This window comes from Porphyromonas sp. COT-052 OH4946, from assembly GCF_000765965.1.
Lineage (GTDB): Bacteria > Bacteroidota > Bacteroidia > Bacteroidales > Porphyromonadaceae > Porphyromonas > Porphyromonas gulae.
Genome location: NZ_JQZY01000027.1, coordinates 115,344 through 163,542 on the forward strand (window position 1 = coordinate 115,344; position 48,199 = coordinate 163,542).

Below are 48,199 nucleotides of genomic sequence, written 5' to 3' on the forward strand. Positions count from 1 at the left end.
CTCCATGACGGGTATATCCACCCACCGTATAATGTATATGATCGGTATGCATCAGCCCGCTACGCAGCCATTGTCGGGTTTCAGCCTCTCCCCCCATAGCCGCAGAGAGGTCAAAACAAGCCATGCCATGTTCCACCGTATACGATCGTATCAGGCGGGATGCCTTTTCCGTATTGTCGTTGAAGTGGTAAGTGGTTCTATAACGATTTTTACGCCGTTTGCTTCCTTTGCGGTTTTTGCCTGCTACTTTCACTGACCGGCGAAGGTAAGAAGGGGGCGGAGTAGTCAGGACGAATGGGACATCCTCCAATGTCTGCCGCAGCATGCCGAAAAAAGTCTCCATATTTCCCCACATTTCTGTTTCTGAGAACTTAAAACAATACGAATCGTTCGTTCCCAGAGAGATGATGACGAGATCGGGCTCTACGGCTTTGATCTGCTGCATATACTTGTCTTGGGAGAAAGTGGAATAACTGGCACCGGGTACGCCGATACGCTCGAAGCGAACTTTATCACCGTATTGGACAGCCAACTTGGCTGACATGGATCGGGTAAAGTATCCCCCGCTCAAATGGCTATCGCCGAGATGGAGGATCGTAACCGTCTTCTTGTTCGAATCGGCTACTCTAATGTGCTGCCATACCTGGTCGAGATATCCTTCCGGTTCGTACCAAAGCGAGGACTGTCCGAACGACAGCCCGAAAGCTGTGGTAAGGCAGAGCAACAATAGCATGAATCTATTCGCGAATGGCATCATAATACTTTTTTTCAAAATCAATGGCTTCAATCATTTTCTTGGCCAGCTCCCGTCCACCTCGGTGCGCCAAATGCGTATAATCTCTGGCCGCCCAGCCCTTATCAGCCATTCTGGAGATCCCTCCGAGGGCATGCATAGCCCTAAGCGTACTCCAAAAGGCGATACCATGCTGTTGGGCAAGAGCCTGCTGCGCAGCATGAAGAGCAATAATACCGGCCATCGTCCGTATTCCGTTTGCTGTGCGCTGTGCCCTGTCGGACACGCTCATCAGTAGAATATCGGAATCGGGACAAATGTTGCGGAGGGTTTCGATCACACCCCCCATTTGCTTGGCATAATTGCTATAGTCTTTTTGCTTATTCGATGCGACATTGAGTCCGTATTGCAGGATTATCAGATCATAATTCCGCAAAGAGGCAAAGGCATGGCTTACTTCCCGATCGATGGATTTGAGAAGAATGCCCGAATTGCCACGAATGGACATATTATCGACCGAAATACCTTGAACATCCTCCAAAGCAACACCGAAAGATACAAAATCTTGTCCCCCCGAAAGAAAACTGCATTTGATACTTCGCTGCGGATCGCTGCTCAAAGTGTATTGCCCCACTGTTTGCGTCGGAGGAAGAACGACAGTGAGCGTTGTATCCGGAGTCTCTATGCGAACCGAGGCCTCGTTCGCAGCTTGATAATACAGTATCGCATGGCCGAAGTTCGGTTCTCCTGTGGGCATCGTATAATGCACCCATGCTCCCTGCTTAGGGCGATAGAAATGGCCGGTAAAGGGATAATGACCTTTCTTGGAATGGAGCATGGCATGATCTTCCCACAGTCTGAACTCATGACGAATACTCCCCCTAAAGCCTGCGACCTCGGAGGTAATAGGCATCCACCCTACTCCATTGCCACCGAAACGCTTTTGCAGAGCAGCACGAAGAGCATCGGTGAAAATATCGCCTTCGATGAAGGAGTCACCCAATACGGCTATCCGAATGGGCCTGCCGAGAGTTGACCGCTCGGCTATACTCGTATAGAAACGCTTGAGTGCCGTGCGCGTAGAGCTAAAATCCTCTATAGGGATAAAGGTCGAATCAGATACTGCATTTTGCTCAAGCAATTGGCTATAAATAGCACTTCTGCGCTTATCGGATTTGGTTCTATTATCTGTATTATTCTCGGAGGGTGGAGTGTGTTTCGGAGCAATAAGTACCGCGGTAGAATCGGGTTTTACTCGGCGAACATCGCTTAGGAGGTCTACCGGCTTGAGCTGCCAACTCCCTATCTGCTCGGGCAGATAGAACAAAGCAGCCAAGAGAATCGCTGTCACTACAAGTAACAGCCAAAAACGTGCCATCTGATTACGCTGGCCTTCCATAAAATTATCTGTCGGATTCCTCTTCTTTTATAGTGGAAATTGCGCGCAAAGATAAACGTTATACAACTATCTGAAAGCATGGCACCAATTTTGTTCCTTGATCAAGGTCGAGAAATATATTCTAAAAAAAGAGACTGCACTCCAAAAGGATACAGTCTCTCAATAAACGGGATGCGACCAAGTACGACTCTTCCCGTAGCAAAAATTTGGATCAATCCTTTGCCAAGAACGGATAGGGATAATCCGTAGGAGGCACGAAGGTCTCCTTCACGGTCCGCGGATTGCACCAGCGCATCAGGTTAAGTGGTCCGCCCGCCTTATCGTTCGTTCCACTGGCACGTGCACCGCCAAAAGGTTGCTGCCCGACAACGGCACCCGTCGGCTTGTCATTGATGTAGAAGTTGCCGGCGGAGAAGCGCAGAGCATCCAAAGCCTGTTCGATGGCATAGCGATCGCGAGAGAAGATGGAGCCGGTCAGTCCGTAACGGCCGGTGCTGTCACAAAGACGTAGCGTATCGGCAAAGTCTTTGTCCTCATAGACATATACGGTCAGGACGGGACCGAACAGTTCGTCCGTCATCGTAGCGTAATGCGGATTCGTCGTTTCGATAACGGTAGGCCGGATAAAGTAACCCACGCTCTTATCTCCTTCACCGCCGAATATGATCTTGGCATCCGGATCTCGTTTGGCGGCAGCCAAATAGTTCATGATATTATCGAAAGAGGCTTCGTCGATAACGGCATTGACAAAGTTGTCGAATTCCATTACGTCTCCCATTTTGATACTGTCGAGCATATCGCCCATCACCTCTTTCACGCTCTCCCACAAGGAACGAGGAATATAAGCGCGACTTGCTGCCGAACACTTTTGTCCCTGATACTCGAAAGCTCCGCGCACAAGAGCCGTAGCCACTTCGCGCGCTTCTGCCGAGGGATGAACCATCACGAAGTTCTTTCCTCCCGTTTCGCCCACTATACGCGGATAGCCACGATAGCGATCTATATTGCCGGCGATGCTCTTCCACAGGGTGTTGAACGTAGCTGTAGAACCGGTAAAATGGAAACCGGCCAAGTGTTCGTTCGCTGTGGCTACCCGACCGATCAAGCTACCCTGTCCGGGAAGGAAATTGACCACACCATCAGGCAAACCGGCCTCTTGGAAGATTTTCATAAGGAGGTAGTTGCTATGAAGGGCTGTAGTGGAAGGCTTCCAGATAGTAGTATTCCCCATCATGGCCGGTGCCAGATTGAGGTTGGAGGCAATACTGGTGAAATTGAAAGGCGTAACGGCCAAAACGAAACCTTCGAGCGAACGGTATTCCACTCGATTGAGAATGCCTTTTTCGCTGATAGGCTGATCGGCATAGATCTGTCCGGCATAGTAGGCTCCGAAACGCAAGAAATCGATCAACTCGCAGGGAGCATCGATCTCTGCCTGCATCGGATTCTTGCTCTGCCCAAGCATTACGGAGGCAGCCAACTGATAGCGATATTTGGTGGAAATCAATTCTGCGATGCGCAACATTACGGAAGCACGCTCAGTCCATGGCAGACGGCTCCAATCCTGACGAGCCTTTTCGGCAGTTTCGATAGCTTGGAGCACTTCTTTCTCCCCTACCCGATGATAGGTGGCCAGTCGGACAGCGTGGTTGTGGGGCATCACCACAGTGCCGGTATCGCCCGTTCGTATCTCTTTGCCTCCTATGATAACAGGAATCTCTATAGGCGTAGACAGTTGGCGTTGAAGCTCCTCTTTCAGTTTTTTTCTTTCCGGCGAACCCGGAGCATAGCCGTAAACCGGCTCATTGACCGGCTTGGCAAAAGTAAAATGCGAATTATTCATTGTTTTTTATTTCTTCTTGTATATGATTCTGATGAATGGCGGGATGAAGCTATCGAAGCATATTTGCTCGTCCTTCATTATCCCTGAGGCAGGAATATCTCTGCCAACATACAGCGTGCGGAACCACCGCCGTTCTTTTCGATCGTGGTCAGTTCCGGAGCTACGATCGTACTGAACCCTTCTATTTCAGCTACCTGCTCTTCAGTCAAGGAACGGCGAGCCTCGGCACTCATCACCAACAGGGATTGGCCTGTCTCGCTCTCCACTTCGAGCATATTGCCGGCGAAGTGTTCCACCTGCTCCGTACTAATGGCTATGATGCGGTGTCCTGTAGCAGTCAGGCTATTCACCACCATACTGCGCTCGGCTTCGTCTCTGATACACTCCAAACAAACGATCGCATAGCGCGAAGCTACGCACATCATCACATTGGTATGATAGATAGGAGCACCATTCGCATCTGTGGCGGTAAAAATCAATCCTTTGTAGTCCAACTCCCGACAGAACTCTTCCAACACCTTCGGATTGGTACGTTCGGATGAGCAGCAGTAAGCTATACGATTGACCCTGTCCAATACCATACTGCCCGTACCTTCGAGAAAACAATTGTCTCGCTCGTAGCCGGAGAGATTGATGATGCGTTCTACCCCTTCCATTTCACCAACGGTAGCCAATACGGGTAATTTCCGCTCTTGCTGCCTGTTAGGTGCATACATGGGGTAAAGCACCAATTCGCCTGTGACATGCGTGCTGAACCAATTGTTCGGGAATATCGAGTCGGGTGTATGAGGTGTCTTCGAATCCTGAATGACCCATACATCTACTCCGTGTTCGCGCAATAGATTGACGTAGTTGTCAAACTCTTTTTTCGCTTCCCTTGCTACTGCTTCGGGTACTCCCGTTTCTTTCTGGAAGCTGTTGTTTGTGGCCGTCTCGGCATTAAATCCAAAGAGAGCCGGGCGCACCATCAGCACGCGGTTCGTGGCCTGCTTGCGAATAAGAGCCATGAGTGTTTACTCTAAGACCTTGATGGATTCCTTGATAATCTCCACAGCCTGCGCCAGCTCCTCACGTGTGATACAAAGCGGTGGAGCCAAGCGAATGATATGGCGATGCGTCGGTTTGGCCAAAAGTCCGCGCTCGGCCATTGCCTCGCACACGTCCCATGCCTCGTGTCCATTGTGCGGTTCGATGACAATGGCATTGAGCATACCTCGTCCACGTACCAATTTCAGTAGAGGACTCTTGATTTTGAGCAACTCTCCTCTGAAATAGTGTCCCAGCTCTTCGGCTCTCTCCGGCAAGCGTTCTTCTTTCACCACCGTAAGGGCAGCCATCGCCACCTTGCACGCAAGGGGGAATCCCCCGAAAGTGGAACCATGCTCACCCGGCTTGATCGTAAGCATGACCTCATCGTCCGCCAATACGCAACTTATCGGCAATACTCCACCAGAAATAGCTTTGCCAAGTACAACAATATCGGGACGAACGTCATCATGATCGCAGCAGAGCATCCGCCCCGTTCGTGCGATACCGGTCTGCACTTCGTCAGCCACAAAGAGGGCATGGTACTTACGACAAAGCTCCGCAGCACGACGGATATAGCCATCATCGGGAACGAAGACACCGGCCTCGCCCTGTATCGGCTCTACTACAAAAGCAGCTACATGGTCTTTGTGCTCCTCCAAGGCCTTCTCCAAGGCTTCTATATTATTATAAGGTATATTGACGAAGCCCGGTGTATAAGGGCCATAATCGGTATAGCTGTCGGGATCGGAACTCATGGAAACGATACTGATGGTGCGGCCATGGAAGTTGCCATCGCATACGATGATGACAGCTTTCTCTTCGGGTATTCCTTTCACACGATAACCCCAGCGACGAGAAAGTTTCAGAGCTGTCTCCACAGCCTCCGCACCCGAATTCATCGGCAACATCTTATCATAGCCGAAATAATGGTGCATAAACTCTTCGTATTCACCCAGACAATCGTTGTAGAAAGCTCGTGAAGTCAGACAGATTTTTTCCGCCTGCTCCTTCAGTGCTGCTATGATTTTCGGATGACAATGCCCCTGATTGACGGCACTATAAGCAGAAAGGAAGTCGAAATAACGCTTCCCATCCACATCCCACACATAAGCACCCTGACCACGAGAGAGTACCACCTCGAGCGGATGATAGTTGTGAGCACCGTAGCGATGCTCAAGATCAACATAATACTTTGCTTTTTCTGACAAAACCATAATTGATTCGGTAGTAGAATTAGGACGGTATATCGAGGCAGACCCAACAGATATGCCTCATACCTTATATTCAAGCCAATATCGGCGGCATCAAATATAGAAAACAAATCAATTGGAATTATCATTCTGTCAATATTTTTAGAACCACACAAACAAAATCATAGAACAATGCAAATTTCACAAGACAAATCAACCAACCATCAACTCTCGTCCATGATAAGAAAAGAAAATAAGACCTTGTAATATGGTGATTTTGACGGCCTATAAGAAAGTTGTATCAGAAGAGGAAAAAGGTCTAATAAACTCATTATACTCTTCAAAAAACTCTGTGACTATAATCATTAACTAAACTGTCCCTATTCTCAATGACTTTTTTCGGTGCATGCCAATACGTAAATAATCTGTTCCTTTGCAAAAAATTATCCCCGAGAGATTTATCGCTCAAGTCGTAACAGAAGAACAAATAATACCGCTATGGAAATTTTCAATACCGTCGCTTCGCTCAAGAACTTTGTGGCACATGCTCGCGCCAAAGGGAAAACCATCGGCCTCGTCCCCACAATGGGAGCCTTGCACCGAGGACACATCAGTCTGATCCACCGTGCCGTAGCCGAATGCGACATTTGCGTGGCAAGCGTATTCGTCAATCCTACACAATTCAATGATAAACGCGATCTGGAATGTTATCCCCGCACACCGGAAGCCGATGCAGCAGTCTTGGCAGAAGCCGGCTGTCATGCCGTATTCATGCCCTCCGTAGAAGAGGTATATCCCGAACCGGACACTCGCGTATTCGATCTGGGCAGTGTGGCAGAAGTGATGGAAGGCAAGTATCGCCCCGGACACTTCAATGGCGTGGTGCAGGTGGTAAGCAAACTCTTCATGATGGTGGAGCCGGACAAAGCATATTTCGGGGAAAAGGATTTCCAGCAAATCGCTGTTATCCGCAGCATGGTAAGCTTGTTGGGTTTACCGGTTACGATCGTAGCCTGTCCTATCATCCGCGAAGAGGACGGCCTTGCACTCAGTAGCCGTAACATCCGTCTCAGTAGCGAAGAACGTGCCATAGCTCCATCCATCGCTCGTATCCTCAAACAAAGCCGCACACTCCGTCCCGCACACTCACCTGAACTCGTTACGCGATGGGTGACGGAAAGCCTCAATGCCCTGCCCCATCTGCAAGTGGAATACTTCGAAATAGTAGACGGAAATTCCTTACAAAGGATCGACAACTGGCAGGATACCGACCATGCCGTGGGTTGTATTACGGTGTATTGCGGAGAGGTTCGCCTGATCGATAATATCAAATATGAAGATTAGCTGTCTCACTGGGTGGTTCGTCGGTATTGCCACACTGCTATTCACCAGCTGCGGCACTAAAAAGGTCGTACCCTCTCCCCCCACAGTGAAGCCTCTTCCGGACACGGCGATTGCAGCTCCTGTCATCGAACCGTGGGTCAGTCCGGTGAGAGAGGAGATGCGTGGGGTATGGCTGACCACCATATACGGACTCGACTGGCCGCAACGCTCCGCTCCTACAGCCGAAGGACTGCGAAAACAGAGAGAAGAACTCTGCCGTATTCTGGACAGGCTCAAGCGTGAGAAGTTCAACACCGTGTTCTTTCAGGTGCGTCATCGCGGAGATGTCATTTACCCCTCTGAGATAGAACCCCAATCGACCATATTCACCGGAGTAGGCAAGCCCGACTACGACCCACTGGAGTTTGCCCTGAAAGAGTGCCACAAGCGAGGTCTGGCTTTCCATGCCTGGCTGATCGTCACTCCCTTGGGACCGGACAAACACATACGTTCGCTGAAAGGCAAATCGGTCAAAAGTCGTCATCCCGAATGGTGTGTACGACACAATAATCTATGGTACCTCAATCCGGGCATACCCGAAGCAAGAGCCTACTTCGCATCCCTCGTTCGTGAGATCGTAGAGAAATACCCCATTGATGGCATTCACCTCGACTATATGCGCTATCCGGAAAAAGCCAAAAGCTTCGACGATGCTGCCACCTATAAACGATATGGGGGTAATATGGATCCGGCAGCTTGGCGACGACGCAACCTGTCCGATCTCATGGCGGACGTTCACCGAGCCGCTACGGAAAAGACTCCGTGGGTACAGGTAAGCGTGGCTACCATCGGCCGTCTGAGAAAGCTCGCCGGTAGGCGCGGTGGCGACTGGACAGCCTACGAGGGAGTACATCAGGATCCGGTAGTCTGGGCAAAGGAAGGGAGTGTGGACTTTCTGGTGCCGATGCTATACTACCGTGACGACCTCTTTTATCCCTTCCTCGAAGATTGGAAAGCGCAGCTACCCGATCTACCGATTATACCGGGATTAGCCACCTATCGGGTTGTGGACAACAGTCGGTGGCCGGCTCAAGTCATCGGAGAACAAATCGACTCCGCCCGTCACATGGGATTCCCCGGTATCTGCTTCTTCCGAGAAGATCAGTTGCGCCATGAAAGCAATGGCATACCGCAGATCATTCGCGAGCGATTCGCTGAAGACGTGGTACCTATCCCCATACATCGCAAGGGTTTTGCCACCCCCATAAAAGCAGAAACTCCTCGGCTGACACGCCGGACAGATGGCAAAATCGCTGTGAGCTGGAATAAAGCTGTCGGAGAAACAGCTAAAGTATCCTATCGCCTCTTCCTCAGAAGATTCGACACCGCCGGCCGGATGCAAGACAGGCTGGTGGCTGACCGCATCGAAGACAACTCCTACCTGCTACCCAAGGAACTAACAGCGGAAGCCACGCGGATAGAAGTACGCCTCCAAGCCATCAACAAAATGAATGTGGCAGGCCCCATATCCGCTCCCACAAGTATGGAGATCAAGTGACAGGACTATACATTCATATTCCTTTCTGTGCCACGCGCTGCTCGTATTGCGACTTCTATTCGCAGACGAACAGCGCGCTTCGTTCGGAGTATATACAGGCACTGATCGCCGAGATGAGTATTCGTCGTACCGAAGTCACCGATACGATCGGCACCCTTTACTTCGGAGGAGGGACTCCATCGCTTCTTTCCCCACAGGAAATAGGCCGTATTATAGAGCAGGTCTATAAACTTTTCTCATTTTCTTCCGATGTCGAGATTACCTTGGAAGCCAATCCCGACGATCTGAATACAGGTTATGTGCAGGAACTTCGGACTCTGCCGATCAATCGAATAAGTATGGGAGCACAGAGTTTCCACGATGAAGACCTGCACTTCCTCAATCGTCGGCACAATGCTCGCCAAGTGTACGAAGCAGTGGATACCTGCCGCAAAGCAGGACTTACCAACCTGAGTATCGACCTTATTTACGGTCTGCCCAGGCAGACACCTGCTCGCTGGCAAGAGAATATCTCCGCAGTACTTGCTCTCGCCCCACCCCACCTGTCCGCCTACCATCTGATATACGAAGAAGGAACACCCCTGACACGCCTACTCCATGCAGGAAAAGTGCGCGAAGTGAACGAGGAAGTAAGCCTCGAACTCTTCCGCATGCTCCGCGAACAGCTGACAAGAGCCGGCTATGAGCACTACGAGATTTCCAATTTTGCCCGTGCCGGTTATCACTCTCGCCACAACAGCTCCTATTGGCAGGATACTCCCTATCTGGGTCTTGGCCCATCGGCACACAGTTTCGATGGATGGCGCACAAGGCGGTGCAATCCCTCCGATATAAGCCGATACATAGCCTCCATGGCAGCAGGGAAGCCCCTCTTCACAGAAGAAATCCTGACCGATAACGACCGTTACAACGAAGTAATCATGACCCGTCTGCGTACTGCCCGTGGTTTATCACCCGACCAGGTAAGCTATCTCTTCGGCAAGGAATCTGCCGAACGGTGTATTCGGACAGCTGCTCCTTTTATCCGCGACGGTCTCCTCCACGAAGAAGCCGATAGACGAATACGGCTCACGGAAAAAGGGATATTCCTCTCGGACAGGATTATTTCCGAATTCTTCATCGTCTAACCATCTCCGGCACAAGACCAATACTCCCCAACATAGCTTATGAGCAAGATCAGCTTCAAAAACGACTATACCGAAGGTGCGCATCCTGACATACTGCACGCGCTGGCAGATACTAATTTCGTTCCACAAGAGGGATACGGCTATGACTCCTATTGCGAGGAAGCGCGTGCAATGATCCGCCGCGAATGCAATAAGCCCGATGCCGAAGTCTATTTCGTATCGGGTGGGACGCAGACCAATCTCTTGGTGATCAGTCACCTGCTCCGTCCACACGAAGCTGTCATAGCAGCACAGTCAGGGCATATCAACGTGCACGAAACCGGTGCTATCGAATCCACCGGACATAAGGTCTGCACAGTACCTACTCCACTCGGCAAACTCAGTGTGGAGCATATCCGGGAAGTCCTTGCTTTTCATACGGACGAACACATGGTAAAGTCGTCCATGGTCTATATCTCCCAATCCACGGAGCTGGGCACACTCTACTCTCGTCATGAGCTGTCGGATCTGTCCGCCTTTTGCCGTGCAAACGGTCTCCTACTCTATCTCGACGGTGCCCGTATCGGTTCGGCGGTCATGGCAGAGACCGAGGACAATCCGACCCTGACCGATATAGCCACCCTGACCGATGCGTTCTATATCGGTGGCACCAAGAACGGAGCACTCCTCGGAGAGGCCATCGTCTTCCCTCGTCCACGTCCGGACGATGCTTTCCTCTATCAAATCAAGCAGCGCGGAGCCATGTTGGCCAAGGGGCGGGTGCTGGGCATCCAGTTTACCACGCTTTTCCGCGATGGGCTTTACTACCGGCTTGCAGCTCATGCCAACAAAATGGCAACAGATCTGGCGACAGCCATCTCCTCCTGCGGTTATTCCTTCCTCTACCCTCCGCAAACCAATCAGATCTTCCCGATCCTCCCCAACGATCTGATCGAAAGGCTGAAAGCCACATTCAACTTCTACGTGTGGCAAGCCGTATCACCCGACAGCTCAGCCATTCGTCTGGTCACTTCGTGGGCTACTCCGCCGGAGAATGTAGCCGCATTTGCCGAATATCTTTCCCGCTAAACTCCTTATATATACTGAAAGGGGGCATGCCGAAAGCCGCAAATCACGACTTTGACATCTCCCCACAGGCAGACTTTTCAGCTATTGTCCGTCAAGGACAAAAATCTTCGGGCGAACCAAGATAGGCTGTAAGAACGTTGAGCATAGCCGGTGTCAGGGATCGCTGTCCCAGAGCATAACCATGTTCTCTCATCGAATTGAGGAGATCTTGATCCCCGTAGATGATTCTTCGCAGGGCACGTGTACCGGAATTCGGGGTAAGATGTGGGAAGTAGCGTACGGCTACTTCTTTGACGCGATGGACTCGGAATGGGAATACATCCTCCCGTGCCGATGCGCCGTTAGATTCAACTTTCATACTGGTATATGTTTTTATAGAATAATGATGAGTGCCGAACAGGCTGAAAAATGCATCGCCACGCCTGCCGGCAGACTAATGCAAAGGAATACATTTCACACCGATCTGCCGATACTTTTCGCACCGAGTTATCAACAGTGAAGGCTACTTATTCTTGTGATTATGGATCGGAGGACTCTGAGTAATCAGAAAAGTCAGCGACTCAGGAAGAGAAAGGAATCGTTTGCTCCAAGGGCTCGTTATCCGTCTTCGTCAGTCGGCTGCTCATCCTCTTTCTTATCTCCCTGCTCCAAAGCTCGCGCATTGCGCCGAAGGCCATCGAGTCCGGCTCGCTTCATGGGCGAACCGGCGAAGAAGTGCAGGTATTTCTCTTCGTCCAAAGAAGCGAGATCGTCCTTGTCGAACGTAAACAGAGCCTCCCTCGGTACAAAGGCTTCGACCTCGGAAGGATGGGCATAGCGGTTCCAAGGGCAGCAGAGCTGGCAACTATCGCATCCGTAGAAACGATTGCCCAGCTTACCGACCAGCTCCGGAGGGATCTCTCCCTCATGCTCTATCGTCAAATAGCTCACACAGAGACGGGAGTCCATGCCCTCTTCGGAAATAGCTCCCGTAGGACAGCTTTCGATACAGTTCCGGCAGGCTCCACAGCGTGATGGCATCGGAGTATCGGGAGGCAGATCGATGTCCACCAATAGCTCTCCCAAGAAAAAGAAAGTCCCCCCTCGGGGCAAAATAAGCATGCCGCTGCGCCCTACCCAACCGATACCTGCACGGCAAGCCCAATAGCGTTCGGCAATAGGGGCAGAGTCGCTGAAAGACCGTCCCGAAACGGAAGGGCAGATCTCCCGACGAATATAATCCAGTAGCTTGTCCAAGAGGCGTTTGACGACCTTATGGTAGTCTTTCCCATAAGCATAGTAGGCTATTTGCGGAGCCGAGGCCGGTTGTTTGATCCTGGGGTAATAGTTCAGTGCCACGGAGATAACCGTTCGAGTACCCGGCAACAGCTCCGCCGGCGAATAGCGAAGCTCCCTGTTGCGCTCCAGATAGTCCATTTCCCCATGCCGGCCTTCGGACAGGAACTTCTCGTAAGTCCCTACCACGGATGGCGGCAAGGCCTGTGCTTCGGCAAACCCACAAGCACTAAAACCAAGTCGGCGCGCCTCTTCTTTGATAAGGCGCGCCGACTCTTCCGGTGAGTATCGCAATTTTATTTTTTCATCGTCCGGCATACACCCAAGCATCGGCAAACAGCCTGTGTTTATCTTTCATCGAACGGATATAAGTCTGCGCTTCGTCCGCCGTAGCAAAGCGATCGGCATAAATACGTGCCTTATTGGAGCTAAGCAGCACCAGGGCATTCGGCATCATGGCCTTATCGATGCTCATGCGGTAAAACTCCTGAGCTTTCTTCTTCGTATCGAATGTGCCCACTACCACATAATAGTATTTGGAACCTACAGGCTCGTGCATCACGGGCACACCCCCTTCGGCTACGTCCGTGGAGAGTTGGTTGGGCGATTCGGCCGGTTTAGAGGCCGTAGCCTCGATTGGCTGCGAATCAGCCGTAGCGGCAACAGAAGCCGGCTTCGCCGTCACCACCTGCACCGGCCGGGCTTCGGTATCTTTCCATACGCTTTTGGCTGTCAGCTCGGTAGGGACAAAACTGGCGGCAAACTTATCCGACGAGGAGATTTGCCCCCAAGGGACAACAAGCAATACGCCCAACATCACAGCTGCAGCCGCCATCATGCCGGTACGCTTATGGATCTTCAGGTAGAAATAATCCGACCGACCGACCGGCGAAACTTCCTTCTCCCTCTCCGCAGACGGCTGTACTTCGTCGAAAGACTCAGCCAAACGAGGCAATGAGCAAGGAACCAGGCCGTAGGAAAAGCCCGCTCCTTCCTCCGCTTCGCTTCGGTGCGAATAGCTGATTTGTCCCTCCGGATTCAAAGTCAGTTCGCCCATCTTTTCCAAGCTGACACGTCCGGCACGTACCAGTTCGGCACGCAAAGTGCGCACATCGTCATCGAGCATCACTCTGGCACGGCGGTGCGAGATACCATAAGCTCGTGCGTAGCTATCCTCCAAGATACCGTCCCGAAGCGAGAGGGCAGCATTGAATCGGAGTTCTTCTTTGGGAGGGTAAATAAGATTGTCATCACGGTCGTAACATGCCGGCAACAGCTCAGCAACAAAACCGCCAAGGCTCGGCACCACTACACACTTATGTATACTGATGCTGCGTTCGATGTGGGATATCAACCTATTCATAGCAACGGAGTGAAAAAGGAGCCGCCCCGAAGCGGACGACTATTTGGAACAAAGGTAACATTTTCTCCGTCCGCCGACACATTTTTCCGCGCCAAAAATCACTAAAAAACCGAACCGACCACTCTCACGCCAAGAGTTATAGCAGACATCTGTAATCCTTTACGGGAAAAAGGATTGTACCTAACGGAACAGCACAAAACATTTTGCAATGACAGCAATCGCAGAGCATGAAATAAGGAAGGCGGAGCATCGTTTTTCCACTTCTGAGCGAAGAGAATCGGGAGGGAGGATTTTCCTCTCTGTCAGCGTTTCTTGTCCCAAAAATTTCGTGGATATGGTTGCTAAAAACATGGCGCGAGAAAGTTTTCGTTCCCGAACCAAAAGAAAAAAATTCCCGAACCAAAACGTATTTTTTTTGGTTCCATAATCGAGATTCTGCCGAACCGCAATCCATCGTTTTCCGGCGCGTAAAAAAAGGCTTATCCGAAATGAATTGCGTAAATTTGTGGCAGTAATAATGAATCTATCGGAATTATAATCTTTCACTATGATGAAATCCATGCGCAGCGTGCTGTCGCTACTCTTTCCCTTGTCTCTGATCACCGCTTTTGGCTGTAGCAAGAACAAAGCTGCCGAATCGAAGGACATCACGTTCGATTCGGCCTACCTCGAACGCTATATTCCACTGCGAGCGGACATCGACACGCCATCGCTGCATGTGGTGATCAGCTACGTCTATCCTTCGGGGGACGACATGCTCACAGAAGTGTTCAATGGGCTGCTCTTCGGGGACAGTCTGATGGATTCGTCTTCGCCGGAGAATGCCATGGAAGGCTATGCGCGAGTGCTGGGCGAAGACTATCGCTCGAACAATGCCGAAGCCAGTCTGCAAGGACTTCCCTTAGACCTTCTGGACTACATCTACAAGCAGGAAAATACCATCGCTTATTGCGACACGGGATTGATCTCCACACGTATCAATACATACACGTACGAAGGCGGTGCGCATCCGGAGAACACAGTCCGCTTCGCCAACATCCTTCGCTCTACGGGCAAGATACTCGAAGAGCGGGATCTGTTCAAGATCAGCTATGCGGAAAAGCTGTCCGCACTCATCATAGGACAATTGGTACAGGATTTCGGCAAGACCAAGCCGTCCGAATTGGATGCAATAGGTTTCTTCAACGCAGAAGAAATACAGCCCAATGGTAATTTTATGATCGATGACAAGGGCCTCACATACTGTTTCAATGAGTACCAGATAGCTGCTTATGCCAGAGGTGCTGTCTATGTCCGTCTCGGCTATGACGTATTGGCACCTTTACTAAGAGACGATTCGCCCCTGAAGCGTTACCTGCCGTAGTCCCCCTCCTTTTGTTTCGACCGATATGACGAATACGCAGCAAATGCCCGAAGAGCTGTTGCCCCAGGCTTCAGGTATAGAGATCATCGAGAAATACTTCCCCCACTTGTCCGAACGACAACGCGAGCAGTTTGGGCAACTGGGACCGCTGTACACGCATTGGAATGCCCTTATCAATGTCATTTCCCGAAAGGATATAGACAATTTGTATCCGCACCATGTGTTGCATTCCTTGGGGATAGCTCGCATGCTGAACTTCAAACCCGGCACAAGTGTATTGGATCTGGGCACAGGCGGAGGATTTCCGGGTATTCCCTTGGCGATTCTGTTTCCTGAGGTATCCTTTTTGCTGGTGGACAGCATCGGCAAAAAGGTGAAAGTGGCCGCCGCCATAGCCGAAGCCTTGGGGCTTGACAATGTGCGCACCATGCACTGTCGGGCGGAAAGCATAGATGAGAAATTCGACTTCGTAGTCAGCCGTGCCGTGATGAAACTGAGTGAACTGGCCAAGATCTGCAGGAAGCTCATTCGGCACGAAGATCAGCAAAACGCGCTCCCCAACGGGCTTATCTGCCTCAAGGGCGGAGAGCTTCAGCACGAGATACTGCCATTCCGGAACAAGGCAATGACAGAGGAGCTGTGGCCGACCTTCGAGGAAGCGTATTTCAAAACAAAAAAAGTGGTCTACTTACCTCTATGACAACGACTAAAGTAAAGATGTTCACCTTCAACTCGGTGGCAGAAAATACATATATCCTTTACAACTCCACGGGCGAAGCTGCACTTATCGACTGCGGCTGTATGGATGGGAGCGAAGAGAAGCAGCTACTCCGCTTCGTTCAGGAACAGCAGCTCACAGTAAAGCTCCTGCTCAACACGCACCTGCACTTCGACCATGCCTGGGGCAATGGCTTTGCAGCCAAAACCTTCGGCCTGCCTGTGCTCACGCATCGGGCTGAAGTGGAAGAAATGCCGTCTCCGTCCAAGCAGCTGGCAGCATTCGGCATGTTCGGCACGATGGACGAACCGCCGATACAATACATTGCTCCGGGCGACGTTCTTCAGTTGGGAGAGAGTACCATCAAGGTGCTTTTCGTCCCGGGGCACTCGCCCGGTCATCTGGCATTCTATTGCCCACAGGCCCAAGCGGTATTTACCGGCGATGCGCTCTTTGCCGGTGACGTGGGCCGGACCGACTTGTGGGGCGGTAGCTACGAACTGCTGAAAAAGAGTATTCGCGCAGAACTTCTCCCTCTTCCCGACGATACGGTAGTCTACCCCGGACACGGGCCTACCTCTACGATAGCTTACGAACGAACTAATAACCCTTTTCTCGATTAGAATAATGAATACGAACAAATTCGAAAACCGCCATATAGGTATTGCCGAGCGCGACCTCTCCGTCATGCTCCGGACCATAGGCGTAGAGTCAATGGATCAGCTGATCCGCGAAACGATCCCCGGCGACATCCTGCTGTCCGAACCTCTTGATCTGCCCGAAGCCATGACCGAGCGCGAACTGCTCGAGCATTTCATGGAACTGGGATCCAAGAACAAGGTCTTCACCTCCTACATCGGACAAGGCTGGTACGATACAGTCACACCGGCTCCCATCCAGCGCAACGTATTGGAGAATCCCGCGTGGTACACTTCCTACACACCTTATCAGGCGGAGGTATCACAGGGACGTCTGGAGGCTCTCTTCAATTTCCAGACGGTGATCACCGAACTGACAGGGCTGCCCCTGACGAACTGCTCGCTCCTCGATGAAGCCACTGCTGGTGCCGAAGCCGCACGTATGTTCTTCGATACCCGTTCGCGCACACAAATCAAGGCTGGAGCCAACGTTCTCTTCGTGGACAAGAATGTATTCCGCTCTACGATCGAAGTGATCCGCACCCGTATCATACCTCAGGGTATGCAGATCGTGGTGGGCGACTACAAGACATTCGGCTTCACACCCGAAGTATTTGCCGCCATCGTACAGTTCCCCGATGCAGAAGGCTCGGTCAATGATTATAAGGCATTCATCGAAGCGGCTCATGCCGGCAACGCCAAGGTAGCCGTAGCAGCCGACCTCTTGAGTATGACCATCCTGACTCCTCCGGGTGAATGGGGTGCCGACATCGTATTCGGATCGGCACAGCGTTTCGGTATTCCCATGTATTACGGTGGTCCCTCGGCAGGATATTTGGCCACAAGCATGGACTACAAGCGCAACATCCCCGGCCGTATCATCGGTATGTCCAAAGACGCATACGGACGTCCGGCTTATCGTCTGGCATTGCAAACGCGCGAACAGCACATCAAGCGTGAGAAAGCCACATCGAATATCTGTACCGCACAGGCTTTGTTGGCCACGATGAGCAGCTTCTATGCCGTGTATCACGGTGCTGACGGCTTGCGCCATATAGCCGGCAGGGTACATGCTTATGCAGGATTTATCAGCGAGAAGCTCGCCGGGCTCGGCTATAAGCTCACGAACAAGAACTTCTTCGACACACTTCGTGTGGAGCTGCCGGCCGATGTCACAGTAGAAAAAGTACGCGAACTGGCTGAAGAGTGCAGCGTGAACTTCTTCTACCCCGCCGATGGTAGCATCGTCATCAGCTTGGATGAGACTACGTTGCCCTCCGACCTCGGCGTTCTGCTCTATATCTTCTCATCCGTTCTGGGCAAAGAGGAGACAATCACGGAGGACATTGCCATTGACAAGCGTTATTTCGATGGTGCCTTTGCCCGTACGTCGAACTTCCTGGACTACGACGTATTCAACAACTACCACACGGAGACGGAGCTGATGCGCTACATCAAACGCCTCGAACGCAAGGACATTTCTCTGGCGCACTCCATGATTCCGCTGGGTTCTTGTACGATGAAGCTGAATGCCGCATCCGAGCTGTTCAACCTCTCGATGCCGCAGTTCAACGCCATCCACCCGTATGCTCCCAAAGACCAGACGGAAGGCTACAACGAGATGCTCGAAAGTCTGGAACATTACTTGGCCGTAATCACCGGTTTCGACGCTACTTCGCTCCAGCCTAATTCCGGAGCAGCAGGCGAATACGCCGGATTGCTCGCTATTCGCGGCTATCTGAACAGCATCGGACAGGGACACCGCCATCTGGTTATCTTGCCGGCTTCTGCCCACGGCACCAATCCGGCCAGTGCCATCCAGTGCGGATACGATACGGTGACGGTAGCTTGCGACGACCGAGGCAACGTAGATATGGACGACTTCATGGCCAAGACGGAACAACACAAGGACCAAATCGCTGCCATGATGATCACTTACCCGAGTACGCATGGTATCTTCGAGACTAACATTATCGATCTCTGCCGTCGTATCCACGAGTGTGGTGGTCAGGTGTATATGGACGGTGCCAATATGAATGCTCAGGTAGGACTGACCAGCCCGGGCTTCATCGGAGCGGACGTGTGCCACTTGAATCTGCACAAGACCTTTGCCATCCCCCACGGAGGTGGAGGTCCGGGTGTAGGTCCTATCTGTGTGGCCAAGCACTTGACTCCATTCCTGCCATCCCACCCGCTGCGTGAGGACTACAACGGCTTGGAGGTATCCGCCGCTCCATACGGAAGTGCAGGGGTAACGACTATCACCTACGCATACATTCGCCTGATGGGCTACGAAGGTCTGCGCAGAGCTACGAAAATCGCCATCCTGAACTCCAACTACATGGCCAACCGTCTGAAAGATACTTTCGGTATCGTCTATACGGGAGCCACAGGCCGCGTAGGTCATGAGCTGATCCTCGAATGCCGCAAGATCAAAGAAAGCGGTATCGACGAGAACGATATAGCCAAGCGTCTGATGGACTTCGGCTACCATGCTCCGACGCTCTCCTTCCCCGTACATGGCACTCTGATGATAGAGCCGACCGAGAGCGAGAGTCTGGCCGAACTGGATCGTTTCATAGATGTGATGAACTGCATCTGGGAAGAGATCCAGGAAGTGGCTCGCGGCGAACAGGATGCTACCGACAACGTACTGAAGAATGCTCCGCATCCTCAGTACGAGGTAACAGCCAACGACTGGTCGCATCCATACTCTCGCGAAAAGGCAGCCTACCCGCTGGAATACCTGCGTGAGAATAAGTTCTGGCTCAACGTAGCCCGTATCGACAATGGCTATGGGGACCGCAATTTGGTTCCGAGCCTCTGCGGTGCATGTGAGGTTTTCAACAATCAATAAAATCGCCCCTGCACAACAGGTAATAAACGAAAGCGAACCCCGAGAGTCAAATAAAAACTCTCGGGGTTTTCTTTTTCAATAAAGATAAAGATGCTAAGAGTGAAAGACTTATTTAAGCTCAATGAAAAACCCCGAAAAAGAAAATAAAGATTGGTATAACTTTGCCCGCGCAAAAACGGTTATATAAAAACGATTTGACTACGATGAAGATAAGATACCTCCTCTCCATATTCCTGTTCTGCTGTTCCATCGGAGCTGCCGATGCCATAGCATCGAAACCGACTGTTCCCGTACCCCGACCGCAGAATCACCTCTTAGCGGATACAGACAGTCTGCCGACAGCACCTATAGCCTCCGGCCGCCTACTGATGAGCTATCTGCAGCTACCACTCGTAGCAGAAAACTCGTCCACCCCTCTATCCGAAGGACTCTGGCATATCACCATACCTGAGATACCCTCTCGCTTGCAAAAAGCCTGTGGGAAAGATCCCGTTCCGGTACCGGATTTGAGCGATATGATTGCAGAAGTGGATTTGGCACGCAGGGTGCTGACCGAGCTTCAGTATCGTCGATTAGATCTCTTCACGTACAGCCGCACGGAATTGGAGCCTTTCGGCCCGGACTATTCCTATATCAAGTCACAAGACATGCCGCTTATCAATGGGGGTGCTCTATCAGACAGGATCATCCAACCGGGAAAAATCCGTGGCATCGAACTCAAACCTCGCTACTGGTTTTTCAATATGGAGACCATGTTGCAATTCTCCCAGAACTACATTTCCGAAAACTGGTACAAAGGGGGATCGAGCAATCTGAATATCATGTTCAGCAATCTGATTGTCCGTCAGTATCGCAACAAGAAGATTCGCTGGAAAAATGAGTTGGAAAACAAACTCAGCATCTTCAACGCAGCCAAAGACACGGTCAATCGCTATCGAGTAGCAGAGGATTTGCTCCGTCTGCGATCCAACTTCGGCTACAAGGCGTTCAAGCAATGGTACTACTCCTTGGATGCTGAAATGCGTACACAGCTATTTACGAACCGAGCTGAAAACAGCTTGAAGAAACAATCTGCATTCCTCGCTCCGATAATCTTCAATACGGGTCTCGGTATGAAATACGAGTTGGATACGAAAAGCAAAAAGGTTTATGGCAAGTCCGCTAAACTGGGACTGTTCCTATCTCCCGTCTCGTACATCCTCAAATGGTCGGTCAGAGACGATATAGACTTGGCCCGCCACGGTTTTCCCGAAGGAAAGACCATTGTACACGAATTGGGTTCGGCCATAAAAGCCGAACTCGTATGGAACTTCGATAGTCGCCTGAGTTGGCAGTCGCGCCTGTATGCCAATACCACATACGATAATACGGTGGCAGAATTTGAGAATGCCCTCAACCTGTCGCTCACCCGACTGCTGAGCACCCGTTTATATCTGTACCTGCGCTATGACGACAGTGTGTCACTACCGGAAGGCAAAGGAACATATTGGCAGGTGAACGAATTGGTGAGTATCGGCCTCTACTTCCGTTTGTAAGAGACTGCCCTCTCTCTTACGGCATCATGTCTTTCGGAGTATTGACGAGATAGAGCCGTTCCGAAGCTCTGGTTACTGCCGTATAAAGCCAACGACAGAGTTGTTCGTCGTGAGGCAGATAGCTAAGCATACCCATATCGACATAAACATGCTTCCACTGGCCTCCCTGAGCTTTGTGGCAGGTGATGGCATAGGCATACTTTACTTCCAAGGCCGAAAAGAAAGCATCCTCTCTGATCGCTTTGCGCCGAGCAGGGACGCTCTCCACCGAACTATAGTCTTCCGCAACGGCATCATACAGTTTTTGCCTCTGTACATGGGTAAGACCGGCTGTTTCCGCCGTCAGTCCATCGAGCAATAGCCTCGCTTCTATCTCACGCCCCTGCTCTACCAGATTGATGGTGGCATCTGCAAATCGGAATCCATACAGCTCGTATCGCTTGCCCAACCGCAGAATCTCTACGATCTCTCCATTAGCCACGAAGTCGGTCTTGTCTCGCCTGTCACAATAACGATAGTTGTTGCGCGTCACCACTAATCGATCGCCCCGTACCAACTCTTCTTCGTAGTACAATACCTGACTGCGGATGCCCAGATTATAGGCCAAAGCACGTTTATTGGAATAGCTGACAATAATGGTCTCGTCCATGCCTACAGTCCGAAACGAAGCATCCAGTGCTTCTATCAGTTCAGCACCGGAAATAGCCGACACATCTCCCGAATCCCTTATGTTCAACTTGATTTTGTCAGAAATACCATCGGAAAGTAAACGGCGTAGGCTCGTGGCCAAAGAGAGAATGGCGGATTCTTTCTGCTGACGTACTACCTCGGTCAGTGTACATTCATATATGCGCAATCCGTAGAAAGTTTCCATTACACCGGCATCCAATGCCGGACTCACCACACTGCCGACCGGCGGAAGCTGTGCCATATCTCCGGCCAGAATCAGACGGCAACCATCCGTTTCGTTCACGTATGCCAGCAAATCGTTCAGCAAGCTACCCGAGCCAAAGGGCGTAGGTTCGACACTTTCATTCCCGATCATAGAGGATTCGTCCACGATAAATACTGTACCGGTAGGGCTGCTGCGACGGATGCGATAGGAGCCGCCCTCCTCTATCCCCGCAGCGGAAGCCTGATAGATCTGTCGATGAATGGTATAAGCCTGATGCCGAGTGTAGGATGTCAACACCTTGGCAGTACGTCCGGTCGGTGCCAATAGCTCACAATGCGCACCTTGCTGCAGGATGGTCTGCACCACCGAAGCGATAAGCTGTGTCTTACCCGTACCGGCATATCCGCGAAGCAAAAAAACCGAATAAGGCTCCCTGTCGAGCAGATACTTTGCCAAAGATCGAATAGCCGAATCTTGGCTTTGCGTCGGGGTAAATGGCAAATTTTTCAATATTTGCCCGGCCAAATAATTGTCCATCTTTATACAAATCGTATATTTGCGGGGACTAAGTTACTTCCTTTGAACGATATGCTCGGATTCGGTGGGGCAATACGGATTAGGAAGCGTCTTTAGAAGAGAATTTAATACAAAAACAAAGTAAGATAACGATGAAAACTTTAATCAAGATTTTGGTGGCTGTAGCAGTCGTGGTGTTGGCATATCTCACCGTGATGAGCATATACACCCCCGTTAGTTTCGACAAGATTCAGGCCAGTCGTGAAACAGCTATCCAAAAGAAGCTGAAAAACATAGCCGACTATCAAGCTGCATTCGAAAGCATGTATGGTCGCTATGCCACAGCAGATGAATTGGTAGGTTTCCTGGCCAACGGTCGTGTCTACTACGTGAATGCCGAAGGCGAATACACCGACGACATGCGCGACAAAGGAATGACCGAAGCGCAGGCAGCTCGTGCAGGCTTGCTCAAGCGCGATACGGTTTGGGTTGCAGCCAAGGACTCTCTGCTCAAAGGTATTGATCCTAATACAGTCTTGGATATTCCCGGTTTTGCCGGCAAAAAGATCTTGGTCGAAGTAGGTTCCATCCAGCAGGAGATCGGTCAGGATACAATAAACGTGTCCGTATTCCAAGCATCAGTGCCTTTCGTTGACTACCTCAGCGATCAGGATCAGGTTCGTCTGAGAATGAAAATCAACGATGCAGAAGCTCGTGCCAATGGATATGCCGGTCTGCGCATCGGATCTCTGAAAGAAGTGAAGAATACCGGTAACTGGGAATAATCTCTCGGAAGTATAGCGCGTGGAAATCCCTTCTTCCGATATTCCGGCTACCCCCCTCTCTGCTCACACTGCAGAAAGCTACGATATGTCCATCCGATTCCTGTCGGATGGACTTATTTTTAGCCTCTTCGATACGGAGGGTAAGCCATGCGCCAGATGTGCCTATCCTTTCGACTCAGGAGCAGAAGACTATTGCTCTGCTGTGAAGGAGCTTTTTTTCCATTACCAACATCTCACCTACCCATACCGCCACGTACACGTCAGTTACAGCCCGGATTCGTATGTTCTCATTCCTCGCGCTTTGTACGAAGAGGGTAGAGCCGACTACTGGCTGAGGACTGCTGTCCACTTGCCGGACGAAGGCAAGGGTGTAGCCGTCATGGAGTACAACCTGTCTCATCAGGATAAGATGCTGATTTTGGGATGGGACAAGCCTCTCTATGAATTTCTAAGAAGGACACAGGTAGGAACAGAGTTCGCCCCCGACTTTATCCCCTTTTTCAAAGAAACGGAGCGACAGAGCCGGCAGCATACGGCCAAAAGAGTTGCCCTCAATCTCCGGCATGACAAACTCGACCTCTTCGTATTCGAAGGAGGCAGTCTGCTCTTTGCCAATACATACAGCCTCACGGACAATCAAGCTATTCGCTCTGTCGAGGAAGAAGTCCTTTTCTATCTGGTCACTGTCTGGAAGAGCTTACGGTTGGATATAGAGCATGACCGTATCGTTATCTGTATCCAACAAAATGTCCGCGACCACTCTGTCGGAAAGGATGATCTCAGGCAAACATTGGAACCGTTCTTCCGCCATATCGAACTGAGCAAAGAGCCGGTCTAATGTAACGCCATACTCGAAGTCTCTTCTCCACATCTTTCCCTATGCGTGTAATCAGAGGTAAATACGGACACAGGCGTTTCGATGTACCCAAAAGCTTCAATGCCCGTCCCACAACGGATTTTGCCAAAGAGAACCTCTTCAACATCCTGTCCAACCGTTTCGATTTCGAAGGACTTTCGGCTATCGACCTGTTTTCCGGCACGGGGAGTATAGCATTGGAATTGGTTTCTCGGGGTTGTTCTTCCGTCACTTCCGTAGAGAAACGCCGTGAACATGCAGCTTTTATTCGCACCCTCATTAAGCGTCTGAACGAGGAAAACTGCTGGAGAGTCTTCGAGACAGACGTATTCCACTTTTTGGAACGCAACAAAGAATGCCGCCGCTTCGACTTGGTCTTTGCCGATCCGCCCTATACATTGGCCGAACTGGAGAGCCTGCCGACCAAGGTATTAGAAAGCAATATACTGGCTGAAGATGGGCTATTCATCCTCGAACACCCCAAGGATTTCAGCTTTACGGAGCATACCCGATTTGAGGAACATAGAGCCTACGGCTCCGTCAATTTCACCTTCTTTCGGTAAGGCTACCACCTCCACCAAACTCCACCAACAATAACTATTGAAGGATTGGAGCTATGGGCATGTGTAATAGTTTTGCTACGTCTAACGTACTTGTTGTTTGCTCTTGATCCCTCTGCGTTACTCATCTACTTGTAACGCTGTTTGGGGAGTGGTGGGAAGCGAATAATAAAAATAGGCTGCGCCGAATGTTTTCGGTGCAGCCTATTTTATAAGGTGGATCATACGCTCTTGGGCGTATGATCCATGGGAGTTTTTAGTTTTCTGAAAGCTTCTCTTTCAATGCGGCCAATTCGCCGAGATCACCGAGAGTGGCTTTCTCTACAGCCTGTGCCGGGTTGGCAGCTTCGGCTGCAGCTTCCTTCTGAGCAGCTTTGGCTTCAGCCTTGCGCTCTGCATTGGCTTCGCGCTGAGCTGCTTTCTGCTCATCTTCGAATACACGGCTATGAGATACGATGATACGCTTGGCATCCTTGTTGAATTCGATAACCTTGAAAGGCAACTTCTCTTCGAGCACAGCCTGTGAACCGTCCTCCTTCACCATATGCTTCGGAGTGGCAAAGCCTTCCACACCGTAAGGCAGTGAAACGACAGCTCCCTTGTCCATCACCTCGATTACCGTTCCTTCGTGGATAGATCCTACGGTGAATACCGTCTCGAATACATCCCAAGGATTCTCTTCTAGCTGCTTGTGGCCCAGGCTGAGACGACGGTTTTCCTTGTCGATCTCGATTACCTGAACTTCGATATCAGCACCTACTTCCGTAAATTCGCTGGGGTGTTTGATCTTCTTCGTCCAAGAAAGGTCAGAGATATGAATCAAGCCGTCCACGCCCTCTTCGATCTCAACAAATACACCGAAATTGGTGAAGTTGCGAACACGGGCATGGTGACGAGAACCTACGGGGAAACGAGTCTCGATATCTGCCCAGGGATCCGGCTTGAGTTGCTTCAGACCAAGCGACATCTTGCGCTCTTCTCGATCGAGTGTCAGGATCACAGCCTCCACTTCGTCGCCTACATGCAGGAAGTCCTGAGCAGAACGCAAGTGCTGCGTCCATGACATTTCGCTCACGTGGATAAGACCTTCAACTCCCTGTGCAATCTCAACGAAAGCACCGTAATCGGCCATCACCACTACTTTACCTTTCACCTTGTCGCCCACCTTGAGTTCGCTATCGAGAGCATCCCATGGATGAGGCATCAGCTGCTTCAGACCGAGGGCGATACGCTTGCGATCTTCATCGAAGTCGAGGATAACGACATTGATCTTCTGATCCAGCTGTACGATTTCTTCCGGATGAGCCACACGACCCCAAGAAAGGTCCGTGATGTGGATAAGACCATCCACACCGCCGAGGTCGATAAACACACCGTAAGAAGTGATATTCTTGACGATACCTTCGAGTACCTGTCCTTTTTCGAGCTTGCCGATGATTTCTTTCTTCTGTTGTTCGAGCTCTGCTTCGATAAGCACCTTGTGAGAAACGACTACGTTCTTGTATTCTTGATTGATCTTCACAATCTTGAATTCCATCGTCTTGTCAACGAATGCATCGTAGTCGCGAATGGGGCGCACGTCGATCTGCGATCCCGGGAGGAAAGCCTCGATGCCGAATACATCGACGATCATACCACCCTTGGTACGACACTTCACATAGCCCTTTACGATTTCGTCTTTTTCGAGAGCCTCGTTCACACGCTCCCAAGAACGTGCTGCACGAGCTTTGCGGTGAGACAAGACGAGCTGACCCTTCTTATCTTCCTGATTCTCGATGTAAACTTCCACTTCCTCACCCACTTTCAGGTCCGGATTGTAGCGGAATTCCGTTGCAGGTACCACACCTTCCGATTTGTACCCTACGTTGATAACCACCTCACGCTTGTTGATAGCAGTTACCGTACCCATCACCACTTCTTTTTCCTTGATGGTGTTGAGGGTTTTGTCATAAGCAGCCTCCTGCTCCTGACGGCTCACGGCAGCTTTGGCACCACCGGCTTCAAACTCTTCCCAGTTGAAATCCTCTCTGGGCTGAATGTTCTTTAAGTTCTCCATTTGTTTTTAAAAATCGTTTTGTTGCTAATAGATTGGACATTATATGGTCATATCTCTCAAAAGCGCTGCAAATTTACAACAACTTTTCGTTACTCTCCTCATTGAGATCGACATATCTATCATAATCGCACACAGTCGATTAAGAAACTCACCTTATCCGTCTTCTATTTCGAAAACGAAACAGCTCTGCGAATGAAGTTCCAACCGCCACATTCGGGAAGGTATCACCCAATTTTATCCGCTCTTGCTCCCATAAGAAAATCCGACAGAGTATGAGAAATGGCAATCCGATGGTTTTGGCACGAAAATTTTCCGACACTACGCTCCGAAAAACGTGGCTCGAGAAAATTTTCGCTTTGGCGCGGGAAGTAAAAAATTCCCGAACCAAAACGAAAAAATTCCGGTTCCACTTTTTCAGGAAACACGCGTAAGAATCGCAGCGATTGCGGTTCGCAAACCATGAGATGGCAAATGGCATGGGACCGCAAGATGCGGCCTCCTATCCATTTCGCTTCGGAACAGCCGGCATCACCATAAAGCGCGCCCCTTTCATTCGACCCTCTCGCCTGATATCTCGCCTACACAACATTCCATGCGTAAACCGTACCAATCGAATCAATGGATGCAAATCAGAGAAACAGCCACACAGAGTGTTTTTGCCCTCTCTCTGGAGATAGCCCCTACTCCGCTATTATATATAGCATGCTTGAGAATGGGCGAAGGAAGGGATATCTTGTCCGAGAAAAATACAGCCCCATACCATATTATATACTATTTTTGCGGAGAAATTGGGGTGTTTCGGCCTTTTACAAAAGAATGACAGGCCATTACTCTCTGAATCCGATCCGCCGATGATCAAATCCACCGCCGGCCGGCAGAGGGGCTTCAGTCTCCGATTCTATCTCTGAGATACAGCAAAAAGAATGTCACAAAAGAACAAGAAGCGGTCTTCGGCCTTTTTCCATTCGAGGTTTTTGGCCATTATGAGTATTACTGTTGTGCTCTTCCTTTTGGGGGCCATCGGCATTATCGAGTTTATCGGCAGAGGAATAGGCAATTCCGTGAGAGAAGACCTCTCCTTCAATCTGCTATTATCCTCCGACATGGATGAAACGCAGATACAAGAGCTACAACGACAGATAGTGGCCACACCCTTCGTCAAAGATGTCAGCTATATCTCTGCCGATCAAGCCCTCGAGGAGATGAAAAAAGAACTGGGCGAAGACGATCCGGCTAAGATGCTCGGCTATAATCCCCTACAGGCGGAAATGTGCGTTCACCTCAAGGCCCAATACACCCATCCGGACAGTCTGAAAGCGATCGACTCAGCCATTCGGACATGGGATGGAGTGGACAATCTGCAATACAGGGCAGATATGTTCGACATAGTACACCGCAATACACGCCGCATCGGTCTCGTACTACTCATCCTGGCAGCCTTGCTTCTTCTGATCAGCTATATACAGATCAATAATACCACCCGCTTGCTCATCTATTCGAAGCGATTCAGCATCCGTACCATGACGCTGGTGGGTGCCACACCTCGCTTTATCCGCAAGCCCTTCGTCCGCTACAGCATGCTCAATGGACTCGTGGCCGCTTTGCTTGCCATCGTGCTCCTGGGCATAGCCCTATACGCAACTGATGAATATGCTTTGAACAAGAGTTTGCGCCCCTACCTCACAGTGGAAAACCTCCTGATCATAGCCGGAGGCATGCTGCTTGTGGGCATACTGATATCTGCTTTTTCGGCACGTGCTGCAACGAACAAATACATCCGTATGGATGGGGGCAAGATGCACCTCGTATAGGGGGCAGGGAATATTGACAAACCAACTAAGACAATCAAACAGCATACTATGCTTTTCGGGAAAAAGAACTTTATCTTGATGGGGGTATCCGCTATCCTCATTATTCTGGGCTTCATATTGATGTCAGGGGGAGGGTCAGCCGACCAAGTAAGCTTCAATCCGGATATTTTCAGTGCCAAGCGGATACAGATAGCCCCGTGGGTGAGCATGGCCGGCTTCGTCCTGATGGTATATGCCATCATGGTATCGCCGGAGAAAAAAGACAACCGCAAGTAACCCTCCTAAAGCGGACTCTTCTGACGATCAGGCTGCGACTGCACATCGCGGTCAAGTAATTTAATACCTGTTCCGACGAAGAAGTCGCCATCTTCCCGCAAGACAATATGACCATACTACAAGCCATCGTTTTAGCCATCGTAGAGGGCCTAACCGAGTTTCTTCCGGTGTCTTCCACCGGACATATGATTATCGCCGAAGGTATAATGGGCATAGAGAGCACTTCCTTTGTCAAAGCCTTCACTGTGATGATACAGTTCGGAGCCATCCTATCCGTTCTGGTACTATACCGGAAGCGTTTTTTCTGTTTTCCCGTGGCACCACGAGCCTTAGGCCAAGGCAAAGGGGTGGAATTTCTGAGCCGGTTCGATCTCTATTGGAAGCTACTGATCGCACTCGTTCCGGCCGTTATCCTGGGATTCCTGTTCGAGGACTGGGTGGATAGGATGCTGGGCAGTGTCTGGGTAGTGGCCGTCGTGCTATTCCTCGGTGGTATCTTCATGCTATTCGTCGATAAGCTGTTTGCCTCATCGGACCGGGAACTGGTCACATACCCCAAAGCATTAGTCATAGGGCTATTCCAATGTCTGGCCATATTCCTGCCCGGGCTCTCACGCTCGATGGCTACCATAGTCGGCGGCCAACAGCAAAAGCTAAGCCGCAAGGCAGCTGCGGAGTTTTCCTTCTTTCTGGCAGTACCTACGATGCTCGGTGCCACCCTGCTCAAGGCTTACAAGCTCTACAAGGAGGGCGGGATAGAGATTTTCAGAGAGCACATGACCGTGCTCCTCGTAGGCAATATCGTGGCCTTTATCGTAGCACTGGCTGCGATCAAGTTCTTCATCGGATTCCTCACCCGATATGGGTTCAAGGCATTCGGCTATTATCGTATCTTGGTTGGCGGTCTGCTTATCGTACTGATGCTCTCAGGAGTATCCTTAGCTGTCTGAATCGGAAACATGAAACAAATAGATCGTCCGCTCCACCTGCGCGAGGGCGAAGTGCTCTACTTCGACAAACCTCTGACATGGACTTCGTTCGACTTGGTCAATAAATTCCGCTATCGGGCTTGTCGTCGGATGGGGATCAAGAAGCTGCGCGTAGGGCATGCAGGCACATTGGATCCGCTGGCAACAGGCGTGATGATCCTGTGTACAGGGCGTGCCACGAAGCAAATCGATGTACTGCAGGCCGGCACGAAAGAGTACATTGCCACTATCAGACTGGGAGCCACGACACCGAGCTTCGACAAGGAAACCGAGCCGGACGCCTTCTTCCCGTACGAACATATCACGCACCAATCGGTTCTGGACATACTACCTCGATTCACGGGAACGATAGAACAAGTGCCTCCCGTGTTCTCGGCCGTTCGCGTGAACGGGAAACGTGCATACGATTTGGCACGTAAGGGGAAAGAGGTGGAGCTGAAAACCCGCACCTTGCAGATCGACGAGATCGAACTGCTGGAGTACGACCTCCCCCTGATCACGCTACGCATCGTATGCACCAAAGGCACTTACATACGTGCCTTGGCCCGCGACATAGCCGAAGCCCTCGGATCAGGGGGACATTTGGAGGCATTGCGCAGGACAAGAGTAGGCGATGCACGAATCGAAGACTGTCTTTCGACGGATGAGCTGGAACAATGGTTCGATCGTCTCGGTTTTGCTTATGAACCGGAGTTCGAACAAAAAGAGGCCGATCCATCCTCCATACCTGCAAGCAAAAAATAACTAACGGCAACATATATCGCTATGAAATTATCCAAGTTCAAATTCAATCTTCCGGACGAACTGATCGCGTTGGAGCCGACCAAGTTCCGCGACGAATCGCGGATGATGGTCGTACATCGTCGTACAGGAGAAATCGAACATCGCGTTTTCAAGGACATTCTGGAGTATTTCGACAAGGGTGATACCTTCGTCTTCAACAATACCCGTGTTTTTCCTGCTCGCCTCTATGGTAATAAAGAGAAAACCGGTGCTCAGATCGAGGTTTTCCTCCTCCGCGAACTGAATGAACGTCTGAAGCTGTGGGATGTCCTCGTGGATCCTGCCCGCAAAATACGTATAGGCAATAAGCTCTACTTCGGCAACGACGAAGAGCTGGTGGCAGAGGTAATAGACAATACGACCTCCCGAGGACGTACGCTGCGCTTCCTGTACGATGGCTCACATGAGGAGTTCAAGGAACTGCTTTTCCAATTGGGACAGACTCCTCTACCGAAGTACATCGATCGGGAAGTAAACGAGGAGGATCCGGAGAGGTATCAAAGCATATTTGCCGAAGTGGAAGGTGCCGTGGTGGCACCTGCTGCCAGTCTTCATTTCAGCCGCGAGCTGATGAAACGACTGGAGATCAAGGACTGCCGTTTTTCTTACATAACGGTACACCATGCTTTGGGGGCTTATCGCGACATCGATGTAGAAGATCTGACCAAGCACAAAATGGATAGCGAGGAGATGTATATCACGGAAGAGCCGTGCATAAACATCAACCGCTCGTGGGATGAAGAAAAGAAGATCTGCGCCGTAGGGACTTCCGTTCTTCGTGCTTTGGAAACGGCCGTGAGCACGGACGGTCATCTCAAGCCGTTCGAAGGTTGGACCAATCGCTTCATCTTTCCTCCATACGAATTCCATCTGCCCTCTGCTTTGGTTACGAACTTCCATATGCCACTCTCTACCCTACTGATGATGACAGCCGCTTTCGGAGGTCATGAGCTGATTATGAGTGCATACGACCTCGCTGTAAAAGAAAAGTATCGTTTCGGTGCTTATGGCGATGCCATGCTCATTATCGATTGAGTATGGGCATAGTATATCTTTCTTTGGGCAGCAACTTAGGCGATCGACACAGTTTGTTGTCTGCAGCGTTGGATATGCTACAAACGAGGGTGGGCAGACTGCTCACCCTTTCTCGGTTCTATGAAACCGAACCGTGGGGGTTCGAATCGCCTCATCCTTTCCTCAATGCGGTGGTGGCTTTGCGATCGAAGCTCAAACCACAGGACATTCTGCATATCACACAAGCCATCGAAAGGGAATTGGGTCGCACACAAAAAAGCAATGGAGGGATCTATCACGACCGTCCGATCGATATAGACATTCTATTGCATACCACATACCCGAAGGTACAATCGCCCGAACTGGAACTGCCCCACCCGCAAATGTGGCAACGGGACTTTGTACGTATGCCGCTATCGGATGTAGCTCCCTGGCTGCATCCGGACGAGCCGTCTCACGCCCTCTGACTTATTGAAAGAAATGAATGTAAACGACTTCGAGATAATGGCTCCTGTCGGTTCGTACGAATCGCTTATGGCAGCCATCAAAGCAGGAGCTGATTCCGTTTACTTCGGGATTGAAGGACTGAATATGCGCGCCCGATCTGCTAACAACTTCACCACGGAAGATCTGTACAAAATAGCAGAGATCTGCACAGAGAAGGGCGTAAAGAGCTATTTAACGGTGAACACTGTCATATACGATGAGGACATAGTACTCATGCGCTCCATTATCGACGCAGCACAAAAGGCACAGATATCTGCCATCATAGCTTCCGACGTGGCTGCGATGACGTATGCCAACGAGATCGGAGTAGAAGTGCACCTGTCCACTCAGCTCAATATCAGCAATGCGGAGGCTCTGCGCTTTTACTCACACTTTGCCGATGTGGTCGTATTGGCAAGAGAGCTGAATATGGATCAGGTGCGTACGATCCATGAGACCATCATCCGAGACAATATCTGCGGACCTAAAGGCCATCCCGTTCGCATAGAGATGTTCGCTCACGGTGCCCTGTGTATGGCTGTCTCGGGCAAGTGCTATCTAAGTCTGCACGAGCACAACAGCTCGGCCAACAGGGGTGCCTGTGCACAGATCTGCAGAAGGGGCTACACCGTCAAGGACAAGGATAGTGATCTGGAACTGGACATTGAGAACCAATACATCATGTCGCCGAAAGACCTGAAGACGATTCATTTCATCAATAAGATGATGGATGCCGGGGTACGAGTGTTCAAGATAGAAGGACGGGCACGTGGCCCCGAATACGTCTATACGGTCTGCCGGAGCTACAAGGAAGCGATCGAAGCATACTGCAACGGCACCTATGACAAGGAAGCTATAGATCGGTGGGACGAACAATTAGCTACCGTATTCAACCGAGGTTTTTGGGATGGATACTACCTCGGACAGCGACTCGGCGAATGGACGCATCTATACGGTTCAGGAGCTACCCGCCAGAAAATATATGTAGGCAAAGGGATCAAATACTTCAGCCGTCTCGGTGTGGCTGAATTCGAGATAGAGTCCGGCGAACTGCATGTAGGCGATGAGATTGTGATCACAGGCCCTACGACAGGTGTGATCATCCAAAGAGTAGAAGAGATCCGGTACGAACTGCAAACCGTGCAAAAAGCGACAAAGGGGCAACGCATCTCCATCCCGGTAAAGGAGAAAGTACGGCCATCGGACAAACTATACCGATTCGACAAAAGAGAAGAATAATAAGATGTAGGGAAGAACGTGAATTTTCACTTATCGATCCCGACAAAACCTAACGATATGAAAGAGAAAGAATATTTTTTCTCCCTCGACATGAAGGTGAGAGATTATGAATGTGACTTGCAAGGTGTGGTGAATAACAGCAACTATCAGCGCTATATGGAGCACACCCGCCATGAGTTCTGGGAAAGCCTCGGAGACAATTTCGGCCAAATGCACGAGAAAGGGCTCGATGCTTTCGTTTACAAAGTGACGATAACGTTCAAACAGTCCTTGCGCAGTGGCGATCGCTTCCGCAGCTGTCTGACCTGCCACAAGAAAGGCCCCAAGCTCATCTTCTTGCAGGACATTATCAGGGAAGACGGTGTGATGGCGGCCTCTGGGGAAGTAGAAGTGGTAGCTGTACAAGATGGTGTGCTCACCCGTGGAGAGTATTTCGACGTGCTAATGAAAGACATCTTGTCCCAAACAGCCAAGTAGCAAACACGGAGCAAAGAGGAAGCCTACGAGTCACGACAGGCAGAGGCTTCCTCTTCTTGCTTATATCAGGATCAAGCCCTATGCTCATACTCCTTTCATGTGCCAAGACGATCGGTATGCCGAAACGTATACCATCGCATTTGACAAGTACTTCGCCGATCTTCCGGGAACAGAGTACGAAGATTGCTTTGGCCGCATCTTCCTGCGACATAGAAGAATTGTGCGGACTGCTCCGCATCAATAGAAAGCTGGCAGAAGAGAATCATCGACGCTGGCAGCACTTCTTCGATGAAGATTCGCCCACTGCTCCCGCGGCATTGGCTTATACGGGTATGGTTTTCAAGAAGCTTGCTCCCGCCAATTTCAGTGCTGACGATTGGCTTTATGCCTCCGAACATCTTCTTATCACCTCATTCCTCTATGGTCTTTTGCGACCGAGCGACATGATTCGTCCATACAGAATGGAGGGATTTGCGCATCTGGGGGCACCCGTTGAAGACGAGGTGTTCAACTTCTGGCGACCGCATCTAACAGATTTTCTGATCGAAAAGGTACGTGAAAAGGGCGGTGAGCTATGTTTTCTGGCAAGCGAAGAAATGAAAATGCTATTCGACTGGAAACGAGTAGAACAGGCTGTACGGGTAGTGACACCCCTCTTCAAAGTGCCACAACCCGATGGTGGTCTCAAGCAGATCGTCATCTATACGAAAATGGCACGCGGACTGATGGCGGCACACCTTCTCACTCGCCGATGCCGACATGTAGAAGAGATGCAGCTCTTTTCGCCCGAAGGTTTTGTCTTCCAACCGGAACTTTCGGACGAGAGCAACTATCTTTTTATAATGGAATAAGTAGGCTTTTACAGACAAGATCCGAACCTTTTTCCGTTCACAATGTTCTAATAGTGATTGAAGAGTTTCGGAGTCGGTCTTGCGCTACTCCGATACCAATTATTAAAAGACTTAATTACAATAAAAATCAGACGTTATGACTCACGAACTCGTTTCCCTGCCTTATGCGGTCGATGCACTGGCTCCTGTTATCAGCAAAGAAACAGTAGAATTTCACCACGGTAAGCACTTGAAGACTTACGTGGACAACCTCAATAAGCTCATTATCGGCACGGAATTTGAAAACGCAGACTTGAATACTATCGTACAAAAGAGCGAAGGCGGTATCTTCAACAACGCCGGCCAAACCCTCAACCACAATCTCTACTTCACACAGTTCCGTCCGGGCAAGGGAGGAGTACCGAAAGGCAAATTGGGAGAAGCTATCGATAAGCAATTCGGTTCGTTCGAAAAGTTCAAAGAAGAGTTCAATACGGCCGGTACTACTCTCTTCGGTTCAGGCTGGGTATGGCTTGCATCCGATGCCAATGGCAAACTCTCTATCGAAAAGGAGCCGAACGCAGGCAACCCCGTGCGCAAGGGATTGAATCCGTTGCTCGGATTCGATGTGTGGGAGCATGCATACTATTTGACTTACCAGAATCGTCGTGCAGACCACCTCAAAGATTTGTGGAGCATCGTTGACTGGGATATAGTAGAAGCTCGCTACTAAAAGACTAATAGGTGTGCTTCGCGCCACCACATAAGGAAGCCTCTGCCAAGCACCGTTCGGGTACTTCGCAAGAGGCTTTTTCTTTTGTTTTTGAATCTCGTTCAGGATGGTTAGTAAGGGTTTTACTCTTGATTCAAGAACGAAAATGTTACGCTTGGCAATCTCAGGCTTGATAAGCCGAAACTTATCTTGGATTAGTTCTGTGATCTCATTCTGTCCGAAAGAGATTTCCTCTGTATCAAGAGAAAAGCCTATCGAAACAAATACATACCTTTGAAATGTTTTTGAAGTATGGCCACAGCGAAATACGGCCATAGCATAATGCATACAGCATAGTAAGAAAATGATAATTCAGAAAAAGAATAATACGCCCGTTTGGAAGGAAATATTCACATGTGTAGAACTTCCCGAAAGGCTCGGCAAAGCGGAGGAGTTGGCCTATAATCTTTGGTGGTCATGGAATCCGCGTGCTACGAGCCTATTTGAGCGTATGGATCCGGATCTTTGGTTCGAAACGGACGGCAATCCGATCAAATTGCTTCGTTCTCTTTCGCTCAACCGTATCGATGCTCTCCTCAACGATACTGATTGGCTACAAGAGCTTGAAGATGTCTATACTGCCTGGCAGAGGTATATAGCGTCACCGTCAGACACCGATCGACCAAGCATAGCTTATTTCAGCATGGAATACGGTCTTAGCCACGTATTGAAGATTTATTCGGGTGGACTGGGTGTATTGGCAGGAGATTACCTCAAAGAGGCAAGTGATAGCAACGTACCGCTTACAGCAGTAGGTTTTCTCTATCGATACGGTTATTTCGACCAAAGGATCAGCGCAGATGGTCAGCAACTGGCCACCTATGACGCTCAGGACTTTCGTCTCCTACCGATACGACCGGTAAAGAATGAGAGTGGGCATCAGATCGTACTGGAAGTGCCTTTCTCCGATCATACGGTCTATTGTCATGTATGGCAGGTGAAAGTGGGACGGATAGATCTTTTTCTGATGGATACCGATCTGGACAAGAACAGCGAAGCCGACCGTCAGATCACTCACAACCTCTACGGAGGAGACTGGGAAAATCGCATGAAGCAGGAATATCTGCTCGGCATCGGTGGCATCATCCTGCTACAGCGTCTGGGTATCAACAAAGAAATCTTCCACATGAATGAAGGCCATGCGGCACTGATCAGTGCCCAACGTCTGGCCGACTATGTGGAACAAAAGGGATTGAGTTTCGACGTTGCGCTGGAAGTAGTCCGTTCCTCTTCGCTATATACGGTTCACACCCCTGTACCGGCGGGTCACGACTACTTCGATGAAGAGCTCTTGGGGCGTTACATGGGACATTTTCCTCGCCGCCTTGGAATCAGCTGGCAAGAGTTTATCGATATGGGACGAACAACACCGGGATCGAACGAGAAGTTTTCGATGAGTGTATTCGCCCTCCACACTTGTCAGGAAGCCAATGGAGTGAGCTATCTGCACGGAGTTGTTTCTCGCAGGATGTTTGCTCCCGTATGGCCAGGATTCTTTGCCGAAGAGCTACATGTGGGGCACGTGACCAACGGTGTACACCTTCCGACTTGGGCTTCTCCTGAGAGCCAAAATTTCTATGAACAGCACCTTGGCACCGATTTTCTCAGCCATCAGTCTGAAGAGTCTGCATGGGAAGCAATAGAACAAATCCCTTCCGAAGAAATATGGGATCTGCGCTCGAAGCTCAAGGACAATCTACTGCACCACATAGCGCATGATTATCGCAAACGATGGCTGCGACACAACGAGGATCCGATATGTTTCCCGGATGGATTGGACAATATTGAACCCAATACGCTCCTTATCGGTTTTGCACGCAGATTTGCAACCTATAAACGAGCGCACCTGCTCTTTACGGATTTAGAGCGACTATCGCGTCTGGTCAATAACCCCGAACGTCCCGTACGTTTTCTCTACGCGGGCAAAGCACACCCGGCTGACGGGGGTGGCCAAGGACTTATTAAACATATTACGGAGATCAGCCGTCGTCCCGAATTCCAAGGCAAAATCATTTTCTTGGAAAACTACGACATGCATCTGGCGTCCAAACTAATTGCCGGGGTCGATGTATGGCTCAACACCCCTACCCGACCACTCGAAGCATCAGGGACATCCGGACAAAAAGCCGAAATGAATGGTGTACTGAACTTCTCCGTACAAGACGGCTGGTGGTACGAGGGCTATAGACCGAATGCCGGCTGGGCACTGACTGACAAGTCTACTTATCGCGACCAGCAAATGCAGGATAAGCTCGATGCTCTTTCCATATATGACATTCTGGAACGAGAGATCATTCCTCTCTACTATGACAAGGAAGAGAAAAGCTACTCTGAAGGCTGGATACGGTACATACGTCGATCCATGATGTACATAGCACCACACTTTACGATGAGGAGAATGCTGGATGACTATTATGACAAGTTCTACAGACCACTTGCCCAACGTCATCGTTCGGTCAGTGCTTCTTCCTTTGCTTTGGCTTCGGAGATCGCCAATTGGAAGCAACAGACCGCAGCGCATTGGGATGAGATGCGAGTGGTACGAGTTGCCGCTTCCGGCTTCGGCCTTTGCTTCGAAGACAATCATACTACACAAACCCTTGAGGTGGAAATAGAAAAGGGCAACTTATCCACTGAGCTTAACGTTGAGCTGATTGTAACTTCCGATGACAATCAGGGAGGAGTCTCTTTAGTCCAAAATATTCCTCTCCTACTTTCCGAGCAATCGGCTGACAACAGATGGCAGAAGTATGTGATAAGTTGCAACTTGAAGAACCCCGGCCTGCATCGCGTAGCAATACGCATAACTCCCCATTCGGCACTTTTGCCCCATAAAATGGATTTTGCCTATGTCAGATGGGCAAGCATTTCATGAACCACTAAACATTTTGTCTCATCCTAATAGAATAAGGTATGTCTAATACGTATCGCAGATTTTGTATGATAGTAAGTATGGCAGCATTGTTCGGCTCCATCAGTTCGCTTGCAGCTTCGTGTAGTCAACGACCGAATAAGATACAGCAGTCTGTGGACAGCATTGCTCCAAGTGCATCGGCAGAAGAACCGGAGCTTGCTTTCCCATTACCGGATATACCGGTTTCAATAACAAGTCCGCAGGAACGGGCATCGTACTTCGTAAAGCATTATTGGGATGAATTCAACTTCACGGATTCAGCTTATCTCCGGAAGCCTCAAAATATGGAAATCAGTATCGCCAACTTTCTCGGTGTGGCTATCGCTCTTCCTGTTCATGAGGTAAAATCATCGATTATCTATCCGTTGGAGAAATCCTCCGGAGCATTGCTGGAGCTATTCATGAGATTTTATAAAAAGTACCTATACGAACCTAACTCTCCTATGCTCAATGAGGAGTATTATATTCCGGCAGTAGCTTTTTTGATGAAGTCGCCCAAAATATCCTACGCAGAACGAATACGTCTGAAAGAGCGATACGAGCTGATGCTGCGCAACCGGGTTGGCACAAAGGCGGAGGATTTCATTTACGAGCAAAGCAACGGCAGCCTGCATCGACTCAGTAACAGATTTACGCCCAACACCATACTTGTCTTTTACGAACCAGGATGCCATACTTGTTCCCAACTGATACGCGAACTACATCAGGATGATCAACTACGTAATTTAGTAGAAACCAAACAACTAAGCATTTTATTCATATATCCGGACAACGATAAAAATACATGGCTCTTGGGGCTTTCAGATTTTCCCGCTTTCGTAGAAGTAGGAATCAACAGCGATGGCAGTATAACTAATCAACAGCTGTACGATATCAAAGCCACTCCAACCATCTATCTACTTGGAAATAATGGATATGTAACTCTAAAAGACGCACAAATACAGGTTATAAAAGATTATTTGAAAGAGAAAAAAGAATAGCTTCAGTGTATAAACTAAATAGCATATACAAAGGGAAAAGATACCTGTCAATGAAGTCTATAGACCTTGGCAAACGAGATTTTAAGGAAGGATGCAGCTTCTGTAAAAGAATAATTTCTTTTAGCTTTTTGTCATAATACTCTATTATTAAATAAAGCGTTTTTGCTTCGATCTATAGCATATCAAAGACAAGGTAGAGGCCTTCTGAGTAGCATAATATTTGGTTATTCAAATTTATTAAGCTACATTTGTGTAGCGAATAGGCTATTGGAAACGTATAAAAATACACTTAGAAAAGTAAAACTATGAAGGTAAAGTACTTAATGCTCACATTCGTTGGAGCTATTGCACTGAATGCAAGTGCACAGGAAAATACTGTACCGGCAACGGGTCAGTTACCCGCCAAAAATGTTGCTTTCGCTCGCAACAAAGCAGGCAGCAATTGGTTCGTAACACTGCAGGGCGGTGTTGCAGCGCAGTTCCTCAATGACAACAACAACAAAGATTTTGTAGACCGCTTGGGTGCTGCCGGCTCTATTTCAGTTGGAAAATATCACAATCCATTCTTTGCAACCCGTTTGCAAATTAACGGAGCTCAGGCACACACGTTCCTTGGAAAAAATGCGGAACAAGAAATTAAGACCAATTTTGGCGCAGCTCACTTTGACTTCATGTTCGATGTGGTTAATTACTTTGCGCCATATCGCGAAAATCGTTTCTTCCATTTAATTCCATGGGTAGGTGTTGGTTACCAGCATAAATTCATTGGCAGCAAATGGAGTAAAGACAATGTCGAGTCTCTGACTGCCAACCTGGGTGTTATGATGGCTTTCAGATTAGGAAAACGCGTAGACTTTGTGATCGAAGCACAAGCAGCACACTCCAATCTCAACTTAAGCCGTGCTTTCAATGCCAAGCCGACTCCTATTTTCCAGGATCAGGAAGGACGTTATTACAATGGATTCCAAGGAATGGCGACAGCAGGTCTTAACTTCCGCTTGGGTGCTGTAGGCTTCAATGCCATCGAGCCCATGGACTACGCGCTTATCAACGATCTGAATGGTCAGATTAATCGCCTGCGCAGAGAAGTCGAAGAACTCTCCAAGCGTCCTGTATCATGTCCCGAATGCCCCGACGTTACACCCGTTACCAAGACAGAAAACAAGCTAACCGAGAAGGCTGTACTCTTCCGTTTCGACAGCTATGTTGTAGACAAAGACCAGCTTATCAATCTGTATGACGTAGCTCAGTTTGTAAAAGAAACCAACGAGCCGATTACTGTTGTAGGCTATGCTGATCCTACGGGTGACACTCAGTACAACGAAAGATTGTCTGAGCGTCGCGCAAAAGCCGTTGTTGATGTTCTGACGGGCAAGTATGGTGTGCCATCCGAACTGATCTCTGTAGAATGGAAGGGCGACACTACGCAACCGTTCAACAAGAAAGCTTGGAATCGCGTTGTAATCGTTCGCTCCAAGTAATTCATCTGAGACTTTTGTTGGATAATAAAAAAATGACATACAGAATTATGAAAGCTAAATCTTTATTATTAGCACTTGCGGGTCTCGCTTGTACGTTTAGTGCAACTGCCCAAGAAGCTACTACACAGAACAAAGCAGGAATGCACACAGCATTCCAACGTGATAAGGCCTCTGACCATTGGTTCATTGACTTAGCAGGAGGTGCCGGCATGGCTCTATCCGGATGGAATAACGATGTAGACATCATGGATCGTCTTAGCATTGTTCCTACATTCGGTATCGGTAAGTGGCATGAACCTTATTTCGCTACTCGCTTGCAATTCACCGGATTTGACATCTACGGATACACCCAAGGCAGCGAAGAGCGTAACCATAACTATTTTGGAAACGCTCACCTTGACTTCATGTTCGACCTGACGAACTATTTCGGAGTATACCGTCCAAACCGTGTTTTCCATATTATCCCTTGGGCGGGTGTGGGATTTGGTTACAAATTCCATAGCGAAAACGCAAATGGTGAAAAAATTGGAACCAAAGACGATATGACTGGAACGGTTAATGTTGGTTTGATGCTGAAATTCCGTCTCTCAAGAGTTGTAGACTTCAACATCGAAGGCCAAGCTTTTGCAGGCAAAATGAACTTCATCGGCACTAAGAGAGGAAAAGCAGACTTCCCGGTAATGGCTACAGCAGGCCTTACGTTCAACATGGGCAAGACAGAGTGGACAGAAATTATTCCTATGGACTATGCTATGGTAAACGACCTGAACAACCAGATCAACTCACTCCGCGCTCAAGTAGAAGAGTTGAGCCGTCGTCCGGTTTCATGCCCCGAATGTCCCGAGCCTACTCAGCCGACAGTTACTCGTGTTATAGTTGACAATGTGGTTTACTTCCGTCTCAACAGCGCGAAGATCGACCGCAACCAAGAAATCAATGTTTACAACACTGCTGAGTACGCAAAGACGAACAATGCTCCGATTAAGGTAGTCGGTTATGCAGACGAAAAGACCGGTACTGCCGCCTATAACATGAAGCTCTCTGAGCGTCGTGCAAAGGCTGTTGCCAAGATGCTTGAAAAGTACGGTGTTTCTGCTGACCGTATTACGATTGAATGGAAGGGATCATCTGAGCAAATCTACGAAGAGAACGCTTGGAACCGTATTGTAGTAATGTCTGCAGCGGAATAATCCAAAATATCCATACAGATTAATAAATGAAGCTGAGGCTGTCTCATCGTTAGACAGCCTCACTTTTTTATAGTCACCTGCTATCGCACATTGGAAGATAGTGAACACATTAATAGGCAACTCTCATACAATAGGCAGGGCAACCGCATCAAAAATCTCGAGAAAATACAAGTTGCTAATTTTCAAATGATTGCATTTCGGAGATTATACTCAAAGATAAAGAATGCACTCAAAACTATGATTGATAATCAGGCATCCTTGTCGGATTGCTCTGTGCTACTTTGGTCGCTGCGGAACGCCCTATGGCCGGAGCAGTCGGGTCGCACCACCGTCGGCATACTACGCTGTCTGATTCTACATTGAAAGACACGGCACTTCTCGCAAAACCTATCCCAGACAGTTCCTTTCGAGATTCCCTTGCTGCCGATTCTACCGGGTTGATGCAGCAGGACAGTGTGTATGACGATGAATTCGAATTGGAAGACATTGTCGAATACGAAGCCACCGACTCCATCGTCTTGCTCGGACAGAATCGTGCCTATCTTTTCGGCAAAAGCTATGTGAGCTATCAAAAGAGCCGCTTGGAGGCAAACTTCATGTATCTCAATACCGACAGCAGCACGGTTTATACTCGCTACGTCCTCGATACGGCCGGTTATCCGATGGCTTTCCCCGTTTTCAAGGATGGGGAGCAGTCGTTCGAAGCCAAGAACTTTACCTACAACTTCCGCACGGAAAAAGGGATTATCAGCGGAGTGATCACACAGCAGGGCGAAGGTTATCTGACCGCCGGTAAGACCAAGAAGATGCCCGACAATATCATGTTTATGCAAGGAGGGCGTTATACGACCTGCGACAATCATGATCATCCTCACTTCTATATCAATCTCTCCAAAGCAAAGGTGCATCCGGAGAAAGACATCGTCACCGGTCCGGTCAATCTGGTTATCGCCGATATGCCACTGCCTATCGGTCTTCCATTCGGCTATTTTCCCTTTTCCAACAAATACTCTTCCGGTATATTGATGCCTACGTATGGGGAGGACAATCGCTATGGATTCTATTTGAGGAACGGCGGATATTATTTTGCTTTCAGCGACTATATCGATTTGGCCTTGCGTGGGGAGATCTTTTCCAAAGGGTCATGGGGCATTTCAGCCCAATCGAAGTATAAGAAGAGATATAAGTACAGCGGTTCGTTCGAAGCCAATTATCTGGTATCGAAGTCCGGCGACAAATATATCCCCGGAGACTACAGCAAGACCACCAGCCTGAATGTCCGATGGACGCACAGTCAGGATCCGAAGGCCAATCCTTTGCAAACGTTGTCGGCCAATGTGAATTTTGCCACCGGCAGCTATTTCCAGAATTCACTGAACACCACCTACGATGTCAATGCCCGTACTGCTACGACACGGAGTTCGGCCGTGAGCTATTCGCGCAAGTTTCCGGGTACTCCCTTTTCTATTACAGGTAGCATGGATATCAGCCAGAACATGCGCGATACGACGGTGAGCCTTACCTTGCCGAACCTCTCGATCAATATGTCCACGCGCTATCCTTTCAAGCGGAATACCCGTGTGGGACCGGAGCGTTGGTATGAAAAGTTGAGTGTGGGCTATTCCGGTCAGCTTCGCAATAGTATTCTGACGCATGAGAAGAATTTGCTCCAAAGCGATCTCGTGCGTGACTGGAAGAATGGCATGCGTCACTCCGTACCTGTCAGTCTGACTGTTCCTTTGTTGGATTATATCAATCTGACCATGGGCGTTAACTACAATGAATGGTGGTACACGAAAGGTATCCGGAAGTCGTGGAACGAGGATAAGAAGGCCTTTTTACCTTCGGACACGACCTATAAATTCCGCAGACTGTACGATTACAGCTTGTCGGCAGGCTTATCTACCACACTGTACGGTATGTTCAAACCCTGGAAACCATTCTCCTTTGGAGGCAATCTGATTATGATCCGCCATCGCTTCACGCCTACTGTCAGCTTCTCCTATATGCCCGATTTTACCAAGCGCCGATATGGCTTTTGGGAGCATATCGAGCACACTGATCAGAGCGGAAAGCTGCATACGCTGCTCTATTCGCCCTATTCCGAACAGATATTCGGTGCACCCTCTATGGGTAATGCAGGATCGGTCAATTTCTCTTTTGACAATAACTTAGAGGCCAAGATCAAGTCCAAATCGGATTCGACAGGGATCAAGAAGATCAGCCTGATAGATCAGTTCACATGGTCTACATCCTATAATATGTTTGCCGATTCGATCCGATGGAACAATATCTCGGCTTCGCTGGCCCTTCGCTTCTCGAAGAGTTTTACGTTGCGTTTGTCCGGTCTGTTCGACCCCTATGTGACGAAATATTATGAGGGAGAAGATGGAAAGATCATTCCCTATAAGAGCAACGATCTGCGCATTTTTAACGGTAAGGGATTGGCACGCCTGATCAGTACGGGTACTTCTTTCAGCTATACGCTTAACAAAGAATCGCTCAGCGGGTTGCTGGCTCTTTTCAGTGGCAAAAGGGAACGGAAAGACGAAAAGAAGAGCGCGGAGGCTACCCCTCCTCCTGACGGAAACGATGCTGAAGAGATCCTTAAAGGAAGAAGTCCGCAGGGCGAAAGCGGAGGCTCGCTCCTCGAACGCAATCGTGAGGGTGGAACAGTGGATCAGGATGGTTACTTCACGTATTCAATCCCGTGGAGTCTGTCATTCGACTATAGCTGGAATATAGCTACGGACTATAACAGGTACAATGTCGATAAGATGGAGTATTACTATCGGGTAACGCAGAACCTGAGTTTCCGCGGCAATATCCAACCTACGCCGAATTGGAGTTTCGGATTCAATGCGAACTACAATTTCGACTTGAAGAAAATAACATCGCTCACCTGTAATATCACTCGTGATATGCACTGCTGGGCTATCTCTGCCAGTTTCATTCCCATAGGAGCATACAAGTCCTACAATTTCGTCATATCGGTGAAGAGTTCGCTCCTGCAAGATCTGAAGTACCAGCAGAGCAATCGCCCTATAACGAATACATGGTATTGAACATAGTAGACAAGAACATTCCACATCATCCACAATATGAATAGCTTTAGAGAAAGAAATTATCAGTTTGCTCCACCCGTAACGCAGAACCTGATCATCATCAATGCGATATTCTGGTTTGCTACTTATGTCCTCGGCGGACGATTCAATATCGATCTGAACGATACCTTGGGACTGCATTATTTCCAGGCAGGTAGTTTCAATCCTGTGCAGTTCGTTTCTTATATGTTCTTACACGCCGGCTTCTCGCATCTTTTCTTCAATATGTTTTCGCTCTGGATGTTCGGGCGGCTGATAGAGCAGTTCTGGGGGGCGAAGCGTTTCCTCATCTTCTATGTCATTTGTGGCCTTACGGCAGCATTGGCACAGCAGATCGTATGGGCAGTGGATCTGATGCCCATTGTGAATAGCCCGGCCGAATTCGTTCGCTTCCCGGATGGTGCGGAGATGCTCAAGAGTGCTTTCCTCAATTTACCCACGACGGTCGGTGCCTCCGGAGCAGTATTCGGATTGCTCCTGGCTTTCGGGATGCTCTTCCCCAATAGCGAGATCTATCTTTTCTTTATCCCTATTCCCATCAAAGCGAAGTGGTTCGTTATTGTATATGGACTTATAGAACTGTTTCTCGGTGTTGCACCGATGGCAGGCGGTAGCAATATCGCTCACTTTGCTCATCTGGGTGGGATGATAGGAGGTATTATTCTTATTCTCCTCTGGCGCAAGAAAGGAGAGATCGATGGGCCTTACAATTAGAGAATTGAGCCGACGCCTGAGGCTGGCAGACATGAATACTCGTCTGATGGTATTCACTGTTTTGATCTCTTTATTGGTTTGGCTTTCGCATGCTTTTTTGTCTCTTTTGGGGGCCGATCCGTATATCGTAGAACGGTGGCTTTGGTTGGCCCCCGATTTATATACCTTTTCGAGACATCCGTGGACGATATTCACGTATATGTGGCTGCACTCGGATCTATGGCATCTTTTCTTCAATATGCTGTGGCTTTACTGGTTCGGACAGCTTTTCCTGCGCTATCAGAATCCCAGGAGGCTGATCAGCGTCTATCTACTTGGCGGATTGGCGGGAGGATTGCTCTACGTATTGACAGTCTTAGTCGCCGATGCCTTTTCATTAGGCTTGTCTCATTTTCCTCTGATCGGAGCTTCTGCCAGCGTGATGGCCATTGTTTTCGGAATAGCTTTTTATGCTCGTTGGGAGCGAGTGAGTCTGTTATTCATCGGTCGGATCAGGCTGACGACATTGGCTCTCATCCTTTTCGGACTGGATGTGTTGCTATTAACGGGAGATAACTTCGGTGGCCACGTGGCACATATCGGGGGAGCAGGCTTCGGTGTATGGTTTGCCCTTTCATTGGCCGGGGGCAAAGACATTACAGTTTGGTTTCAGCGACTGCTCGACCGCTTGGCCGATTTTTTCAGTTCGTTCTTTGGCCCTCAAAAGAAATTTGCAAAGCCTCGCTTTCGGGTAAGAAGAACGCCCCATCCGGCATCTCCGAAAAACGATGCAAACCCAAAGGCTGAAGAAACAAAAGAAGCGGAGTCTTCCATAGATCAGATCCTGGATAAGATTCGCATATCGGGATATGCATCATTGACGGCCGAAGAGAAACGCCGTCTCTTTGACCAAAGCAAGCGTTTGTAAGTCGTCTGCATGAGATGAGTGAAAAAAAGAAGAAGAAGAAAGTAAGGGGCAAGATCGGAACGTTGCTCCATTCCGTTTCGGTGATTATCAATCTGGGGATTACGTTTTGCTATCTCTTGGCAGCTCTGTCGCCGCTTATCTCACCGGCCACGATCACGATACCGGCCTTCTTCGGTTTAGCTTTCCCAGTCTTCCTTGCTGCTCAGGTCGGGATGGTTGTATACTGGGTTCTGCGAGGCAAGATTGTTTGGTTTATAGGCAATGCCCTTTTGTTGCTTTGCACATGGGGCAACATCGACACCTATATACCGCTGCATCGAAAGGTAAAAGAATCCTCGATCCCAGAGTCACGTATCAAGGTGATGACTTATAATGTCAAGGGATTTGACTTTCGTGCTCACAATTCCGAGAATCCTAATCCTATCCTCAAATATATCAAAGGCAGCGGGGCTGACATCGTATGCTTGCAGGAGGCGGTACTCAGTCGGAAAAGTAATTCTCGGTATGTAGGCCTGCGTACTTTCAAGAAGTATCTTCCCGAATATCGCTACATGGAGCTGTCTCATGCCCGAGAAGATGGAAAAGGCAGTGGCCTTATGCTTCTATCCAAGTATCCCATTCTCGATGTGCGCCGCATCCCGTACGAATCCGCATTCAATGGCTCTGTAGCCTACACAGTTGATATACAAGGAAAAAAAGTCCTTGTCGTGAATAACCATTTGGAAAGTTTTCGACTGACGATGGCCGATGGGGTGGAATATCTGAAAATGGTACGAGAAGGAGAGGCCACAGCTCTCAGTCGGATGATGACGGCCAAGATGGGGCCGGCTTATGCGCTTCGTTCCGCCCAAGCTGATTCGGTAAGCAGTTATATCCGTCGCTCGGAGGCTGAACACGTGGTCGTATGCGGCGACTTTAATGATACTCCCATATCCTACACGCGCCACAAAATAGCATCGGGGCTGAAAGATGCATATTCCGATACAGGGCGCGGTCCGGGGTTTACTTTTAATCAGGGAGCTTTCAAAGTTCGTATTGATCATATCCTTTATTCTTCCGGCTTTCTTGCATACAATTGCACGGTAGACAAATCTATCCACGCTTCGGATCACTTTCCCGTTTGGTGTTATTTGGTCTTCAGATAGTTGTCATTCGTCCAAATCCGTCATTAGAAAAATGGCATATCCGAGATTCAGCGTGATGGAGGCGTGATGGGGATATGAAGAAAGCTACCGCCATTTCGTATATTTGAATGTACGACCAACAAATCTACGGAGATGAACAATAGCTTTCTATGCTCATGCGTCGGGACTTTACTCCCTCAAGTGCAATGGAGTTCAATACGAAGGTAACACGATTATCTTACATAGTTGTCCCTTAAAAAGCCCGAACAGGGCAACCGCATCAAATCTTTAGAAGCTTTTTGAGATAGTCTATATTGAGGGCGGCTTTGAACAACCTCTTCCGTAAGGATAGTTTGTCTTTGTGCCCGGATACAATGGCTAAAGCAAACTTTCTCAACGTGTTTGGATTGGTGGCTGAATA

General features: G+C 49.4%; 43 protein-coding genes and 1 pseudogene (1 of these 44 running past the window's edge). 31 read left to right on the forward strand and 13 right to left on the reverse strand.

Translation table 11 applies throughout. The annotated features are described in order from the left end of the window. The 5 genes from HQ50_RS09330 to rocD all read right to left on the reverse strand — a co-directional run. A protein-coding gene (locus HQ50_RS09330; RefSeq protein ID WP_232518154.1) for an SGNH/GDSL hydrolase family protein crosses the window boundary here: on the reverse strand, nt 1-757 show its 5' portion. It extends 74 nt beyond the left edge of the window; the window shows 757 of its 831 coding nt (coding positions 1-757); the start codon lies at nt 755-757; its stop codon lies off the left edge, out of view. Beyond that, the gene (locus tag HQ50_RS09335) at nt 738-2,111 is read right to left on the reverse strand and encodes an SGNH/GDSL hydrolase family protein (RefSeq protein ID WP_235317982.1); all 1,374 of its coding nucleotides are present in this window, start codon (nt 2,109-2,111) and stop codon (nt 738-740) included. The genes HQ50_RS09330 and HQ50_RS09335 overlap by 20 nt, the downstream gene beginning before the upstream one ends. Before the next feature lie 232 nt (nt 2,112-2,343). After that, nucleotides 2,344-3,975: an L-glutamate gamma-semialdehyde dehydrogenase gene (gene pruA, locus HQ50_RS09340; RefSeq protein WP_039418538.1), complete on the reverse strand. Its 1,632-nt coding sequence runs from the start codon at nt 3,973-3,975 to the stop codon at nt 2,344-2,346. Between the two features lie 77 nt (nt 3,976-4,052). Beyond that, a complete protein-coding gene (ctlX, locus tag HQ50_RS09345; protein WP_018964411.1) occupies nt 4,053-4,982 on the reverse strand; it encodes a citrulline utilization hydrolase CtlX in 930 nt (309 codons plus the stop codon). A 6-nt stretch (nt 4,983-4,988) separates the two neighbouring features. Next, entirely contained in the window at nt 4,989-6,218 is a 1,230-nt protein-coding gene (rocD, locus tag HQ50_RS09350; RefSeq protein ID WP_039430024.1) for an ornithine--oxo-acid transaminase, read from the reverse strand. Between the two features lie 474 nt (nt 6,219-6,692). Between rocD and panC the strand changes: the two genes are divergently transcribed. Genes panC through HQ50_RS09370 form a run of 4 tightly spaced genes read left to right on the forward strand, consistent with a single transcriptional unit; the run spans nt 6,693 to nt 11,270 of the window. After that, nucleotides 6,693-7,538, forward strand: coding sequence for a pantoate--beta-alanine ligase (gene panC / locus HQ50_RS09355; protein WP_039422895.1), 846 nt, complete (start codon nt 6,693-6,695; stop codon nt 7,536-7,538). Further along, nucleotides 7,528-9,075, forward strand: a complete 1,548-nt coding sequence (locus tag HQ50_RS09360) for a glycoside hydrolase family 10 protein (RefSeq protein WP_039430026.1) — start codon at nt 7,528-7,530, stop codon at nt 9,073-9,075. The genes panC and HQ50_RS09360 overlap by 11 nt, the downstream gene beginning before the upstream one ends. Further along, nucleotides 9,072-10,202 (forward strand): radical SAM family heme chaperone HemW, encoded by a 1,131-nt coding sequence (gene hemW / locus HQ50_RS09365; RefSeq protein ID WP_039430029.1) that lies wholly within the window; start codon nt 9,072-9,074, stop codon nt 10,200-10,202. Before HQ50_RS09360 ends, hemW begins: the two co-directional genes overlap by 4 nt. A gap of 39 nt (nt 10,203-10,241) precedes the next feature. Then, a complete protein-coding gene (locus HQ50_RS09370; RefSeq protein WP_039430034.1) occupies nt 10,242-11,270 on the forward strand; it encodes a low specificity L-threonine aldolase in 1,029 nt (342 codons plus the stop codon). Between the two features lie 91 nt (nt 11,271-11,361). Here HQ50_RS09370 and HQ50_RS10405 read toward each other — a convergent pair whose 3' ends face one another. The 4 genes from HQ50_RS10405 to HQ50_RS11540 form a co-directional block, all read right to left on the reverse strand. Continuing rightward, nucleotides 11,362-11,628, reverse strand: coding sequence for a DUF4248 domain-containing protein (locus HQ50_RS10405; RefSeq protein ID WP_018964416.1), 267 nt, complete (start codon nt 11,626-11,628; stop codon nt 11,362-11,364). Nucleotides 11,629-11,867: 239 nt separating this feature from the next. Then, the gene (gene queG, locus HQ50_RS09380; RefSeq protein WP_230587318.1) at nt 11,868-12,839 is read right to left on the reverse strand and encodes a tRNA epoxyqueuosine(34) reductase QueG; all 972 of its coding nucleotides are present in this window, start codon (nt 12,837-12,839) and stop codon (nt 11,868-11,870) included. Between the two features lie 10 nt (nt 12,840-12,849). Next, nucleotides 12,850-13,908 carry a hypothetical protein gene (locus tag HQ50_RS09385; RefSeq protein WP_039430036.1) on the reverse strand — a complete coding sequence of 353 codons (1,059 nt, stop codon included), beginning with the start codon at nt 13,906-13,908 and terminating at the stop codon, nt 12,850-12,852. 180 nt (nt 13,909-14,088) lie between these two features. Next, nucleotides 14,089-14,469 carry a hypothetical protein gene (locus tag HQ50_RS11540; protein ID WP_039443451.1) on the reverse strand — a complete coding sequence of 127 codons (381 nt, stop codon included), beginning with the start codon at nt 14,467-14,469 and terminating at the stop codon, nt 14,089-14,091. Here HQ50_RS11540 and HQ50_RS09390 point away from each other — a divergent pair. From HQ50_RS09390 to HQ50_RS09410, 5 genes are all read left to right on the forward strand, one after another. Then, nucleotides 14,456-15,271 carry a DUF3298 and DUF4163 domain-containing protein gene (locus HQ50_RS09390; protein WP_039421300.1) on the forward strand — a complete coding sequence of 272 codons (816 nt, stop codon included), beginning with the start codon at nt 14,456-14,458 and terminating at the stop codon, nt 15,269-15,271. The two genes, HQ50_RS11540 and HQ50_RS09390, sit on opposite strands and share 14 nt — an antisense overlap. A gap of 43 nt (nt 15,272-15,314) precedes the next feature. Next, entirely contained in the window at nt 15,315-15,971 is a 657-nt protein-coding gene (gene rsmG / locus HQ50_RS09395; RefSeq protein WP_369794186.1) for a 16S rRNA (guanine(527)-N(7))-methyltransferase RsmG, read from the forward strand. Beyond that, complete coding sequence (locus HQ50_RS09400; RefSeq protein ID WP_039430038.1) at nt 15,968-16,612, forward strand: MBL fold metallo-hydrolase; 645 nt, start codon at nt 15,968-15,970, stop codon at nt 16,610-16,612. The genes rsmG and HQ50_RS09400 overlap by 4 nt, the downstream gene beginning before the upstream one ends. Before the next feature lie 4 nt (nt 16,613-16,616). Next, nucleotides 16,617-19,484, forward strand: a complete 2,868-nt coding sequence (gene gcvP / locus HQ50_RS09405; RefSeq protein ID WP_039418547.1) for an aminomethyl-transferring glycine dehydrogenase — start codon at nt 16,617-16,619, stop codon at nt 19,482-19,484. A gap of 203 nt (nt 19,485-19,687) precedes the next feature. Next, nucleotides 19,688-21,019, forward strand: coding sequence for a DUF3078 domain-containing protein (locus HQ50_RS09410; protein ID WP_039418993.1), 1,332 nt, complete (start codon nt 19,688-19,690; stop codon nt 21,017-21,019). Between the two features lie 16 nt (nt 21,020-21,035). Here the strand turns inward: HQ50_RS09410 and HQ50_RS09415 are convergent, their stop codons facing one another. Then, nucleotides 21,036-22,451 (reverse strand): ATP-dependent RecD-like DNA helicase, encoded by a 1,416-nt coding sequence (locus HQ50_RS09415; protein WP_039430040.1) that lies wholly within the window; start codon nt 22,449-22,451, stop codon nt 21,036-21,038. A 131-nt stretch (nt 22,452-22,582) separates the two neighbouring features. Between HQ50_RS09415 and HQ50_RS09420 the strand changes: the two genes are divergently transcribed. From HQ50_RS09420 to HQ50_RS09430, 3 genes are read left to right on the forward strand one after another with little or no spacing between them, the layout of a single operon-like run. Further along, nucleotides 22,583-23,215 (forward strand): hypothetical protein, encoded by a 633-nt coding sequence (locus HQ50_RS09420; protein WP_018964425.1) that lies wholly within the window; start codon nt 22,583-22,585, stop codon nt 23,213-23,215. 19 nt (nt 23,216-23,234) lie between these two features. After that, nucleotides 23,235-24,053, forward strand: a complete 819-nt coding sequence (locus tag HQ50_RS09425) for a DUF3822 family protein (protein WP_039430043.1) — start codon at nt 23,235-23,237, stop codon at nt 24,051-24,053. Nucleotides 24,054-24,094: 41 nt separating this feature from the next. After that, complete coding sequence (locus tag HQ50_RS09430; RefSeq protein ID WP_018964427.1) at nt 24,095-24,634, forward strand: RsmD family RNA methyltransferase; 540 nt, start codon at nt 24,095-24,097, stop codon at nt 24,632-24,634. Between the two features lie 253 nt (nt 24,635-24,887). On the opposite strand, the gene rpsA is transcribed toward HQ50_RS09430, so the two are convergent. Together rpsA and HQ50_RS12260 are read right to left on the reverse strand one after the other, a co-directional pair. Beyond that, the gene (rpsA, locus tag HQ50_RS09435; RefSeq protein WP_039430045.1) at nt 24,888-26,687 is read right to left on the reverse strand and encodes a 30S ribosomal protein S1; all 1,800 of its coding nucleotides are present in this window, start codon (nt 26,685-26,687) and stop codon (nt 24,888-24,890) included. A 148-nt stretch (nt 26,688-26,835) separates the two neighbouring features. Continuing rightward, entirely contained in the window at nt 26,836-27,036 is a 201-nt protein-coding gene (locus HQ50_RS12260; RefSeq protein WP_230587321.1) for a hypothetical protein, read from the reverse strand. On the opposite strand from HQ50_RS12260, the gene HQ50_RS12265 reads away from it, so the two are divergent. The 19 genes from HQ50_RS12265 to HQ50_RS09525 all read left to right on the forward strand — a co-directional run bounded on the left by HQ50_RS12265 (nt 26,978) and on the right by HQ50_RS09525 (nt 47,799). Continuing rightward, the gene (locus tag HQ50_RS12265; protein ID WP_230587319.1) at nt 26,978-27,118 is read left to right on the forward strand and encodes a DUF1661 domain-containing protein; all 141 of its coding nucleotides are present in this window, start codon (nt 26,978-26,980) and stop codon (nt 27,116-27,118) included. The genes HQ50_RS12260 and HQ50_RS12265 overlap by 59 nt on opposite strands. Nucleotides 27,119-27,610: 492 nt before the next feature. Then, entirely contained in the window at nt 27,611-28,498 is an 888-nt protein-coding gene (locus HQ50_RS09440) for an ABC transporter permease (protein WP_039430048.1), read from the forward strand. 48 nt (nt 28,499-28,546) lie between these two features. Beyond that, nucleotides 28,547-28,774 carry a DUF3098 domain-containing protein gene (locus HQ50_RS09445; protein WP_039418554.1) on the forward strand — a complete coding sequence of 76 codons (228 nt, stop codon included), beginning with the start codon at nt 28,547-28,549 and terminating at the stop codon, nt 28,772-28,774. 107 nt (nt 28,775-28,881) lie between these two features. Beyond that, nucleotides 28,882-29,724 carry an undecaprenyl-diphosphatase UppP gene (uppP, locus tag HQ50_RS09450; protein WP_039418556.1) on the forward strand — a complete coding sequence of 281 codons (843 nt, stop codon included), beginning with the start codon at nt 28,882-28,884 and terminating at the stop codon, nt 29,722-29,724. A gap of 9 nt (nt 29,725-29,733) precedes the next feature. Beyond that, nucleotides 29,734-30,507, forward strand: a complete 774-nt coding sequence (gene truB, locus HQ50_RS09455; protein ID WP_018964432.1) for a tRNA pseudouridine(55) synthase TruB — start codon at nt 29,734-29,736, stop codon at nt 30,505-30,507. Nucleotides 30,508-30,528: 21 nt separating this feature from the next. Then, nucleotides 30,529-31,581, forward strand: coding sequence for a tRNA preQ1(34) S-adenosylmethionine ribosyltransferase-isomerase QueA (gene queA / locus HQ50_RS09460; RefSeq protein WP_018964433.1), 1,053 nt, complete (start codon nt 30,529-30,531; stop codon nt 31,579-31,581). Between the two features lie 2 nt (nt 31,582-31,583). Further along, the gene (gene folK, locus HQ50_RS09465; protein ID WP_018964434.1) at nt 31,584-32,027 is read left to right on the forward strand and encodes a 2-amino-4-hydroxy-6-hydroxymethyldihydropteridine diphosphokinase; all 444 of its coding nucleotides are present in this window, start codon (nt 31,584-31,586) and stop codon (nt 32,025-32,027) included. Between the two features lie 13 nt (nt 32,028-32,040). Further along, a complete protein-coding gene (locus HQ50_RS09470) occupies nt 32,041-33,285 on the forward strand; it encodes a U32 family peptidase (RefSeq protein ID WP_039430052.1) in 1,245 nt (414 codons plus the stop codon). Between the two features lie 57 nt (nt 33,286-33,342). Then, nucleotides 33,343-33,762 (forward strand): thioesterase family protein, encoded by a 420-nt coding sequence (locus HQ50_RS09475; RefSeq protein WP_039418559.1) that lies wholly within the window; start codon nt 33,343-33,345, stop codon nt 33,760-33,762. Between the two features lie 80 nt (nt 33,763-33,842). Further along, nucleotides 33,843-34,613 (forward strand): peroxide stress protein YaaA, encoded by a 771-nt coding sequence (gene yaaA / locus HQ50_RS09480; RefSeq protein ID WP_039418561.1) that lies wholly within the window; start codon nt 33,843-33,845, stop codon nt 34,611-34,613. 136 nt (nt 34,614-34,749) lie between these two features. Continuing rightward, nucleotides 34,750-35,325, forward strand: coding sequence for a superoxide dismutase (locus HQ50_RS09485; protein WP_018964438.1), 576 nt, complete (start codon nt 34,750-34,752; stop codon nt 35,323-35,325). A 343-nt stretch (nt 35,326-35,668) separates the two neighbouring features. Next, the gene (gene glgP / locus HQ50_RS09490; protein WP_039430054.1) at nt 35,669-38,239 is read left to right on the forward strand and encodes an alpha-glucan family phosphorylase; all 2,571 of its coding nucleotides are present in this window, start codon (nt 35,669-35,671) and stop codon (nt 38,237-38,239) included. 77 nt (nt 38,240-38,316) lie between these two features. Next, nucleotides 38,317-39,258, forward strand: a complete 942-nt coding sequence (locus tag HQ50_RS09495) for a DUF5106 domain-containing protein (RefSeq protein ID WP_235317984.1) — start codon at nt 38,317-38,319, stop codon at nt 39,256-39,258. A 305-nt stretch (nt 39,259-39,563) separates the two neighbouring features. Further along, nucleotides 39,564-40,739, forward strand: a complete 1,176-nt coding sequence (locus HQ50_RS09500) for an OmpA family protein (RefSeq protein WP_039418565.1) — start codon at nt 39,564-39,566, stop codon at nt 40,737-40,739. A gap of 47 nt (nt 40,740-40,786) precedes the next feature. After that, entirely contained in the window at nt 40,787-41,929 is a 1,143-nt protein-coding gene (locus HQ50_RS09505; RefSeq protein WP_018964442.1) for an OmpA family protein, read from the forward strand. Between the two features lie 302 nt (nt 41,930-42,231). Further along, entirely contained in the window at nt 42,232-44,994 is a 2,763-nt protein-coding gene (locus HQ50_RS09510; protein WP_235317986.1) for a putative LPS assembly protein LptD, read from the forward strand. Between the two features lie 36 nt (nt 44,995-45,030). After that, nucleotides 45,031-45,747, forward strand: a complete 717-nt coding sequence (locus HQ50_RS09515) for a rhomboid family intramembrane serine protease (protein ID WP_039426417.1) — start codon at nt 45,031-45,033, stop codon at nt 45,745-45,747. Then, a complete protein-coding gene (locus tag HQ50_RS09520) occupies nt 45,731-46,654 on the forward strand; it encodes a rhomboid family intramembrane serine protease (protein WP_018964446.1) in 924 nt (307 codons plus the stop codon). Before HQ50_RS09515 ends, HQ50_RS09520 begins: the two co-directional genes overlap by 17 nt. Before the next feature lie 14 nt (nt 46,655-46,668). Continuing rightward, entirely contained in the window at nt 46,669-47,799 is a 1,131-nt protein-coding gene (locus HQ50_RS09525) for an endonuclease/exonuclease/phosphatase family protein (protein ID WP_039430058.1), read from the forward strand. A gap of 259 nt (nt 47,800-48,058) precedes the next feature. Here the strand turns inward: HQ50_RS09525 and HQ50_RS11555 are convergent. After that, a pseudogene (locus HQ50_RS11555) lies at nt 48,059-48,199 on the reverse strand (ISAs1 family transposase); the annotation flags it as partial.

Bases quoted from the DNA above. Each gene is read 5' to 3' on its own strand.
- queA (WP_018964433.1), top strand. From the start codon at position 30,529: ATGAAATTATCCAAGTTCAAATTCAATCTTCCGGACGAACTGATCGCG.
- HQ50_RS10405 (WP_018964416.1), bottom strand. From the start codon at position 11,628: ATGAAAGTTGAATCTAACGGCGCATCGGCACGGGAGGATGTATTCCCA.
- pruA (WP_039418538.1), bottom strand. From the start codon at position 3,975: ATGAATAATTCGCATTTTACTTTTGCCAAGCCGGTCAATGAGCCGGTT.
- HQ50_RS09410 (WP_039418993.1), top strand. From the start codon at position 19,688: ATGAAGATAAGATACCTCCTCTCCATATTCCTGTTCTGCTGTTCCATC.
- HQ50_RS09475 (WP_039418559.1), top strand. From the start codon at position 33,343: ATGAAAGAGAAAGAATATTTTTTCTCCCTCGACATGAAGGTGAGAGAT.
- rsmG (WP_369794186.1), top strand. From the start codon at position 15,315: ATGCCCGAAGAGCTGTTGCCCCAGGCTTCAGGTATAGAGATCATCGAG.
- rocD (WP_039430024.1), bottom strand. From the start codon at position 6,218: ATGGTTTTGTCAGAAAAAGCAAAGTATTATGTTGATCTTGAGCATCGC.
- HQ50_RS09400 (WP_039430038.1), top strand. From the start codon at position 15,968: ATGACAACGACTAAAGTAAAGATGTTCACCTTCAACTCGGTGGCAGAA.
- HQ50_RS09445 (WP_039418554.1), top strand. From the start codon at position 28,547: ATGCTTTTCGGGAAAAAGAACTTTATCTTGATGGGGGTATCCGCTATC.
- folK (WP_018964434.1), top strand. From the start codon at position 31,584: ATGGGCATAGTATATCTTTCTTTGGGCAGCAACTTAGGCGATCGACAC.
- HQ50_RS09390 (WP_039421300.1), top strand. From the start codon at position 14,456: ATGATGAAATCCATGCGCAGCGTGCTGTCGCTACTCTTTCCCTTGTCT.
- HQ50_RS09440 (WP_039430048.1), top strand. From the start codon at position 27,611: ATGTCACAAAAGAACAAGAAGCGGTCTTCGGCCTTTTTCCATTCGAGG.
- HQ50_RS09505 (WP_018964442.1), top strand. From the start codon at position 40,787: ATGAAAGCTAAATCTTTATTATTAGCACTTGCGGGTCTCGCTTGTACG.
- rpsA (WP_039430045.1), bottom strand. From the start codon at position 26,687: ATGGAGAACTTAAAGAACATTCAGCCCAGAGAGGATTTCAACTGGGAA.
- HQ50_RS09520 (WP_018964446.1), top strand. From the start codon at position 45,731: ATGGGCCTTACAATTAGAGAATTGAGCCGACGCCTGAGGCTGGCAGAC.
- HQ50_RS09500 (WP_039418565.1), top strand. From the start codon at position 39,564: ATGAAGGTAAAGTACTTAATGCTCACATTCGTTGGAGCTATTGCACTG.
- uppP (WP_039418556.1), top strand. From the start codon at position 28,882: ATGACCATACTACAAGCCATCGTTTTAGCCATCGTAGAGGGCCTAACC.
- HQ50_RS12265 (WP_230587319.1), top strand. From the start codon at position 26,978: ATGGTTTTGGCACGAAAATTTTCCGACACTACGCTCCGAAAAACGTGG.
- HQ50_RS09470 (WP_039430052.1), top strand. From the start codon at position 32,041: ATGAATGTAAACGACTTCGAGATAATGGCTCCTGTCGGTTCGTACGAA.
- HQ50_RS09430 (WP_018964427.1), top strand. From the start codon at position 24,095: ATGCGTGTAATCAGAGGTAAATACGGACACAGGCGTTTCGATGTACCC.
- HQ50_RS09335 (WP_235317982.1), bottom strand. From the start codon at position 2,111: ATGGCACGTTTTTGGCTGTTACTTGTAGTGACAGCGATTCTCTTGGCT.
- HQ50_RS09510 (WP_235317986.1), top strand. From the start codon at position 42,232: ATGGCCGGAGCAGTCGGGTCGCACCACCGTCGGCATACTACGCTGTCT.
- yaaA (WP_039418561.1), top strand. From the start codon at position 33,843: ATGCTCATACTCCTTTCATGTGCCAAGACGATCGGTATGCCGAAACGT.
- HQ50_RS09515 (WP_039426417.1), top strand. From the start codon at position 45,031: ATGAATAGCTTTAGAGAAAGAAATTATCAGTTTGCTCCACCCGTAACG.
- gcvP (WP_039418547.1), top strand. From the start codon at position 16,617: ATGAATACGAACAAATTCGAAAACCGCCATATAGGTATTGCCGAGCGC.
- HQ50_RS09415 (WP_039430040.1), bottom strand. From the start codon at position 22,451: ATGGACAATTATTTGGCCGGGCAAATATTGAAAAATTTGCCATTTACC.
- HQ50_RS09370 (WP_039430034.1), top strand. From the start codon at position 10,242: ATGAGCAAGATCAGCTTCAAAAACGACTATACCGAAGGTGCGCATCCT.
- HQ50_RS09420 (WP_018964425.1), top strand. From the start codon at position 22,583: ATGAAAACTTTAATCAAGATTTTGGTGGCTGTAGCAGTCGTGGTGTTG.
- truB (WP_018964432.1), top strand. From the start codon at position 29,734: ATGAAACAAATAGATCGTCCGCTCCACCTGCGCGAGGGCGAAGTGCTC.
- ctlX (WP_018964411.1), bottom strand. From the start codon at position 4,982: ATGGCTCTTATTCGCAAGCAGGCCACGAACCGCGTGCTGATGGTGCGC.
- HQ50_RS09495 (WP_235317984.1), top strand. From the start codon at position 38,317: ATGGCAGCATTGTTCGGCTCCATCAGTTCGCTTGCAGCTTCGTGTAGT.
- HQ50_RS09485 (WP_018964438.1), top strand. From the start codon at position 34,750: ATGACTCACGAACTCGTTTCCCTGCCTTATGCGGTCGATGCACTGGCT.
- panC (WP_039422895.1), top strand. From the start codon at position 6,693: ATGGAAATTTTCAATACCGTCGCTTCGCTCAAGAACTTTGTGGCACAT.
- HQ50_RS09525 (WP_039430058.1), top strand. From the start codon at position 46,669: ATGAGTGAAAAAAAGAAGAAGAAGAAAGTAAGGGGCAAGATCGGAACG.
- HQ50_RS09360 (WP_039430026.1), top strand. From the start codon at position 7,528: ATGAAGATTAGCTGTCTCACTGGGTGGTTCGTCGGTATTGCCACACTG.
- HQ50_RS11540 (WP_039443451.1), bottom strand. From the start codon at position 14,469: ATGGATTTCATCATAGTGAAAGATTATAATTCCGATAGATTCATTATT.
- glgP (WP_039430054.1), top strand. From the start codon at position 35,669: ATGATAATTCAGAAAAAGAATAATACGCCCGTTTGGAAGGAAATATTC.
- HQ50_RS09385 (WP_039430036.1), bottom strand. From the start codon at position 13,908: ATGAATAGGTTGATATCCCACATCGAACGCAGCATCAGTATACATAAG.